This window comes from Pseudomonas piscis, from assembly GCF_009380155.1.
GTDB lineage: Bacteria > Pseudomonadota > Gammaproteobacteria > Pseudomonadales > Pseudomonadaceae > Aquipseudomonas > Aquipseudomonas piscis.
Map to the genome: position 1 here is coordinate 1,966,881 of NZ_WHUV01000001.1, position 56,570 is coordinate 2,023,450.

Annotated in this window: 50 protein-coding genes, 1 pseudogene and 1 riboswitch (1 of these 52 only partly in view); of the genes and pseudogenes, 26 read left to right on the forward strand and 25 right to left on the reverse strand. The window is 66.3% G+C overall.

What is annotated here, in order from left to right:
* The 3 genes from GDH07_RS09295 to GDH07_RS09305 all read right to left on the reverse strand — a co-directional run.
* Positions 1-569 carry the 5' portion of an ABC transporter permease gene (locus tag GDH07_RS09295; RefSeq protein ID WP_022643620.1) on the reverse strand. 151 nt of this gene lie to the left of the window's left edge, so only the first 569 of its 720 coding nucleotides appear in the window; the start codon lies at positions 567-569; its stop codon lies beyond the left edge, outside the window.
* Positions 570-642: 73 nt separating this feature from the next.
* Positions 643-1,395, reverse strand: coding sequence for a transporter substrate-binding domain-containing protein (locus GDH07_RS09300; RefSeq protein WP_022643621.1), 753 nt, complete (start codon positions 1,393-1,395; stop codon positions 643-645).
* A gap of 16 nt (positions 1,396-1,411) precedes the next feature.
* Positions 1,412-2,287, reverse strand: coding sequence for a MurR/RpiR family transcriptional regulator (locus GDH07_RS09305; protein WP_022643622.1), 876 nt, complete (start codon positions 2,285-2,287; stop codon positions 1,412-1,414).
* Positions 2,288-2,419: 132 nt separating this feature from the next.
* Here GDH07_RS09305 and GDH07_RS09310 point away from each other — a divergent pair, with 132 nt between their 5' ends.
* From GDH07_RS09310 to nahK, 4 genes are all read left to right on the forward strand, one after another.
* Positions 2,420-3,457 (forward strand): Ldh family oxidoreductase, encoded by a 1,038-nt coding sequence (locus GDH07_RS09310; protein WP_152897200.1) that lies wholly within the window; start codon positions 2,420-2,422, stop codon positions 3,455-3,457.
* Positions 3,458-3,666: 209 nt separating this feature from the next.
* Complete coding sequence (locus tag GDH07_RS09315) at positions 3,667-4,851, forward strand: porin (RefSeq protein WP_152897201.1); 1,185 nt, start codon at positions 3,667-3,669, stop codon at positions 4,849-4,851.
* A gap of 210 nt (positions 4,852-5,061) precedes the next feature.
* Positions 5,062-6,225, forward strand: coding sequence for a nitric oxide-sensing protein NosP (nosP, locus tag GDH07_RS09320; RefSeq protein ID WP_022643625.1), 1,164 nt, complete (start codon positions 5,062-5,064; stop codon positions 6,223-6,225).
* On the forward strand, positions 6,155-8,815 hold the full coding sequence (nahK, locus tag GDH07_RS09325; protein WP_152897202.1) for a hybrid sensor histidine kinase/response regulator NahK/ErcS': 2,661 nt from the start codon (positions 6,155-6,157) through the stop codon (positions 8,813-8,815). Before nosP ends, nahK begins: the two co-directional genes overlap by 71 nt.
* Positions 8,816-8,831: 16 nt before the next feature.
* On the opposite strand, the gene GDH07_RS09330 is transcribed toward nahK, so the two are convergent.
* A complete protein-coding gene (locus tag GDH07_RS09330) occupies positions 8,832-9,497 on the reverse strand; it encodes a response regulator transcription factor (RefSeq protein ID WP_022643626.1) in 666 nt (221 codons plus the stop codon).
* A 50-nt stretch (positions 9,498-9,547) separates the two neighbouring features.
* Positions 9,548-10,090, reverse strand: coding sequence for a PQQ-dependent catabolism-associated CXXCW motif protein (locus GDH07_RS09335; protein ID WP_152897203.1), 543 nt, complete (start codon positions 10,088-10,090; stop codon positions 9,548-9,550).
* Positions 10,091-10,370: 280 nt separating this feature from the next.
* Between GDH07_RS09335 and GDH07_RS32670 the strand changes: the two genes are divergently transcribed.
* The 5 genes and pseudogenes from GDH07_RS32670 to GDH07_RS32265 all read left to right on the forward strand — a co-directional run bounded on the left by GDH07_RS32670 (position 10,371) and on the right by GDH07_RS32265 (position 12,998).
* Positions 10,371-10,493, forward strand: a complete 123-nt coding sequence (locus tag GDH07_RS32670; RefSeq protein WP_263986923.1) for a hypothetical protein — start codon at positions 10,371-10,373, stop codon at positions 10,491-10,493.
* Between the two features lie 2 nt (positions 10,494-10,495).
* A complete protein-coding gene (locus GDH07_RS09340; protein WP_343038202.1) occupies positions 10,496-11,755 on the forward strand; it encodes a sensor histidine kinase in 1,260 nt (419 codons plus the stop codon).
* Positions 11,755-12,393, forward strand: coding sequence for a response regulator (locus GDH07_RS09345; protein WP_152897204.1), 639 nt, complete (start codon positions 11,755-11,757; stop codon positions 12,391-12,393). The genes GDH07_RS09340 and GDH07_RS09345 overlap by 1 nt, the downstream gene beginning before the upstream one ends.
* A 43-nt stretch (positions 12,394-12,436) precedes the next feature.
* The gene (locus tag GDH07_RS09350; protein WP_152897205.1) at positions 12,437-12,673 is read left to right on the forward strand and encodes a type II toxin-antitoxin system ParD family antitoxin; all 237 of its coding nucleotides are present in this window, start codon (positions 12,437-12,439) and stop codon (positions 12,671-12,673) included.
* Positions 12,670-12,998 (forward strand): annotated as a pseudogene (locus tag GDH07_RS32265) (type II toxin-antitoxin system RelE/ParE family toxin). The gene GDH07_RS09350 and the pseudogene GDH07_RS32265 overlap by 4 nt, the downstream one beginning before the upstream one ends.
* A 763-nt stretch (positions 12,999-13,761) precedes the next feature.
* On the opposite strand, the gene GDH07_RS09360 reads toward GDH07_RS32265, so the two are convergent.
* On the reverse strand, positions 13,762-14,421 hold the full coding sequence (locus GDH07_RS09360) for a pentapeptide repeat-containing protein (protein ID WP_152897206.1): 660 nt from the start codon (positions 14,419-14,421) through the stop codon (positions 13,762-13,764).
* Positions 14,422-14,489: 68 nt separating this feature from the next.
* Positions 14,490-16,337 carry a quinoprotein ethanol dehydrogenase gene (exaA, locus tag GDH07_RS09365; protein ID WP_022643634.1) on the reverse strand — a complete coding sequence of 616 codons (1,848 nt, stop codon included), beginning with the start codon at positions 16,335-16,337 and terminating at the stop codon, positions 14,490-14,492.
* A gap of 298 nt (positions 16,338-16,635) precedes the next feature.
* Here exaA and pedF point away from each other — a divergent pair, with 298 nt between their 5' ends.
* From pedF to GDH07_RS09425, 12 genes are all read left to right on the forward strand, one after another.
* A complete protein-coding gene (pedF, locus tag GDH07_RS09370) occupies positions 16,636-17,094 on the forward strand; it encodes a cytochrome c-550 PedF (protein WP_022643635.1) in 459 nt (152 codons plus the stop codon).
* Positions 17,095-17,099: 5 nt separating this feature from the next.
* Positions 17,100-17,864, forward strand: a complete 765-nt coding sequence (locus GDH07_RS09375; protein WP_152897207.1) for a quinoprotein dehydrogenase-associated SoxYZ-like carrier — start codon at positions 17,100-17,102, stop codon at positions 17,862-17,864.
* A 15-nt stretch (positions 17,865-17,879) separates the two neighbouring features.
* Positions 17,880-18,809 carry a quinoprotein relay system zinc metallohydrolase 1 gene (locus GDH07_RS09380; RefSeq protein ID WP_152897208.1) on the forward strand — a complete coding sequence of 310 codons (930 nt, stop codon included), beginning with the start codon at positions 17,880-17,882 and terminating at the stop codon, positions 18,807-18,809.
* Between the two features lie 316 nt (positions 18,810-19,125).
* Positions 19,126-20,646 carry an acetaldehyde dehydrogenase ExaC gene (gene exaC, locus GDH07_RS09385; RefSeq protein WP_152897209.1) on the forward strand — a complete coding sequence of 507 codons (1,521 nt, stop codon included), beginning with the start codon at positions 19,126-19,128 and terminating at the stop codon, positions 20,644-20,646.
* A gap of 201 nt (positions 20,647-20,847) precedes the next feature.
* Positions 20,848-20,919 carry a pyrroloquinoline quinone precursor peptide PqqA gene (gene pqqA / locus GDH07_RS09390; protein ID WP_011060521.1) on the forward strand — a complete coding sequence of 24 codons (72 nt, stop codon included), beginning with the start codon at positions 20,848-20,850 and terminating at the stop codon, positions 20,917-20,919.
* A gap of 59 nt (positions 20,920-20,978) precedes the next feature.
* Complete coding sequence (gene pqqB / locus GDH07_RS09395) at positions 20,979-21,893, forward strand: pyrroloquinoline quinone biosynthesis protein PqqB (protein WP_152897210.1); 915 nt, start codon at positions 20,979-20,981, stop codon at positions 21,891-21,893.
* Between the two features lie 223 nt (positions 21,894-22,116).
* Positions 22,117-23,280 carry an alcohol dehydrogenase-like regulatory protein ErcA gene (gene ercA, locus GDH07_RS09400; RefSeq protein ID WP_085596434.1) on the forward strand — a complete coding sequence of 388 codons (1,164 nt, stop codon included), beginning with the start codon at positions 22,117-22,119 and terminating at the stop codon, positions 23,278-23,280.
* Positions 23,264-25,003 carry a PAS domain-containing hybrid sensor histidine kinase/response regulator gene (locus GDH07_RS09405; RefSeq protein WP_152897211.1) on the forward strand — a complete coding sequence of 580 codons (1,740 nt, stop codon included), beginning with the start codon at positions 23,264-23,266 and terminating at the stop codon, positions 25,001-25,003. The genes ercA and GDH07_RS09405 overlap by 17 nt, the downstream gene beginning before the upstream one ends.
* A gap of 98 nt (positions 25,004-25,101) precedes the next feature.
* Positions 25,102-25,920 (forward strand): VanW family protein, encoded by an 819-nt coding sequence (locus GDH07_RS09410; protein ID WP_053138004.1) that lies wholly within the window; start codon positions 25,102-25,104, stop codon positions 25,918-25,920.
* A gap of 188 nt (positions 25,921-26,108) precedes the next feature.
* On the forward strand, positions 26,109-26,777 hold the full coding sequence (locus tag GDH07_RS09415; protein WP_152897212.1) for an ABC transporter ATP-binding protein: 669 nt from the start codon (positions 26,109-26,111) through the stop codon (positions 26,775-26,777).
* 1 nt (position 26,778) lies between these two features.
* The gene (locus GDH07_RS09420) at positions 26,779-29,256 is read left to right on the forward strand and encodes an ABC transporter permease (protein ID WP_152897213.1); all 2,478 of its coding nucleotides are present in this window, start codon (positions 26,779-26,781) and stop codon (positions 29,254-29,256) included.
* Entirely contained in the window at positions 29,246-30,343 is a 1,098-nt protein-coding gene (locus tag GDH07_RS09425; protein ID WP_152897214.1) for a lipocalin-like domain-containing protein, read from the forward strand. Before GDH07_RS09420 ends, GDH07_RS09425 begins: the two co-directional genes overlap by 11 nt.
* Before the next feature lie 282 nt (positions 30,344-30,625).
* Here the strand turns inward: GDH07_RS09425 and GDH07_RS09430 are convergent, their stop codons facing one another.
* Positions 30,626-31,012, reverse strand: a complete 387-nt coding sequence (locus GDH07_RS09430) for a hypothetical protein (protein ID WP_152897215.1) — start codon at positions 31,010-31,012, stop codon at positions 30,626-30,628.
* A gap of 166 nt (positions 31,013-31,178) precedes the next feature.
* On the opposite strand from GDH07_RS09430, the gene GDH07_RS09435 reads away from it, so the two are divergent.
* A complete protein-coding gene (locus GDH07_RS09435) occupies positions 31,179-31,544 on the forward strand; it encodes a hypothetical protein (RefSeq protein WP_124348339.1) in 366 nt (121 codons plus the stop codon).
* Here GDH07_RS09435 and GDH07_RS09440 read toward each other — a convergent pair.
* Together GDH07_RS09440 and hglS are read right to left on the reverse strand one after the other, a co-directional pair.
* Positions 31,541-32,962 carry an FAD-binding oxidoreductase gene (locus GDH07_RS09440; RefSeq protein WP_152897216.1) on the reverse strand — a complete coding sequence of 474 codons (1,422 nt, stop codon included), beginning with the start codon at positions 32,960-32,962 and terminating at the stop codon, positions 31,541-31,543. The genes GDH07_RS09435 and GDH07_RS09440 overlap by 4 nt on opposite strands.
* An 89-nt stretch (positions 32,963-33,051) precedes the next feature.
* A complete protein-coding gene (gene hglS / locus GDH07_RS09445; RefSeq protein WP_152897217.1) occupies positions 33,052-34,446 on the reverse strand; it encodes a 2-oxoadipate dioxygenase/decarboxylase HglS in 1,395 nt (464 codons plus the stop codon).
* Between the two features lie 350 nt (positions 34,447-34,796).
* Between hglS and GDH07_RS09450 the strand changes: the two genes are divergently transcribed.
* The gene (locus GDH07_RS09450; protein ID WP_246195915.1) at positions 34,797-35,870 is read left to right on the forward strand and encodes a diguanylate cyclase; all 1,074 of its coding nucleotides are present in this window, start codon (positions 34,797-34,799) and stop codon (positions 35,868-35,870) included.
* Positions 35,871-35,976: 106 nt separating this feature from the next.
* On the opposite strand, the gene GDH07_RS09455 is transcribed toward GDH07_RS09450, so the two are convergent.
* From GDH07_RS09455 to GDH07_RS09475, 5 genes are all read right to left on the reverse strand, one after another.
* The gene (locus GDH07_RS09455; RefSeq protein WP_022643652.1) at positions 35,977-36,330 is read right to left on the reverse strand and encodes a hypothetical protein; all 354 of its coding nucleotides are present in this window, start codon (positions 36,328-36,330) and stop codon (positions 35,977-35,979) included.
* Complete coding sequence (locus GDH07_RS09460; protein ID WP_022643653.1) at positions 36,327-37,535, reverse strand: M24 family metallopeptidase; 1,209 nt, start codon at positions 37,533-37,535, stop codon at positions 36,327-36,329. The genes GDH07_RS09455 and GDH07_RS09460 overlap by 4 nt, the downstream gene beginning before the upstream one ends.
* On the reverse strand, positions 37,532-38,794 hold the full coding sequence (locus tag GDH07_RS09465) for an MFS transporter (RefSeq protein WP_152897220.1): 1,263 nt from the start codon (positions 38,792-38,794) through the stop codon (positions 37,532-37,534). Before GDH07_RS09465 ends, GDH07_RS09460 begins: the two co-directional genes overlap by 4 nt.
* A 67-nt stretch (positions 38,795-38,861) precedes the next feature.
* On the reverse strand, positions 38,862-40,229 hold the full coding sequence (locus GDH07_RS09470) for a DUF1329 domain-containing protein (RefSeq protein WP_152897221.1): 1,368 nt from the start codon (positions 40,227-40,229) through the stop codon (positions 38,862-38,864).
* Between the two features lie 11 nt (positions 40,230-40,240).
* Positions 40,241-42,223: a DUF1302 domain-containing protein gene (locus tag GDH07_RS09475; RefSeq protein WP_152897222.1), complete on the reverse strand. Its 1,983-nt coding sequence runs from the start codon at positions 42,221-42,223 to the stop codon at positions 40,241-40,243.
* 265 nt (positions 42,224-42,488) lie between these two features.
* Here GDH07_RS09475 and GDH07_RS32675 point away from each other — a divergent pair, with 265 nt between their 5' ends.
* Positions 42,489-43,094, forward strand: a complete 606-nt coding sequence (locus tag GDH07_RS32675) for a TetR/AcrR family transcriptional regulator (protein ID WP_343038203.1) — start codon at positions 42,489-42,491, stop codon at positions 43,092-43,094.
* Positions 43,095-43,190: 96 nt separating this feature from the next.
* Here GDH07_RS32675 and GDH07_RS09485 read toward each other — a convergent pair whose 3' ends face one another.
* From GDH07_RS09485 to GDH07_RS09530, 10 genes are all read right to left on the reverse strand, one after another.
* Positions 43,191-44,120: an ABC transporter substrate-binding protein gene (locus tag GDH07_RS09485; protein ID WP_152897224.1), complete on the reverse strand. Its 930-nt coding sequence runs from the start codon at positions 44,118-44,120 to the stop codon at positions 43,191-43,193.
* A complete protein-coding gene (locus tag GDH07_RS09490; RefSeq protein ID WP_152897225.1) occupies positions 44,113-44,865 on the reverse strand; it encodes a (2Fe-2S) ferredoxin domain-containing protein in 753 nt (250 codons plus the stop codon). The genes GDH07_RS09485 and GDH07_RS09490 overlap by 8 nt, the downstream gene beginning before the upstream one ends.
* Before the next feature lie 11 nt (positions 44,866-44,876).
* Positions 44,877-46,796: a TonB-dependent receptor plug domain-containing protein gene (locus GDH07_RS09495; protein ID WP_246195935.1), complete on the reverse strand. Its 1,920-nt coding sequence runs from the start codon at positions 46,794-46,796 to the stop codon at positions 44,877-44,879.
* Between the two features lie 153 nt (positions 46,797-46,949).
* A riboswitch (cobalamin riboswitch) is annotated at positions 46,950-47,152 on the reverse strand.
* 226 nt (positions 47,153-47,378) lie between these two features.
* Entirely contained in the window at positions 47,379-48,446 is a 1,068-nt protein-coding gene (locus tag GDH07_RS09500) for an arginine N-succinyltransferase (RefSeq protein ID WP_022643662.1), read from the reverse strand.
* Positions 48,447-48,489: 43 nt separating this feature from the next.
* Positions 48,490-49,506, reverse strand: a complete 1,017-nt coding sequence (locus GDH07_RS09505) for an arginine N-succinyltransferase (protein ID WP_085596419.1) — start codon at positions 49,504-49,506, stop codon at positions 48,490-48,492.
* A 169-nt stretch (positions 49,507-49,675) separates the two neighbouring features.
* On the reverse strand, positions 49,676-51,025 hold the full coding sequence (locus tag GDH07_RS09510) for an APC family permease (protein WP_085596418.1): 1,350 nt from the start codon (positions 51,023-51,025) through the stop codon (positions 49,676-49,678).
* 181 nt (positions 51,026-51,206) lie between these two features.
* Complete coding sequence (locus GDH07_RS09515; protein ID WP_152897227.1) at positions 51,207-51,959, reverse strand: N-formylglutamate amidohydrolase; 753 nt, start codon at positions 51,957-51,959, stop codon at positions 51,207-51,209.
* On the reverse strand, positions 51,943-53,298 hold the full coding sequence (locus GDH07_RS09520) for a glutamine synthetase family protein (RefSeq protein ID WP_152897228.1): 1,356 nt from the start codon (positions 53,296-53,298) through the stop codon (positions 51,943-51,945). Before GDH07_RS09520 ends, GDH07_RS09515 begins: the two co-directional genes overlap by 17 nt.
* Positions 53,295-53,939, reverse strand: a complete 645-nt coding sequence (locus GDH07_RS09525; RefSeq protein WP_022643667.1) for a cysteine hydrolase family protein — start codon at positions 53,937-53,939, stop codon at positions 53,295-53,297. Before GDH07_RS09525 ends, GDH07_RS09520 begins: the two co-directional genes overlap by 4 nt.
* A gap of 2 nt (positions 53,940-53,941) precedes the next feature.
* Entirely contained in the window at positions 53,942-54,796 is an 855-nt protein-coding gene (locus GDH07_RS09530; protein ID WP_022643668.1) for a MurR/RpiR family transcriptional regulator, read from the reverse strand.
* A gap of 308 nt (positions 54,797-55,104) precedes the next feature.
* On the opposite strand from GDH07_RS09530, the gene GDH07_RS09535 reads away from it, so the two are divergent.
* Positions 55,105-55,668 (forward strand): histidine phosphatase family protein, encoded by a 564-nt coding sequence (locus GDH07_RS09535; protein WP_343038204.1) that lies wholly within the window; start codon positions 55,105-55,107, stop codon positions 55,666-55,668.
* 76 nt (positions 55,669-55,744) lie between these two features.
* Positions 55,745-56,506 (forward strand): precorrin-6A synthase (deacetylating), encoded by a 762-nt coding sequence (gene cobF, locus GDH07_RS09540; protein ID WP_152897230.1) that lies wholly within the window; start codon positions 55,745-55,747, stop codon positions 56,504-56,506.
* The last annotated feature ends 64 nt before the right edge of the window (positions 56,507-56,570 follow it).

Sequence of the window (56,570 nt, forward strand, 5' to 3'; positions counted from 1 at the left end):
TGGCGCATCAGGTCCACCAGGGAGATGGTCGATACCAGCGAGGTGTCCTTGAGCAGCGACAGCCAGTTGTTGGACAGGCCCGGCAGGGCGATGCGGGTCAGTTGCGGCAGCAGCACCTGGTTGAAGGTGGTGCGCCGCGACAGGCCCAGGGCGCTGGCGGCTTCGTACTGGCCCTTGGGCAGGGTCTTGAACGCCGCCAGCCAGATCTCGCTGGAGAAGGCGGCGAACACCAGGCTGAAGGCGATCATCGCGGCGACGAAGGTGTTGATCGCCACCTCCCCGGGGTAGCCCAGGGCACCGAGGATCTTCTGCGCGGCGATCTGGCAGCCGTAGTAGATGATCAGCAGGGTCAACAGCTCCGGCAGGCCGCGAAACACCGTGGAGAAGCTGGTGGCCCAGGCCCGCGCCCAGCGGTTTTTCGAGCGGGCGGCCAAGGCCACGGCGAGCCCCAGGGGCAGGCCGATGGGTACGCAGGCCAGTGCCAGGGCGATGGTCACCAGGGCCCCGGCCAACAAGGCCGAGCCCCAGCCGCCGCTGGCCAGGGAAAGAAGAGACAGCTGTTCGAACATGCTCGGACCCTCTTGCGCAAAGCTTCGTGCAGCCGGTCGCCGCGCCAGGGCGGCGCGGCACCGTGGCGGCGGATCAGTAGATGTCGAAGGCGAAGTAGCGGCTGGAGATCTTCTTGTAGGTGCCGTCGGCGACGATCTCGTCCAGGGCCTGGTTCAGGCGCTCGCGCAGGGCGTTGTCTTCCTTGCGCACGGCGATCGAGGCGTCGGCGGTGGTGCCGTTGACGTCACCGATGATCTTGCAGCAATCCTTGCCGGCGGTGTCGGCCCAGGCCAGCAGCGGGAACTTGTCGGCGATCACCCCGTCGATGCGCCCGGCGGCCAGGTCGCTGTTGGCTTCGTCCAGGGTCGGGTAGAACTTCACGTCGGCACCGGCCGGGCCGTAGTGGTCCTCGGCGTAGATGGCCTGGGTCGAGGACGATTGCGCGCCCACGGTACGACCCTTGAAGTCGGTCTGGGCGTCGGTGATGTCCGAGTCCCTGGGCACCGCCACCGATAGCGGGGTGCGGTAGTAGTGGTTGGTGAAGGCGATCTTTTTCTTGCGCTCGTCGGTGGCGATCATCGAGGCCACCACGGCGTCGTACTTCTTGGCCATCAGCGCCGGGATGATGCCTTCCCAGTCCTGGGCGACGATCTGGCACTGCACCTTGAGCCGCTCGCACAGGGCATTGGCGATGTCCACGTCGAAGCCGTGCAGCTGGTTGCTGGAATCCACGTAGTTGAAGGGCGGGTAGGCGCCTTCGGTGGCGATCTTCAAGACCTCGGCCTGGGCCGCGGTAGCGGCGACGGCCATGACGCAGGCACTGGCGAAGCGAACGACGTTTTTCATGGAGCACCTCGATTATTTATTGTTTTGCTCGGGTGGAGGATGTGTAGCCAACGAACTCGTTATGCAGGGCGGCAGTGGCTTCCAGGCGCTTTTCCACCTCGGGCCCCAGGTGCTTGCACACCTGGTTGACCAGCAGGTGCACCAGCGACAGCATCGCCGCGGTGGACTCCCAGAACAGGTTGAACTCGGTGGGCACGCGAAACACCTCATCGGCGTTCTGTTCGGCCCAATCGCAGAAGGTATCGGTCACCAGTGTCACGGGTATCCCGGCCGCGCGAGCCTTGTGGCACAGGGCCAGGGCGTGGCGCGAGTAGCGCCGGGCTTCGAACACCACCAGCGCGCAGTCGGCGGGCGGGGCCAGCAGCACCTCGGCGAAGTGTCCGGCGGAACCGTCCACCAGTTGCACGCCGTCGCGCAGGTATTGCAGCAGGTGGACCATGGAGGCGGCGATGCCGCGCTCGGTCTGGAAGCCGGCGACGAACACCCGCGACCGGCTGGCCAGGCGTTGCACCACCTGCTGCCAGGCCGGGGTCAGGCTGTATTCATAGACCTTCATCAGCGCGCCGACTTCCAGCTCGAAGCTGCGCGGCAGGCCCTGGCCGGTGGGGTTGGGTTGCTGGCGAAACTCCTGCAAGCGATCGCCCACCAGCCACGGCCCTTCGCCGAGGTCGTTCTTCAGGTCGTTCTTCAGATCCTTGAAATGGCTGTAGCCGATGGCGCGGCAGAAGCGCCCGACGCTGGACTCGCTGAACCCCAGCTTGCCGGCCACATCGGCGGCGGTCTGGAACGGCAGTTCATGGAGGTTGGCCAGCATGTAGCTGGCGATTGCCCGGCCTGAGGCGGTAGTACCGGACAGGGCACTTTCAAGGCGTTGCTTGATCGGTTGGCTCATGGCTATTTTCGTTGTTGTGGGCCGTTGGCAATGAAAAATGGATGTTTTCTGTCATTAAGTCAATGTTTGACAGTTAACTGGCGTGACGCGATAGTCAGGTGCCTTCCAATAACAATTCCAATGGAGCCACCCATGTCCGACGCCCCCCTGGCGCAGGCCGCTAGCGAGTACCTCGACCTGCCGGCCTTGACCCATCTTCTGCAACGTATCTTCCTGCGCCACGGCACCAGCGCCGAGGTGGCCCGGGTCCTGGCGGACAACTGCGCCCGGGCCCAGCGCGACGGCTCCCACAGCCACGGGGTGTTCCGCATTCCCGGCTACCTGTCGTCCCTGGCCAGCGGCTGGGTCGATGGCCAGGCCGTGCCGCAAGTCGAGGATGTGGCCCCCGGCGTGGTGGCGGTGGATGCCGGGGGCGGCTTTGCCCAGCCGGCCCTGGCGGCGGCCCGCGAGGCGCTGGTGAGCAAGGCCCGCAGCGCCGGGATCGCGGTGCTGGCGATCCGTAATTCCCATCACTTCGCCGCGCTCTGGCCGGATGTCGAGCCCTTCGCCGAAGAAGGCCTGGTGGCCCTGAGCCTGGTCAACAGCATGACCTGCGTGGTGCCCCACGGCGCCCAGCGGCCGTTGTTCGGCACCAACCCGATTGCCTTCGCCGCGCCCCGCGAAGGCGCCGAGCCCATCGTCTTCGACCTGGCCACCAGCGCCATTGCCCATGGCGACGTGCAGATCGCCAAGCGCCAGGGCCAGCAGCTGCCCGAGGGCATGGGGGTGGATCGGGACGGCCAGCCCACCTGCGATCCGGCGGCGATCCTCGACGGCGGCGCCTTGCTGCCCTTCGGCGGGCACAAGGGCTCGGCGCTATCGATGATGGTGGAGCTGCTGGCGGCGGCGCTGACCGGAGGCAACTTCTCCTTCGAGTTCGACTGGTCCCGACATCCCGGGGCACAGACGCCCTGGACCGGCCAGTTGCTGATCGTCATCGACCCCAGCCACTGCGGCGGTGGCCGCTTCGCCCAGCGCAGCCAGGAGCTGGTACAGCAGATGCAGGCCGTGGGCCTGGAGCGCCTGCCCGGTGACCGGCGCTACCGCACCCGGGCTAGATCCCTGCAAGAGGGCATTCCCCTGGCCACCGCCGAACTGGCGCGGCTGCGGGGCCTGGCGGGCGACGAATAAGGGCTTCATCCCTTCGCATCCGGGTCCATGAGCCCTTGGTGTTACTCCAGGTAGGGGGCCGGTAGCGGGGCAGGTCGTGGATCGAAACGGCCGCTCCTCTGCTGCCCCACCAAAGCACCGGCCACTTGCCCCCAAGGCAGCCTATGGGCGCTTGCGGCGCCTTTTGATAATCGCCTCCGACATCTCGTCCCCCGAATGCGGAGCGCGCCATGCACAACAATAAGAATCGCCAGCACCCTCTGTTCCCGGCCCTGATCGCCGGCCTGTCGACCCTGGGCCTGGGCAATGCCGCCCAGGCCCAGATCATGCTCTACGACAAGGACCAGACCACCTTTTCCACCGACGGCTACGTCAACGCCTTCTACGTCAACAGCAAGGTCGACCGTGCCGGCGAGCAGTACGACCGGCGCCAGGCGCGGGTGAAGATGGGCTTTTTGCCCAACTACCTGGGCTTCAACATGGGCAAGCAGGTGGATGAGCTCAAGCTCGGCGCCCGGGCCTCGTTCTGGGTGACCATCAACGACAGCCAGGACAACGGCACCGACACCGCCATCGACGTGCGCCAGTTCTACGGCACCGTGGCCAACCCGGAGTGGGGCGAAGTGCTGATCGGTAAGGACTTCGGCCTGTTCGCCCGCTCCAACATCCTGCTCGACGAGATGCTCGCAGGTTATGGCCAGGTCAGCGACAGCCTGGGGCTGGTGGATGGCGGCGGGGTGTCGTTCGGCAATATCGGCAGCGGTTATCCCTATCCCTTTCCCACCTCGCAGATCACCTACCGCAGCCCGCTGATAGACGGCCTGCGGGTGGCGGTGGGCATCCTCGACCCGGTGGACACCAACGACAGCAGCACCCTGGGCAAGGCCTACCAGAAGAACCCGCGCACCGAGAGCGAGATCACCTACCAGTTCGACCTGGGCGGGGCCAAGTTCTACAGCTGGCTCAACGGCAGCTACCAGACCTCCGACAACACCGACCCCGAGGTGCGCTCGGTAACCTCCAAGGGCCTGGGCTACGGCCTGCAAGCCAAGATGGGCGGGCTGTCCCTGACCGGCTCGGGGTTCCAGGCCAGGGGCATCAACCCGTTCTTCACCAACAATGCCGGCAAGGCCACGCTGCGCAATGTCGACAGCCGCGGCTACCTACTGCAGGGCTCGTACAAGCTGGGCAAGAACCGCCTGGCGCTGTCCTACGGTAAGACTAAGGATGACGGCAATGGCGTGGTGGGCAGCGGCGCCGACTACCAGACGCGCGGAGTTGCGCTGTTCCATGACATCAACGACAACCTCAAGCTGGTGGCCGAGTACAACCAGTTCCAGATCGACGGCCATCGCGGCAGCGCCCAGAACGAAGACACCAACACCTTCGCCGTGGGTGCAGTGCTGACCTGGTAACGGCAGCGGCAAGCCGCAAGTGGGTAGCCGCAAGCGGTGTGCGTCTGTTCTTGCGGCCGATTGTGAGAATCCTGTGGTGAGCAAGTGCGCTCGCGCTGGAAGGCGCAGCCTACGCCCATGGAACGGGCCACCCGCTACCCAAGTAGCATTCGTGCCCCGGGGCCGGCTTCGTACACTCATCCCCCAGACAATCCCGCGCCGGAGGCGACGATGCAGCAAGCCCAGAGCGAGGGCGTGGTCAGCGCCATGTCCCAGGCCGCCGATCCGCAGCAGGTGGCCCAGGACCTGGCCCGCCAGCTGCTGCATCCGCATCTGGGCTTCGTGCTGTTCTTCTGCTCCGCCGAGTACCCGCTGCAAGCCCTCGGCCAGGCCCTGCAACAGGGCTTTGGCGGCATCCCCCTGGTGGGCTGCACCAGCGCCGGGGAAATCACGCCCCAGGGCTACGGGCGCAACTGCGTGACCGCCATCGGTTTCGACCACCGGCACTTTTCCATCGCCGCCGAGCTGATCGACCAGATGGAGCATTTCAGCCTGATCGACGCCCAGCGCATGGTCGAGCGCCTGGTGGGCGGCTGTCGCAGCAACACCCTGGCGCCGATCAAGGGCAACACCTTCGCCCTGACCCTGCTGGACGGCCTGTCGAGTCGTGAGGAAATGGTCCTGGCCGCCCTCAGCGCGGCCCTGGGCGATATCCCGCATTTCGGTGGCTCGGCCGGCGACGACAACTACCTGACCCACACTCACGTGTACTTCGGCGGCGAGTTCCACAGCGGTGCGGCGGTGGTGGTGCTGGTCAACACCTGGCTGGATTTCGAGGTGTTCACCACCCACCACATCCAGCCCCGGACGGAAAAACTGGTGGTCACCGGGGTCGACAGCACCTTGCGCCGAGTCTACGAGCTGAACGCCGAGCCGGCCGCCGAGGAATACGCGCGGCTGATCGGCGTGCCGCTGGCGCACCTCGACCACCGGGTATTCGCCGCCCATCCGCTGGCGGTGCGGATCAACCAGCACTACTACGTGCGTGCGGTGCAGCAGGTGCACCCGGACCTGAGCCTGAGCTTCTACTGCGCGGTGGAGAACGGCATCGTGCTTACCGCCATGACTCCTGGCCCCTTGCTGCCCAACCTGCAAGCCTTGTTCGACGGTTTGCAGCAACGCCTGGGCAGCTTGCTGCTGACCATCGGCTGCGACTGCTTCCTGCGCCGCCTGGAGCTGGAGGACCAGGGCGGCCTGGAGCGTATCGGTGCCTTCCTGCGCGAGCAGCGGGTGATGGGGTTCAACACCTACGGAGAACAGTTCAATGGCATGCACATCAACCAGACCTTCACCGGGGTCGCCATTGCCCGCAGCCGAACTGCGGCCCGTCGCTGAACTACAAGCCCGGATCGACTGCCTGCAACGGGAGAACCGCAAGCTGCGGCGGATCAACGACGCGCTGATCGAGCGGGTCGAGTCCGGCATCACCCGGGGTAACGATCCTTATGCGGCGTTCCAGCACTCGGTGGTGTTGGCCGAACAGGTGCGCGAGCGCACCGACGCACTGAACCAGGCCATGGCCGAGCTCAAGGCCGGCAACCATTTGCTCAGCGAGGCGCGGTTGCGGGCCGAGACCGCCCACCAGCACCTGATCGATGCCATCGAGAGCATTTCCGACGCCTTCGTGCTGTTCGACCAGAAGCAGCGCATCGTCCTGTTCAACAGTCGCTTTCGCGCCTTCTGGGCCCACAGCCGGGTGCGGATCATGGCCGGCATGCGCCTGGCCGAGGTCCGGCGGCTGCTGACCAGCACCGGGCTGTTCAGCGAAGAGCCGCGCAGCGGCGGTGACGAACACCTGTTGTATCGCCTGCACAACGGCCGCTGGCTGCAGGTCAGCGAACGGCCGACCCGCGAGGGTGGGCGGGTGATCCTGTTCACCGACATCACCGAGGTCAAGCACAGCGAGACCCAGCGCCGCGAGCAGGCAGTGGCGCAAAAGTCCCACCTGTTGCAACGGGCGGTGGACAACCTCTCCCAGGGCGTGGCCATGGTCAACGCCGAGGGCGTGCTGGAGTTGTGGAACCGGCGCTTCCTGGAACTCAGCGGGTTGGCGCCGGTGGCCGCGCACCGGCTGTTCGCCGAGGTCATCGGTGACAGCGAACTGAGCCTGCTCAGTCCTGACAGCCGCGATGCCAATGGTCGGCCGATCCACGAATGCGAGCAGCGCTTGAGCGATGGCCGGGTCCTGGAGATCCGCACCCATCCGCTGCCCACCGGTGGTTTCGTCAACACCTTCACCGACATCACCGAGCGCTATCGGCATGCCGAGGCCCTGAGCGAGAGCGAACGCTGGATCCGCCTGATCACCGACCAGGTGCCGGCGCTGATCGCCTACCTCAATGCCGACCTGGTGTACGAGTTCACCAACAAGGTCTACGAGGAGTGGTACTGCTGGCCCCGGGGCGTGATGCTCGGCCAGAGCCTGCGCGAGGTGCACAGCGAGCAGCACTACCAGCGCCTGGAGTCCTACATCGCCCGGGCGCTGGCGGGGGAGAGCGTGACCTTCGAGTTTCCCGAGACCAACATCAACCATCAAGAGCGCTACATGCTGCGCTCCTACGTGCCCAACCGCCTGGCCAACGGTGAGGTGGTGGGGATCTTCGTGCTGATCCGCGACATCACCGAGCGCCGGCGCACCGCCGAGGCCCTGCACCAGGCCTACCAGAACCTGGAGTTGCGAGTGCGCGAGCGCACCGCCGAATTGACCACCCTCAACCAGCAACTGCTGCGCGAGATCGAGGAGCGCAGCCGGGTCGAATCGCGCCTGCGCGAGGCCAAGGGCGAGGCCGAGCGGGCCAACCTGTCGAAGACCAAGTTTCTGGCCGCGGTCAGCCACGACCTGCTGCAACCGCTGAACGCCGCGCGGCTGTTCACCAGTGCCCTGCTGGAGCGTCGCGACCCCGAGGCGAGCCAGGCCCTGGTGCGCAATGTCAGCAACTCCCTGGAGGACGTGGAGAACCTGCTGGGCACCCTGGTGGACATCTCCAAGCTGGATGCCGGGGTGATCAAGGCCGATATCGCACCCTTCGTCCTCGGCGAGCTGCTGGACAACCTGGCCGCCGAGTACGCCCAGGTGGCCCGCAGCGAAGGCCTGGAGCTGCACTTCGTGGCCTGTTCGGTGCTGGTGCGCAGCGATATCCAGCTGCTGGCGCGGGTCCTGCGCAACCTGCTGAGCAATGCCATCCGCTACACCCGCCAGGGCCGGGTGGTGCTGGGCTGCCGGCGCCAGGGCCGCTGGCTGTCGATCCAGGTCTGGGACAGTGGCCTGGGCATCGCCGCCGAGCGGCTGGAGGAGATCTTCCAGGAGTTCAAGCGCGGCGATGAACAGCGCCCCGACCAGGACCGGGGCCTGGGCCTGGGGCTGGCCATCGTCGAGAAAATCGCCGGGATCCTCGGCCACCGCATCGACGTGCGTTCCTGGCCTGGGCGCGGTTCGGTGTTCAGCGTGCAAGTGCCGATCAGCGCCAGCGCGCCGCCACCGGCTCCGTACCTGGAAGGGCGGGCGGCGCCGCTGGAGCGTTTGCAGGGCGCACGGATCTGGGTGCTGGATAACGATGCGGCGATCTGCGCCGGCATGCGCACCCTGCTCGAAGGCTGGGGCTGTCAGGTGGTCACGGCGCTGTCCGAGGAAGACCTGGCGCGCCAGGTGGACGACTACCGGGCCGAGGCCGACCTGCTGATCGCCGACTACCACCTGGACCAGCAGCGCAACGGCATCGACGCCGTGGCGCGGATCAACGCCCGGCGCGCCCTGGCGATCCCGGCGATGATGATCACCGCCAACTACAGCAACGACCTCAAGCAGCAACTGCGCGAACTGGGCCACACCCTGATGCACAAGCCGGTGCGCCCGATGAAGCTCAAGACCGCCATCAGCCACCTCATAAAGCAGCGGCAAGCTTCAAGCTGTAAGCCCCGAGCTTGAGGCTTGCCGCTTGCCGCTAGCGGCGCAGGTAGGCGCCGAAATCGATGTCGCCGGCGCTGAGGATTGCTTGTACCCGGTTGTGCACGTTGAGCTTGCGCAGGATCGCCGAGACGTGGGCCTTCACCGTGGTCTCGGCGATGTCCAGGGTGTAGGCGATCTGCTTGTTGGATTCGCCCTTGGTCATGCGCTCCAGCACCAGCAGTTGCTTGCGGGTCAGGGCCTGCAACAGCTCCGGCGGGAAGCTCGGGGCTTCGCTGCTGCGCCGTCCTGGCGAGCTCTTCTGGGTGCGGATGATGTCCGGCGGCAGGTACACGTTGCCATTGAGGATCTGCTCGATGGCTTCGGTCATCTGCGAGCGCGGCGAGGACTTGGTGATGAAACCCACGGCGCCGTAGGTGATGGCCTGCAGCACGATCTGCTTGTCCTGCTCGGCGGAGACGATCACCACCGGGATGGTCGGTGCTTCGTTGCGCAGGGTGATCAGGCCATTGAGGCCGTGCATGCCCGGCATGTTCAGGTCCAGCAGGATCAGGTCCAGGTCGTCGTGGTCCTGGGTCAGGGCCAGGGCGCTGTCCAGGTCGGCGGTCTCCATCACCTCGCTGCCGGGGAAACCGTCGCTGATGACGTTGTGGATGGCTTCGCGAAACAGTGGGTGATCATCGGCTATCAGGATTCTGTACACGGCCTTTCACCTCGTTATTGTGGTTATGGGGGCACTTGAGCCAGGCAGGGTCAGGGTAGGGGTTCGGGGTGGGCGGCCACCAGGGGCAACCCGGCGGCTTCCCAGGCATCCAGGCCATCGCGGTACCAGTAGATATTTTTATAGCCCAGGGCTGCGGCGCGTTTTACCGCGTTCCAGCTCAGCCAGCAATCGGCGCGGCAATAGAACACCAGCGCTCGCTGGCGGTCGCCCTGGCTCAGGCGCTGCAAATGCTGGTTGAAGTAGCCCTGCCACTGGGGCGTCAGCTCGCCGTCGCCGGTATTGGCCAGCCAGTGGCTGCCGGGCAGGTTGGCGTGGGGTTCGCTGTCGATGAAGCGGCCTTGCAGCCATTGCCGGCGATAGACATCGATCAGCAGCGGCGCCGGGCGCACTTGCAGCAGGCCCTGCAAGGCCTGGGTGTCGACGATCTGCGCCGCCTCGATGTGCAGCGGGGTCGGGCTGCGATAGAGACCGGTGCGATAACCCTCGGCGGAAAACAGCGGGTCGGCGGCCTGGGCGCTGCCCAGCGCCAGGCTCAGGCACAGCGTGGCCAGGGTTTGCAGGGCACGAGACATAAGGCTTTTATCCTTGTTGTTATGGGCCCATTACATGCCAGGGCCGGGCGCTTGGGAATGCGACCATCGACAGTAAAAGCAGTACCAAAGTCGTAGAAAACCATGCCGCCAAGAGGGTGTTCGCAAAGGGGGGATGGGGGCTTTGCGGCGGCTGTCTGACGCGAGTGTTCGCCGGCTATGCAGAAAGTAGCGGGGCAGCGGTACCAAGGTAGTAGGCCGGCACTCTTGCGCTGGCCTTAGCATGGGCTGCAGCGGCCATGGCCACCCAGAGGACCTTCCCATGCGCATCCTGAAAGTGCTGCTCTTGCCGTTGCTGCTGATCCTCAGCCTGATCGGCGTCGATCGCCTGCACGGCTCACGGCCGGCACCGGCGGCGAGCCAGCCGGCGGCGCTGGGGCGCTAGGCGTGTCGGCCCTGTGGCGGATCAACCTGTGGGTCACGGCCTGTTTTGCGCTGCTGACCCTGGCCGGCGCCGGGCTGTTGCTGCGCCAGGCGGCGGACGATGTGGAACGCGAAGTGCAATCCGCCGAGGCCCTGGTGCAGTACCTGGGGGATAGCGCCGAACGGCAGCCAGCCAGTCTGCAACCAGAGCTGACCCGCAGCCTGCGGCATGTGCGGGTGCACTGGCTGGCTCCGGATGAAGACCTGACGCCGCTCAGTACCATTGCTGCCGATGGTTGGCTGGAGCGCCTGTTGCTGGGTGACAGCCCACCCAGTACTCGGCTGCTTCAACTCAATGATGGCCGGCGCGTGCTGATCGCGGTGAATGCCGCCGCCGAACTGGGGGAAGTGCGCCAGGCCTTGCAGCAATGGTTTGGCCTGTGCGCGCTGGCGCTGCTGCTCAGCTTGCTGAGCATCGGCTGGGCGGTGCGCCGTGGCCGGGCCTGGCTCGATGAAGTGCTGCATGCTCTGGGCCAGGTGTCCGACGGCCAGATGGTTGTGCGCCTGCGCAGCAGCGCGCTGCCGGAAACCCGGCAACTGGCTGAACATTTCAACCGCATGGCCAGCGCCCTGGAGCAGGCCCATTGCGACAACCAGCAACTGACCCAGTCCCTGCTGGCGGTGCAGGAGCAAGAGCGCAATCACCTGGCGCAGACCTTGCACGACGACCTCGGCCAGTACCTGGCCGGCATTCGCGCCCAGGCCTGCCTGCTGCGCCTGGTGGTGGACCAGCCGGCGCGGGTGGCCAGCACCGCCCAATCCCTGGAGCTCAACTGCGAGCACCTGCAACAGGGCTTTCGTGCCATGGTCCAGGACCTGTACCCGGTGGTGCTGGGCCATCTGCCCCTGGCCGAAGCCCTGGGGTTGCTGGTGCAACAGTGGCAAGCGCGCCAGGGGATTGAATGCCGACTGCGGGTTGGCGAGCGCCTGCCGGCATTGCCGAGGGCGAGCAACACCCACCTCTATCGCCTGTTGCAGGAAGCCCTGACCAACGTCGCCCGGCACGCCGGCGCCAGTCAGGTGCGGGTGCGCCTGCAACGAAGCGGCCCAGGGCTGCGCCTGCTGATCCGCGATAACGGTCGCGGCGCACCCCAGGCCCGGCGTACGGGCGTCGGCCTGCACTCCATGGCCGAAAGGGCGCGCAGCCTGGGCGGTGAACTGCGCATCATCAACTGCCCCGGCGCCGGTTGGGCGCTGGTCCTGGACATACCCCTGGAGGCCTGATGAATATCTTGTTGGTGGATGACCACGCGGTGGTCCGTCAGGGTTACGCCAGCCTGTTGCAGGCGGTGTTGCCGACCATGCAGGTGCGTGAAGCCGCCAATGGTGAAGAAGCCCTGGCCCGGGTGCTGGAAGACGTGCCGCAACTGGTGATCATGGATTTTGCCTTGCCGGGTATCAGCGGTTTGGAGACGACTCGGCGCTTGCGCCAGCGTTTGCCGCAGTTGCGGGTGCTGTTCTTCAGCATGCACGACGAACTGCCCCTGGTGCGCCAGGCCCTGGAGGCAGGAGCCTCGGGTTACCTGACCAAGAACTCGGCGCCCCAGGTGTTGATCGAGGCGGTGCACCGGGTGCTGGCCGGGCATGCGTACATCGAGCAAGGGTTGGCCACACAGTTGGCGTGTACGCCGTTGCGCGATGAGATCGATCCGCGCTTGCAGAGCATGACCCAGCGCGAGATGGAGATTTTCGTGATGCTGGCCAAGGGCACTCCGGCGCGGGTGATTGCGCAACAGTTATGTATTAGTGGCAAGACGGTGTCGAACTATCTGACCTTGCTCAAGAGTAAGTTGCAGGTCAGTTCCCATGGGGAGCTGGTGCATCTTGGGATCGACATGGGCGTGGTGCGGGTGGCGGGATGAGGGGTGTATAATTTGGCAAATTTTGTCAAAAGCGGACAAAGCCATGAGCACCATGAACATCTCCCTGCCGGACGCTCTCAAGTCCTTTGTCGATGATCAAGTCAGCCAGCGCGGCTACAGCACCAGCAGTGAATATGTGCGTGAGCTGATTCGCAAGGATCAGGATCGGCAATACCTGCGTGGCCTGTTGTTGGCCGGTGCTCAATCGGCTCCGGGCACTGCTGTGGAGGGTGACTATTTCGAATCCCTGCGTGCCAGGGTGCACAAGACGCGAGGATGAAAGCCAAGCCGGTCATTCCACGTGCCTTTGCCAGTCAGGACGTGGAAGGCGCTATCAACTACTACCTTGACCAACAGGTCGAGCAGGCTGCGCTCGGTTCTATCGATGCTTTAGAAAAGGCCTATGTTCATATCGGCCGCCTTCCGGCCTCGGGTATGTCTCGCTACGCCCACGAGCTGGATCTGCCGGGGTACCTTGCTGGCCGTTGAAGCGCTACCCCTATCTGGTGTTCTACGTTGAACGCGATGACTACATCGACGTATGGCGCGTTTTGCAGGGTATGCGGGATTTTTCTGAGTGGTTGGCTGAAGGTGTTTTCCGGTAGTGGTGGGGGATGTTGGGGGCGGGGTACATATCCGTTGCTGCGGTCATGGCCAACTTAGGGTTTCGCCCTTACGGCGAGTCCCTTTTGTCAAACGCCACAAAAGGAACCAAAAAGTCTTGCCCCTCCATACGGCCCCTCGCCTAGGCTCGGGGTGCCCTCGCTCCGGCATTGCTCCGGGGGCCCGCCGCCACAGGCCATCCATGGCCTGATGGCGGCTAGCTCGGCATCCATGCCGAGCTGCCCCCTACGCAACGCCTGCGCTCGGCCTGCTGGGAAGGGGCTTGAAGATCCAGATCCAGATCAAAAGCAAAAGCAAAAGCAAAAGCCAAGCGCGTTTACGCGCTCTTCGCAGGAGCCGGCTTGCCGGCGAAGAGGCCGTTAAGTCATGCATCGCCTGGGCCGACGCCTTCGCTGGCAAGCCAGCTCCTACGGGGTGGCACACACGGCCGCATCTTCAGGCCGGCCGCAAGGCCGCCGTCAGATTTTGATCTTGATCTGCCTGCCCCCTTAGACACGATGGCCGAACGCAGGCATTGAGCCGTGGGTAAACCGGCAGGACGCCGGATTAGCCGCCATCCGGCCAGGGACGGCCGGTGGCGGCGGCCCACGGATCAATGCCGGAGAGAGGGCATGCCGAGCCTAGGCGAGGCACCGAGTGGAGGGGCAGGAGCCTTTGGTTACTTTGGGCTTTTCAAAGTGACTCGCCGTAAGGGCGAAACCACCAGCCGCCACACCCGCAGCAATGGATATGCCCCCCGTCCCCTTACTTATCCCACGTCCCCGGACACCCCTGGCAGCCCTCCATATTGGCATCCTGGAAATTCCCGTAATGCTGGCGCGCTCCGCGCAGGTCGGCGCGCTCCAGGTTGCTTTCGCCGAACTTGGCTTCCTGCAGGTTGGCATCGCGCAGGTCGGCGCCTTGCAGGTCGGCCTTGCTCAGCCAGGTCATTTCCAGGTCCGCCGCTTGCAGGTTGGCCTGGTGCAGCTTGGCCCCGGACAGCCGGGCAAATTGCAGGTAGGCGGCGCTGAGGTTGGCATTGGCGAGCTGTGCGCCCTGGGCGAACAGGCCCCAGCCCTGGATGGCCACCAGGGTGGCGTTACTCAGGTCCGCCAACCGCAGGTTGCTCTGCTGCAGGCTGGCGCGGGTCAGGTTGGCGCCTTGCAGGCGGGCTTTTTCCAGGTTGGCCAGGTCCAGTTGGGCGTGGCGCAGGTCTGCATCGCGCAGATCGGCGCCGGCCAGGTTCATCTTGCGCAGGTCCTGGTTGGCCAGGTTGGCGCCCCGCAGGTTGGCCCCGGGGCACTGGCTGGATTCGGCGATCAGGCAGCCATTGATGGTCAGCGGGGCGTCGTTGCCCTCGTCGTCGACGTTCATTGCGAAGGCGGGGGAGAGGGTCAGCAGCAGGGCAAGGGGCAGGTAGTTCATGGGGCGGTTCTCCAGGCGGGTGCGAAGGCGGGTGTGGCGAGGGAGCAAGCGCCCTCGCCACAGATCGATCAGCGCTGGGCGGTCTTGCTGTCCCAGCTGGGGATCTTGAACACCCAGAACGAGCCGCCCTGGGCCACCGGCTTGGTCAGCTCGGCCATGTCACCGCCCCACAGTGGCACGGCGCCGCCGTAGCCCACGGTCACGCCGATGTACTGCTCGCCATCCTGCTCCCAGGTGATGGGCGGGGAGACGATGCCGCTGCCGGTCTGGAATTTCCACAGCTCCTTGCCGGTCTTGGCGTCGAAGGCCTTGAAGAAGCCGTCGCCGGTGCCGGTGAACACCAGGTTGCCCTTGGTGGCCAATACCCCGGCCCACAACGGCAGGTGCTCCTTGTGTTCCCAGACCAGCTTGCCGGTGGTGGGGTCCATGGCGCGCAGGGTGCCGACGTGGTCGTCGTACATGCGCTTGATGCGGAAACCCATCCCCAGGTAAGCCGAGCCTTTCTTGTAGTTCACCTCTTCGGTCCAGTACTCCTCCTTCCACTGGTTGCCGGGGATGTAGAACAGCCCGGTGTCCTGGCTGTAGGCCATGGGGTTCCAGTTCTTGCCCCCCAGGAACGGCGGCGAGACCTCCACCGGCTTGCCCTTGGTTTCACCGGGCAGCGGCTTGGCCGGACGCTGGCCTTCGTTCTCCACCGGACGCCCGGTCTTGAGGTCGATATGGCTGGCCCAGGTGATGTTGTCGACGAAGGGGAAGGCGTTCTGCAATTTGCCGTTGTTGCGGTCCACCACGTAGAAGAAACCGTTGCGGTCGGCGTGGCCGGTGGCCTTGACCACCTTGCCGTCCTTGCCCTTGTAGTCGAACAGCACCAGCTCGTTGTTGCCGGAGAAGTCCCAGGCATCGTTGGGGGTGTGCTGGTAGAACCACTTGACCTCGCCGGTGCTCGGATCGACGCCGACCTGGCCCGAGGTATAGAGGCTGTCGAAGTCGTGGGGGTTGCCGTCCTTGGCGGTGCGCGCCCAGGTGTTCCAGGGGCCGGGGTTGCCGGCGCCGACGATGATGGTGTTGGTCTCGGGGTCAAAGCTGGCGCTCTGCCAAGGGGCGCCGCCGCCATGGCTCCAGGCCTCGACCTTGCCGGTCTCGGTGGTCTTGTCATCAGGCCAGGACGGCGCCTTGACGTCGCCGGTGGGGGTGCTGTCCTTGCCGTTCAGGCGGCCCATGTGGCCTTCGACAAAGGGCCGCATCCACACCTCTTCACCGGTGTCCGGATCGCGGGCGAACAGCTGGCCGACCACACCGAACTCATCGCCGGAGCTGCCGTGGATCAGCAGCACCTTGCCGCTGGTCTTGTCCTTGATCAGCACCGGGGCGCCGGTCATGGTGTAGCCGGCGCTGTGGTCGCCGAACTTCTTGTTCCACACCACCTTGCCGGTGTTCTTGTCCAGGGCGATGACCCGGGCGTCGAGGGTGCCGAAATAGATCTTGTCGCCGTAGATCGCAGCGCCACGGTTGACCACGTCGCAGCACGGGCGAATGTTGTCCGGCAGACGGTGGTTGTAGGTCCACAGGCGCTTGCCGGTCTTGGCGTCCAGGGCGAACACCCGCGAGTAGGAACCGGTGACGTAGACCACGCCGTCGCTGACGATGGCCTGGGATTCCTGGCCGCGTTGCTTCTCGTCGCCGAAGGAGTAGGACCAGGCCGGGGTCAGCTTGAACACGTTCTGGTCGTTGACCTGGGCCAGCGGGCTCCAGCGCTGGGCGTTGGTGCCCATGCCGTACTGCAGCACGTCCTTGGTGGTCAGGTGGTCGTTGGCGATGTCTTCCCAGGTAACGTTGCGGGTACTCGGTGCGGCTGTGGTGGCGGCACTGGCGCCGGCGCTCAGGGACAGGCTGCCAGCGAGCAGACAGGCCTGCATGGCCAGGGTCAGCGGGGTAAGGGTGGGTAGCGTTCTTATTCTCATGGTGGCAGTTCCCAGTGGAGGTTTTGGCCTGACTAGGGTGTGCCGGGGCGTGGCCTGGAGATACGGAAAAAGTCCCGCGCTTGCCGGGAAAAATTCCCAGCCGGCACCTGATTTAGAACCGCACCACAAGCCCTACTACCAAGGGAGTAAGGCCCGGCCACCAAAGCAGCATACGGCTGCCCCGGAGGCTGTTTCTAAGATGGCGCCACGGCCTCTGTCCAGAGGCCTAGCGTGCAATCTTGAGGGCATGACAATGATAAGAAAACACAACGCCTGGCTGGCCGCCGGGCTGCTGGCCGGCCTGTTGAACAGCGGTGCATGGGCCCACGGCAACGTAGTGCCCCAGGCGGTGGAGACCAAGGGCCTGACCCCGGTCAAGGACGCTGGCGTGACCCTGGACGGCGACGGCTGGGCCGCGGTCAACCCTTACCGGGCCAGCCCCGAGCGGGACAAGGCGGTGGAAATCGGCGCCTCGGCCTACAACCAGAACTGCGCCGCCTGCCATGGCCTGGAAGCCAAGTCCGGTGGCATTGCCCCGGACCTGCGCATGCTGGATGTCGGCGAGGCCGGGGATGAGTGGTTCGTCGAGCGGGTGCGCCATGGCGCGGTGCGCGATGGCCGGGTGTACATGCCGAAGATGGCCGACTACCTGAGCCAGGAGGCCCTGTGGGCGGTGCGCAGCTACCTCGACAGCGTGCACGTCGAGGAATGACGGCCATGCGCCTCTGGGTGCTGTACCTGGGCGGCCTGCTGCTGAGTTCGCCACTGGTCTTCGCGGCCCCCATCGAGCCCGGCCCGGACCCGGTGCCGTCGGTGATGTGGGCCTACTACCATCGGCAGATCCTGGCGGACGCGCCTTTCGTCTTCGATGAACGGGTCAAGCTGCTGGCGCCGCCGTTCGCCGAGGATGCGCGGCAGGTGCCGTTGGAAATCGACGCCCGGGCCTTGGCCGGCGAAGTGGTGAAGATCCTCGCCTGGGCCGAGCTCAACCCACTGCCGCGGATCGTCGATTTCACCCCCGGCGCCGGGGTGCAGCCCTGGTTGTCGATCCGTATCCGCATCGAGCAGGCCACGCCCCTGCGCGCCGCGGTGCTGACCCGCGATGGCCTGTGGCACGTTGGCTCGGCCCTGATCGATGCCGCTGGCGGCGGCTGCACCGCCCCCAGCGTGGTGCGCAGCCAGCCCGGCTGGGAAGAGCACGTCGGCCAGGTGCTGGGCGCGCGCTATCCCCGGAGCGGCGCCAGCCGCTTGCGCCTGCAGGTGTCGCACCCGATGGACAACGGCCTGCTCAACGGCATTCCCGAATTCTTCCTCAACCAGGCGCAGCTGCTGGACACCGACCATCGCGTGCTGGCACACCTGGAGCTATACCCGGCGGTCAGCGAAAACCCCAGCCTGGGGTTCGACCTCCAGGCCACCGGGCAGACCCGCCTGCTACTGCAGGACAACAACGGCAATCAGTTCGAAGCGGCCATTCCCTGAGCCCAGGAGCAAAGCATGCGCTGGATACTGCTGGTGTGTCTGAGCCTGAGCCTGCCGGCCCGGGCCGAGCTGGACTACCGCCTCGAGCCCCGGCAGATCGCCGAGGACACCTGGCTACTGGAAGGCGGCACCGAGAATTTCTCCCGGGACAACGGCGGCAACATCGTCAATACCGGGTTCATCGTTACCGAGGCCGGGGTGCTGGTGATCGACACCGGGCCGTCGAAACGCTATGGCCAGGCCCTGCGCGAGGCGATTGCCGGCACCACCGGCAAACCGGTGATCCAGGTGCTGCTGACCCACCATCACCCGGACCATGTGCTGGGCAACCAGGCCTTCGCCGATGTGCCCATCGGTGCCCTGGCCGGCACCACCGAACTGCTGCGCCAGCAGGGTGACGCCATGGCCGAGAACCTCTACCGGCTGGTGGGCGACTGGATGCGCGGCACCGAGGTGGTGCTGCCCAACCGGACCCTGGAACCCGGGGTGCTGGAGATCGGCGGACACCGCCTGCGGTTGCTGGCCCTGGCCGGCCATACCGGCGCCGACCTGGCGATTTTCGACGAGCGCACCGGGGTGTTGTTCGCCGGCGACCTGGTGTTCTACCAGCGCGCCCTGACCACCCCCAACAGCCCGGGGCTGCAGGTCTGGCTCAAGGACCTGGACCGCCTGCAAGCCTTGCCCTGGCGGCTGGTGGTGCCCGGCCACGGCCCGGTGGCCAGCAGCGCCGTTCCCTTTGCCCAGATGCGTGACTACCTGGGCTGGCTGCACCAGCTGCTGAGCGACGGCGCTGCCCGTGGCGACGACATGGCCGAACTGATCCGCGCGCCGATCCCCGCGCGTTTTGCCGCCATCAGCCTGACCCGCTATGAGCTGATCCGCAGTGTCAGCCACCTGTACCCGAGCTACGAGCGCAAGCAGATGCAGCGGATCGACCTGCCTTGAACCCAGCCCGGTGAATCTCCATCCCCATGACCTCTTTAGCCGCTGCCGCAGGCTGCGAATGGCTGCGCAGCGGGCGCGACGGTCCTGAGGACGCTGCAGGTCCGGTGGTCGCTTGCCAGGCAAGGCCCTGCAGGCCTTTGCGCAGCCTCGCAGGCTCGGCAGCGGCTACAGGGTGTGGGGCAGGCGAGGGGGTATTCAGCCTACGACCAAATGACGAGAGTCCCCCTGCCAACGATGCATTCGTCGCTGCCCTGGGGTTCTCTACCATCGAGCCATCGCCTGTCGTGGGACAGGCATCGACCCGCAGAGGCCCAGCATGATCTACGCACAACCCGGAACCCCAGGCGCCATCGTGTCCTTCAAGCCGCGCTACGGCAATTTCATCGGTGGCCAGTTCGTGCCGCCGGTGGCCGGCCAGTACTTCACCAACACTTCGCCGGTCAATGGCCAGGTGATCGCCGAGTTCCCCCGTTCCACGGCCGAAGACATCGACAAGGCTTTGGACGCCGCCCATGCCGCGGCTGAGGCCTGGGGCAAGACCAGCGTCCAGGAACGCTCGCTGATCCTGCTGAAGATCGCCGATCGCATCGAGCAGAACCTGGAGCTGCTGGCGGTCAGCGAGACCTGGGACAACGGCAAGGCGGTGCGCGAGACCCTAAACGCCGACGTGCCTCTGGCCGCCGATCACTTCCGTTATTTCGCCGGTTGCATTCGTGCCCAGGAAGGCGGTGCTGCAGAGATCAACGAACTGACCACCGCCTACCACTTCCATGAACCGTTGGGCGTGGTGGGGCAGATCATCCCGTGGAACTTCCCGCTGCTGATGGCCGCCTGGAAGCTGGCCCCGGCCCTGGCCGCCGGCAACTGCGTGGTGCTCAAGCCCGCCGAGCAGACGCCGCTGTCGATCATGATCTTCGCCGAGTTGGTGGCCGACCTGCTGCCGGCCGGCGTGCTGAACATCGTCCAGGGCTTTGGTCGCGAGGCCGGCGAGGCCCTGGCCACCAGCCAGCGCATCGCCAAGATCGCCTTCACCGGCTCGACCCCGGTGGGCTCGCACATCATGAAATGCGCCGCCGAGAACATCATCCCGTCCACCGTGGAACTGGGCGGCAAGTCGCCGAACATCTTCTTCGAAGACATCATGCAGGCCGAGCCCAAGTTCATCGAGAAGGCCGCCGAGGGCCTGGTGCTGGCGTTCTTCAACCAGGGCGAGGTCTGCACCTGCCCATCCCGGGCCCTGGTGCAGGAGTCGATCTACGAGCCGTTCATGGCCGAGGTGTTGAAGAAGATCAAGCAGATCAAGCGCGGCAACCCGCTGGACACCGAAACCATGGTCGGCGCCCAGGCGTCCCGGCAGCAGTACGAGAAGATCCTCTCCTACCTGCAGATCGCCCAGGAGGAGGGCGCCGAGCTGTTGACCGGCGGCGCCGTCGAACCCCTGGCGGGCGACCTTGCCAGCGGCTACTACATCCAGCCGACCCTGCTCAGGGGGCATAACCAGATGCGCGTGTTCCAGGAGGAGATCTTCGGCCCGGTGGTAGGGGTGACCACCTTCAAGGACGAGGCCGAGGCCCTGGCGATCGCCAACGACAGTGAGTTCGGCCTCGGGGCCGGGGTCTGGACCCGCGACATCAACCGTGCCTACCGCATGGGCCGGGCGATCAAGGCTGGTCGCGTGTGGACCAACTGCTATCACCTGTACCCGGCCCATGCGGCATTCGGTGGCTACAAAAAGTCCGGCGTGGGCCGCGAAACCCACAAGATGATGCTCGACCACTACCAGCAGACCAAGAACCTGCTGGTGAGCTACGACATCAATCCGCTGGGCTTCTTCTAGGCAGCGGCAAGCGGCAAGCGGCAAGCTTCAAGCGACCCATGCGTGCCTTTGTCGCTCCTATCTTGCCGCTTGTAACTTGTAGCTGCCCCTACCCCTACCAAGGCATCCGCCAACCGGTGCCAAAGTAGCATTCGGACCTGCCGAACACCGTGCATTAATGCGGTTACCGGAATCTCCCGGCACGACAAGAGGATCGACCCCATGTGGCATAAACCCGCCTACACCGACCTGCGCATCGGCTTCGAAGTGACCATGTACTTCGCCAATCGCTGAGCCGTTCCGCTCCGGTCGCTACGGGTGGCGACCGGAGTCTTCTGTCTTCGGAGCACTCCATGCATATCCGCATCCTCGGTTCCGCAGCGGGCGGCGGTTTTCCGCAGTGGAACTGCAACTGCCGCAACTGCGCCGGTGTGCGCAATGCCAGCCTGCGGGCCCGGCCGCGCACGCAATCGTCCATCGCCCTGAGCGACAACGGCGTGGACTGGATCCTGTGCAACGCCTCGCCGGACATTCGCGTGCAACTGGCGTCTTTTCCTCCCTTGCAACCGGCACGGCAACTGCGGGACTCGGCGCTGGCCGGGGTGATCCTGCTAGACAGCCAGATCGACCATTGCACTGGCCTGCTCAGCCTGCGCGAGGGCTGCCCGCATCAGGTCTGGTGTACCGAGATGGTGCACCAGGACCTGTGCAGCGGTTTCCCGCTGTTCAACATGCTCAGCCACTGGAACGGCGGCCTGGCCTGGCAGCCGATCCACCTCGATGGCCGCACCTTCAGCGTACCGGCCTGTCCGGACCTGCTGCTGCGGGCCATTGTCCTGCGCAGCAGTGCGCCGCCGTATTCGCCCCATCGCGGCAACCCCCATCCGGGGGACAACATCGGCCTGTTCGTCGAGGACCGGCGCAGCGGCGCCAGCCTGTTCTACGCCCCGGGCCTGGGCCAGGTGGACCAGGCCCTGCTGGAGTGGATGGGCCGCGCCGACTGCCTGCTGGTGGACGGCACCCTGTGGCGCGATGACGAGATGCGCCAGTGCGGGGTCGGCGACAAGCTCGGCAGCGAGATGGGCCACCTGGCGCAAAGCGGCCCCGGTGGCATGCTCGAGGTACTGGAGGCGTTCCCAAGGGCGCGCAAGGTGCTGATCCACATCAACAACACCAACCCGACCCTCGACGAAGACTCCGCCGAGCATGCCCAATTGCTGCGCCGTGGCATCGAAGTGGCCCACGACGGCATGGACCTGCACCTGTAGCCGCTGCCGAGCCCGCGAGGCTGCGACCGGGTGCGCAGCGCCCGTAAACCGGGCGGCGCGGTGCACCCGGCCGATCGCACCACCTGATCGGGCGACCCGTACCGGGCCGTGCGCAGTCTGCGGCGGCCACACGAGGCGAGGGGCACCATGCTCGGATTGCATTCGCCCGGCGATGCTTTAGGCTGGCGTTCTTTCCAGAACAATAAGAAAACAGGCTTTTGCCATGGGCCAGAATCTCAGTCTGCTGCGCAAGTTCGTCTCCCCGGAAATCATCTTTGGCGCCGGTTGCCGGCATAACGTCGGCAACTATGCGAAGACCTTCGGTGCGCGCAAGGTCCTGGTGGTCAGCGACCCCGGGGTGATCGCCGCCGGCTGGGTCGCCGATGTCCTGGCCAGCCTCCAGGCCCAGGGCGTGGAGCACTGCCTGTACAGCGCGGTGTCGCCCAACCCGCGGGTGGAGGAGGTGATGCAGGGCGCCGAGGTCTACCGGGAGAATGCCTGCGACGTGATCGTCGCCGTCGGCGGCGGCAGCCCCATGGATTGCGGCAAGGGCATCGGTATCGTGGTGGCCCACGGGCGCAGCATCCTGGAGTTCGAGGGGGTGGACATGCTCCGCATGCCCAGCCCGCCATTGATCATGATTCCCACCACCGCCGGGACCTCGGCGGATGTCTCGCAGTTCGTCATCATCTCCAACCAGCAGGAACGGATGAAGTTCTCCATCGTCAGCAAGGCGGTGGTCCCCGATGTGTCGCTGATCGATCCGCAAACCACCCAGGGCATGGACCCGTTCCTTTCTGCCTGCACCGGCATCGACGCCCTGGTGCATGCCATCGAGGCATTCGTCTCCACCGGCCATGGCCCGCTCACCGACCCCCATGCCCTGGAGGCCATGCGCCTGATCAACGGCAACCTGGTGCAGATGATCGCCAACCCGCAGGACATCGCCCTGCGCGAGAAGATCATGCTCGGCAGCATGCAGGCCGGGCTGGCGTTTTCCAATGCGATCCTCGGCGCGGTGCACGCCATGTCCCACAGCCTGGGCGGCTTCCTCGACCTGCCCCATGGGCTGTGCAACGCGGTGCTGGTGGAGCACGTGGTGGCGTTCAACTACAGCTCGGCGCCGGAGCGCTTCAAGGTGATCGCCGAGACCTTCGGCATCGACTGTCGCGGCCTCAACCAACAGCAGATCTGCCGGCGCCTGGTGGACCACCTGATCGCGCTCAAGCAGGCCATCGGCTTCCACGAAACGTTGGGCCTGCATGGGGTCAGCAGCAGCGATATCCCGTTCCTGTCGCGCCATGCGATGGACGACCCGTGCATCCTCACCAATCCACGGGAGTCGAGCCAGCGCGATGTCGAGGTGGTCTATGGCGAGGCCCTCTGACGAGCAGCAACGGGCCCTGGCCGGGCTGCTGGGCCTGGGCAATCACTCGGCGCGCAAGAGTCACTACCCGGAGCTGGCCGCACGCCTGGAAGACCTGGAAACCGAGCGCAACCGCTACAAGTGGCTGTTCGAGCACGCCGTGCACGGGATCTTCCAGGCCAGCCTGCAGGCCGGCATGCGCGCCGCCAACCCGGCCCTGGCCCGCATGCTGGGTTACCAGGACCCCCAGGAAGTGCTGTTCTCGCTGGCCGACCTGGCCGGCAACTTGTTCGTCGGCGGCGCCCAGGAGCTGGAGGCCATCGGCGAGCAGTTGCAACGCGAGCGCAGTTTGCTGGGCTACGAGACCCAACTGCGGCGCAAGGACGGTAGCAGCATCGACGTGCTGATGAACCTGCTGCTCAAGCCCGATGAAGCCGGGCTGGTGGAGGGTTTCGTCGCCGATATCACCGAGCGCAAGCTGGCCCAGCAACGCCTGGAGCAACTCAATGACCAGCTGGAACAACGGGTGACCGCACGCACCGATGAACTGCTGGAGGCCAACCGCGAGTTGCAACAGCAGATCCTGCGGCGCGAGCGCAGCGAACGGGAAGCGCGGGAGGCGCGGGATGCCGCCGAGGCTGCCAACCGCAGCAAGGACAAGTACCTGGCCGCCGCCAGCCACGACCTGCTGCAACCCTTGAATGCCGCGCGCTTGCTGATCTCTACCCTGCGCGAGCGCCAGTTGCCCAGTGCCGAGCAACTGTTGGTGGAGCGCACCCACCAGGCCCTGGAGGGCGCCGAGGACCTGCTCACCGACCTGCTGGATATCTCCCGCCTGGACCAGGCGGCGGTCAAGCCCGATCCGGCGACTTATCGCCTGGATGAAATCCTCGCGCCACTGGTGTCCGAGTTCCAGTCGGTCGCTGAGGCCGCTGGCCTGGAGTTGCGGGTGCGCCTGGGGGACTACGCGCTGTTCACCGACCTGCGGTTGCTGACGCGAATCCTGCGCAACCTGTTGAGCAATGCCTGCCGCTACACCGAGCGCGGCAGCATCCTGCTGGCGGCGCGGCGCCGGGGCGAGCACCTGCGGTTGGAGATCTGGGACACCGGGCGCGGGATCGCCGCCGACCGCATGGAGTCGATCTTCCTCGAGTTCAACCAGCTGGACGTGGGCCGCGCCGCCGATCGCAAGGGGGTCGGCCTGGGGCTGGCGATCGTCGAGCGTATCGCCCGCATCCTCGGCTACCGGGTGCAGGTGCATTCGCGCCCGGGCCGTGGTTCGCGGTTCAGCATCGAGGTGCCCCTGGCCGCTCGAATGCCGCTGCCCATCGGCCAGCAAGCGCCGCAGCCGAGCACCGGCAACCCGCTGCCCGGGCGCCGGCTGCTGGTGCTGGACAATGAGCTGAGCATCCTGGACAGCATGGCCGCGTTGCTGGGGCAGTGGGGGTGCCAGGTCGTCACCGCCACTGACCAGGCGGCGGCCCTGGAGGCGCTGCAGGGCCAGGCGCCGGAGCTGATCCTGGCGGACTTCCACCTGGATCATGGCATCACCGGGTGCGAGGTGGTGCGCCAGTTGCGCGAGCACTTCGGCCAGCCGTTACCGGCGGTGATCATCACCGCCGACCGCAGCGACCAATGCCGGCGGGCCTTGCAGCAACTGGGCGCGCCGCTGCTCAACAAGCCGGTGAAGCCAGGCAAGCTGCGTGCTGCCTTGAGCCAATTGCTGGGGCAGGGCAGCACCTAGGGGCCGAACTCCCGGCTAGTGGGGCGGCGGACTTGCGGCTAAGATGCCGCTCTTTTTTTCAAGGACGAAGCCGGCCCTGGGCTGGCCCTTACCCATCGATGAAGCCGTTGTCTTCGTACCACCCGTTGTTGTACTGGCTGCGCGTGCGCCAGAAGCGTCTGGCGCGCAGCCTGGCCTGGCGTTTTTCCGGTCGGCGTTATGCGCGGCCCGTAGCCGGTAGCCCACGCTTGCCTTATCGCTACATCAAGCACACCTCCAAGCTGATCCGCACCCTGGGCGATTGCGACCTGGCCCTGCAGCACAACAAGGTGATCAATCTCAGGCTGGCGGTGGCTTGCATCGATGGGGTGCGCATCGGTCCGGGGGAGTATTTTTCCTTCTGCCAGCTGGTGGGCCGGCCCAGTCGCGCGCGGGGGTTCGTCGAGGGCATGGAGCTGTCGTTCGGCGAGGCGCGCAGCGGTATCGGCGGGGGCATCTGCCAGTTGAGCAACCTGATCCACTGGATGGCGATCCACTCGCCATTGCAAGTGGTGGAGCGGGCCAACCACAGCTTCGACCCGTTTCCCGACGAGGGCCGGGTGCTGCCTTTCGGCTCCGGCGCGGCGATCTTCTACAACTACATCGACCTGGTGCTGCACAACCCCGGGCCGCACGCCTTCCAGCTCAAGCTGCATGTCGGCGCGCACCAGCTCGAGGGCGAACTGTTGTGCGAGCAACCGCGCGACTACCGCTATCACGTCTACCAGCAGGGCCATCGTTTCGTCCGCGAGGGTGGTCGGGTGCTGCGCGAGAACCAGATCTGGCGCGACATCCGCACCAAGGGCCAGGATTCCGAGCTGGTGCAGCAGGAGTGCCTGTATCGCAACCGGGTGGTGGTCAAGTACCCGGTGGCCGACGACTTGCTGGAGCAAGCCTGACGCTGCCGGCGTGGCCTTGCGCCCGCTACGCCCGCTAAGCTCTGTAGCCGCTGTCGAGCCGGCGAGGCTGCGACCGGCTGCGCAGCGGCCGTAACCCGGCCCGCGCCGATCTTCCAGGCATGTGTTACACACGGCGCGGTGGCTGTTTTATCCTTGGCCCCTTCACTGGCCCAAGGACGAACCCCGCGATGCTCGAAGTGCAAGGCGTGTTCAAGAGCTATGCCACACCCCAGGGGCCCCTGGCGGTGTTGCAGGGCGTCGACCTGCAGTTGGAGCAGGGCGCCAGCCTGGCGTTGATGGGCGAATCCGGCAGTGGCAAGAGCACCTTGCTGCACCTGATCGCCGGCCTGGACCGGCTCGACGCCGGGCGCATCCGTGTCGGCCAGCGCCAGTTGCAGGAGCTGAGTGAAGCGCAGTTGGCCAACTGGCGGCGTACCGCGGTCGGCCTGGTGTTCCAGCAGTTCAACCTGATCAGCAGCCTGCGGGTCGAGGACAACCTGGGCTTCCAGGCGCGCCTGGCTGGGCGCTTCGACCCGGCCTGGCAGGCCCACCTGGCGGCGCGCCTGGGCCTGGGGGAGCTCTTGCGGCGCTATCCCGAGCAACTCTCCGGTGGCCAGCAGCAACGGGTGGCCCTGGGCCGCGCGCTGGCCGCCAGGCCACCCTTGCTGCTGGCCGATGAACCCACCGGCAGCCTCGACGAAGCCACCAGCGATGAAGTCCTGCAGCTGTTGCTGGAGCTGCTGGCGGACAGCCCCACCAGCCTGCTGATGGTCACCCACAGCCAGCGGGTCGCCAGCCGCTTGCAACGTACCGTGGTCCTGCACCACGGGCGCCTGGCCGCCACGGACGAGGCCTGAGATGCGGGTCTTCGGCACGGCGCTGTGGGCGCTGCTCAGCCATTGGCGCCAGCACCCGGTGCAGTTCTTCAGCGTGCTGACCGGACTGTGGCTGGCCACCAGCCTGCTGACCGGCGTGCTGGCGCTCAATAGCCAGGCCCGCGACAGCTATGCCCGGGCCAGCCGCCTGATCGGCGGCGAGCCCCAGGCCAGCCTGGCCACCGCCGGCGGCGGCAGCTTTCCCCAGCAGTGGTTCGTCGACCTGCGCCGGGCCGGCTGGCCGGTCTCGCCGGTGCTCCAGGGCCGGGTGCAGCTCGAAGGACAGGACGCCGCCCTGCAGTTGATGGGCATCGAACCGGTGTCGCTGCCCAATGGCGCGGCCATTGCCGGACAGGTCCTGGACCTGCGCCAGGTCGCCGAATTCTTCAGCCCGCCGGGGCGCACCTGGGTCGCGCCGCAGACCCTGGCCAGCCTTGGCTACCATGAGGGGCAGCAGCCCCGGACCGAGGATGGCCAACGCCTGCCACCGCTCCAGGCGCGGGCGGACATGGCCCCGGGCCTGCTATTGATGGACATCGGTTTCGCCCAGCCATTGCTGGGCCAGCCAGGCCAGCTCAGCCGCCTGCTGCTGGCCAAGGACTTCGCCGACCAGGCGCCGCCCCTGCCCACGGCGCTGGCCGGGCAACTGGTGCTGCGCCAGGGCGATGCCCAGGGCGACCTGGCGCGGTTGACCGAGAGTTTCCACCTGAACCTGGATGCCCTGGGGTTCTTGTCCTTCGTGGTGGGTTTGTTCATCGTCCACGCCGCCATCGGCCTGGCCCTGGAGCAACGCCGCGGCCTGTTGCGTACCCTGCGGGCCTGCGGGGTCAGCGCCCGACAACTGATTGCCTGCCTGGGCCTCGAACTCGCAGGCCTGGCGCTGCTGGGCGGGGTGGCGGGGGTGATCAGCGGCTACCTGCTGGCTGGCGCCTTGCTGCCCGATGTCGCTGCCAGCCTGCGCGGCCTGTATGGCGCCCAGGTGCCCGGGCAACTGAGCTTGAGCCCCTGGTGGTGGTTCAGCGGCATTGGCCTGGCTTTGCTCGGCGCCTTGCTCGCTGGTGCCGCCAGCCTGCTGCGGGCGGCGCGCCTGCCATTGCTGGCCCTGGCCGCCCCCCAGGCCTGGCACCAGGCCCATGCCCGTTGGCTGCGGCGCCAGGGCCGGGTGGCGATCTGCGCGGCATTGGCCGGCTTGGCCGCCTGGTACTGGGGCAACAGCCTGGCCAGTGGGTTCGTGTTGATGGCGGCGCTGTTGCTGGCCGCGGCCCTGGGCCTGCCGGTGCTGCTCAATGCCTTGCTGGGGGCCTTGCTCGGGCGCCGGCACGGGGCGTTGGGGCAATGGTTCCTGGCCGATTGCCGACAGCAGTTGCCGGCCCTGAGCCTGGCGCTGATGGCGTTGCTGCTGGCCCTGGCGGCGAACGTCGGCGCCGGCAGCATGACCGCGGGCTTTCGCCAGACCTTCGGCGACTGGCTGGAGCAGCGCCTGAGCGCCGATCTGTATATCAACCCGCGGGACGCGCAACAGGCCCGGCAACTGCAACGCTGGCTGGCCGAACAGCCCGGGGTGCAGGCGAGCCTGCCGGTGTGGCAGGTACCGTTGCAGGTCCAGGGCTGGCCGGCGGATTTGTATGGGGTGATCGACCATCCGGCTTATCGCCAGCATTGGCCGTTGCTGGAAGCCGAGGGCGAGCGGCCCTGGGACCGGCTGGCCAGCGAGGATGGCCTGATGCTCAGCGAGCAATTGGCCAGGCGCCTGGACCTGCGCCCGGGGGACCACCTGCCGTTGCCGGTGCCCGGCGGGCAATGGGCGCCGCGGGTGCTGGGGATCTACGCCGACTATGGCAACCCCAAGGGGCATCTGTTGGTGAACGCCGGGCACCTGTTGCAACACTGGCCAGGGCTGGCGCCGAACCGCTTCAACCTGCGCCTGGAGCCGGGCACGCGCGCAGCGCTGATCCAGACGCTGCAACAACGCTGGCAACTGGACGACAGCCGGATCGTCGACCAGGCCCGGCTCAAGGGCTGGTCGCTGCAGGTCTTCGAGCGCACCTTCGCCGCCACCGCCGCCCTCAACAGCCTGACCCTGGGGGTGTCCGCCGTGGCCTTGTTCATCAGCCTGCTGACCCAGAGCCAGAGTCGCCTGGGCCAGTTGGCGCCGCTCTGGGCCCTGGGCGTGGGCCGGCGCCAGTTGGCGCTGCTCAACCTGGGCCAGACCTGGCTGCTGGCCTTGCTGACCCTGGTCCTGGCGTTGCCCCTGGGGATCCTCCTGGCCTGGTGCCTGGATACCGTGATCAACGTCCAGGCCTTCGGCTGGCGCCTGCCGTTGCGGATATTCCCCGGGCAACTGATGCAGCTGTTGGGGCTGGCCATGCTGGCCACCTTGCTGGCCTCGGCCTGGCCGTTGCTGCGCCTGTACCGGGCGCAACCGGCAGACTTGCTACGCAGCTTCGCCCATGAAGATTGAACGCCCGTGGCGCTGTCGGCTCCTGGCCTGGATCCTGGCGCTGCCCCTGGGACTGGCCGGCTGCGACCAGGGCGCCGAGGCGCCCCAGGGGTTCGCCGGGCTGGGTAACGAGGCGGCGCAATTCACCCCGGTGCGGCCGGGGCGGACCTTCAGCTTCCCGGCCGATCATGGCGCCCACGATGGTTTTCGCATCGAGTGGTGGTACCTCACGGCCGACCTCAGCGATGCCCAGGGCCGGCGTTTCGGCGTGCAGTGGACGCTGTTTCGCAGCGCCTTGCGCGCCGAGCCGGAGCAGGCTGGCTGGGGCGCGCCGCTGGTCTGGCTGGGGCATGCAGCGGCCACTTCGGCCAACAGCCACCAGGCGGCCGAGCGATTCGCCCGGGGCGGCGTCGGCCAGGCCGGGGTCAGCGTGCAACCGTTTGCGGCCTGGATCGACGACTGGAGCCTGACCAGCCTCGCGCAGGCTGGCGACCCCCTGGCGCAGATGCAGGTACAGGCCCATGGGCCGGGGTTCGCCTACCGCCTGCAGTTGTCCGGCAAGGGCCCGCTGGTGCTCCAGGGGCAGGGCGGCTACAGCCGCAAGTCCGATCAGGGCCAGGCTTCCTACTACTACAGCCAGCCGTTCTTCCAGGCCTCGGGCGAATTGCAGATCGATGGCCAGCGCTACCAGGTCAGCGGCCCGGCCTGGCTCGACCGGGAGTGGAGCAGCCAGCCCCTGGCGGCCGGGCAGAGTGGTTGGGACTGGTTCTCCCTGCACCTGGACAGCGGCGAGCGGCTGATGCTGTTCCGGGTCCGCGAGGAGGCCGGCACGCCCTATGTCACCGGTACCTGGGTCGACGCCGACGGCCATGGCCAGAGCCTGGACCGGCAGGCGATCCGCCTCACCGCGCAAGAGTATTCCGAGGTCGCTGGCAAGCGTGTGCCCACCACCTGGCGCCTGGAGATTCCCGGCAAGGGCCTGGACATCCAGGCGCGAGCGCTCAACCCCCAGTCGTGGATGAACCTGAGCGTGCCCTATTGGGAAGGGCCGATCGATTTCAGTGGCAGCCATGGGGGGCGAGGTTATCTGGAGATGACCGGATACTGAGATGGCCATTGGCGAATTTCAGTGACAGGGGTGTGAAACGTCCTGATCGTGTATGGGACATTTCCTCTATGCAGTTTTATTCAGAATCAGTCCTCGGACTTTCCTGAGCAGTTGCACTAGAATGCGTACCGTTCGCCCGGTGCAAGGGCTCTTTACCGGTGCAAGGATTGCCAAGGCCAGAGCACTGGGCGAACACTTCCTCCCCATCGCGTCCCGCGAGCTGCTTGCTGCCAACCCACTTCTCGATCCTCGCCAATGGCGCTGGTGTCTTGTGCCTGGCGCTCAGAGCATGAGCGGGTGCAGCGCCACATCGCTGGAATCGATCTCGACCCACCGTGGGCACACTCCGGGATCGCCGCGTACCTCCAGCAGGACGATGGACTGGCCGATAGCCAGGGCGGCCGCACCATCCTCATCCACCCCCAGCAATTGCCCGCAAACCCGCAAGCCCTCGGTGCTCCAGCCCAGGCCGGGTTGCTGGCGCGAGGTCGCGTGCAGGTTGCGCCCGCACTCGAACACATCGTCCAGGCTGATTTCCACTTCGTGCACGCTGGCCAGCACCGGGGGCGGCCCTGGCCAGCGCCCGCGGCCTTCGCCCAGGGCGCAGTTGAAGCCGACCCACAGGCCGCCGGGCATATGCGGGTACAAGGCGGTGAGGGTGATACGCATGGGCAGGGTTTCCGTCGCTCGGCAGATGACTGGCGCCAAGGCTGCCGCAGCCGGGTCAGGCTGGCAAGCCGAGCGATGGTTTTGCTTGCGCGGGCCAGGCCTGTTCAACAGAATGCGCCCCTTGCCCGAGCCCACGAGGGCCATGGACGCTATTGGAGATCTGGGATTGATCTGGTTACAACGTTTGTTGATGTCGATCGGTGTGCTGGCGCTGGTGCTGCTTGGCCTGGTGCTGGCCAAGATGGAGTTCGCCCGGACGCCGCCCCTGCCCCTGGCCAACCACCCTGGGGCCCAATGGCAGGGCGCCGCCGATGGCGGTTACTTCGTCGAGATCACCCGCGCCGAGCCGCCGCTGTTCTTCGTCCAGGTGCGTCATGCCAGCGGCGATCTGTGGGATGAAGGCTGGGTGCGCTACGAAGATGGCGACGGCGGCCCGCTGACCGCCGACAAGGTGCTGGCTTTTGATGGCGATGCGGTGATCTACCTGCAACAGCGCAAGGTCCTGGCCTCGCAGAAGTCCATCGCCCGCTAGCGCTCCGAGGGTTTTGGGCCCGGGCGCTGGGGGGCGTAGGCATCCCACAGCTTGTTGCGGAACTTGTTGTGCGGATCGACCCGCGCCTTGAGGGCGAAGAACTCGTTGGCCCGGGGATAGGCCGCGTGGAACTGCTCAGGCGTGGCCAGGATCTGGTAGGGCAGGTAGTAGCTGCCGCCGTGGCGGATGGCGCTGTCCACCAGGGACCGGGTCCACTGGCGCACCTCATCGCGGGCGGCCGGGCGGGTGTCTTGCTGGTAGTACAACACCAGGGCGAACACGTCGGTCCGGGCCCAGGCCAGCAGCGTGCCGGGATCGGCCTTGGCGTGGCGGATGGACAGGTTGATCACATTGACCTTGTGCTTGCGCAGGGTCTCGCCCATGTCCTCGACGAAGCCTTGCAACTGCCCGGGGGGCACGAAGTACTCCTGCAACACGTAGGTGCGCCTGGTCCGGGATGCCGGCTCCAGCTCACGCACGTCGAGGCTGGCCTCGTAGTTGCGCCAGACCACCTGCTGGCGCTTGAACACCAGCGGGTCGATCACCTCTTCGCGGATCGACTTGCCCATGGGCCATTGGCTCACCACCTTCATGGCCCGGCGTTCCTTCCAGTAGTTGCGGTCCAGGGGCGTGAGGCGTTCCTCGACCGTCACCGGCAGCTCGGTCTGGCTGTAGGACACCGCGCGCAGGTGCTGGTACTGGTTGGGGTAGAGCACGGCGTTGTGCAGGATCACCTTGGGATCATTGGCGATGTGCTGGAAGAAATAGTCGTTGTAGCGCTCCAGGGGCATTTCTTCGAAGGTCCGCAGCAGGCGCACGTTGTCGCTCAACTGCAAGGTGGCTTCGGCTATCACTCCCAGGCCGCCGTAGCCGCCGATGGCGCCATAGAACAATTCGGCATTGTTTTGCGGGCTGGCCTCGATCACCTGGCCGTCGGCCAGCACCAGCTTGATCGACTTCACCGAGCCCACCAGTGGCCCGTAGCCGATGTAGCGGCCATGGGCGTTGACGCTCAGGGCGCCGCCGACGGTGAAGTTGGCGTAGCTCTGCATGATGCTCACGGACAGATCGTAAGGGTCGATGAAGGTTTGCAGGGCGCGCCAGGTGATACCGGCCTGGACCGTGATTTCCTTGCGCTCGCCGGAGAACTCCAGGACCTGGTCGAAGCGCCGCATGTCGATCTGCAGCGCGTGCTCGGTGGCGGTTTGCCCGCCCATGCTGTAGCGGCCGCCGCCGATGGCGATGGGCCCGGGGTGGTCGGCCACCAGCTGGACGATCTGCTCCAGGCGAGTGGGCTGCGCCACCTGGTCGACCACGATGGGATTGAGCTGGGTGATGTCGTTGACGATTTGTTCGCCGTGGCTGGCCGAGGCCAGGCCCAGTGCGGCGCAGAACAGCAGGCCGGTGCTGAATTTCATGGAACCATCCCTGGAAGACGCCACCGGCAGGTGGCGCAAATGGCGGCAGGATAGCCTTGCCGCCATTTCCCGGCCATGGATTCTTGCGCTTACAGGGCGGGCAGGCCCAAAGCTTCGGCGCACTGCTCCAGGGAGCGCCGCTGGGTCTGGGCGTACAGCTGCAACTCATCGAGGGTCGACCGGCCCAGGGCCGTTTCGAATACCTGGCGGTTGGAGTGCCCGGCGTAATGGCTCTGGCTGTCGTCGCCGAGGTTGGACTGGAAGATCCCGGCGGCGCTGACCGGCAAAAAGTCTTCGTACACCAGGGGCTCGCAGCCCAGGTGCCCGGCGGCCAGCAACGCTTGCACCGTGGTAGGGCGACCGGGCTCGGTGCGGGCGGCGAGCCCGGCTTCGCTGGCGAAATAACGGAAATAGGCCAGGCCCTGCTGGCGCATGGCGTCGTGGCTGTCGGGAAACTCGGCGAAGTGCTGCTGCATCAGCTGGTTGTAGCGCTGGGCATTGGCTTCGCTGGGGAAGTCACCGAGCTCATCGCGGGCCGCGTTCAGCAAGCGGTCGTAGAGCATGCGGCCCTTGGGCGTGAGGGCCGCGCCACGCTGTTCGATCTCGCCGAAGCGGGCGCTGTGGCTGCCCTGGTTGTGCGCCTGGTCGGTGAAGGCGACGCTTTCCTCCAGGGCCTTGAAGCTGGTCTGGCGCAGCAGGATCGGGCAATCGCGGCGCGGCGGGCCCTCGATCACCGCCTTGGGGGTGATGCCATGCGCGGGCATCAATCGCTGTACTTCGTCGATGTCCAGGGTGCGCGGGGTCAGGTGGTTGATATGCGGGCCCTTGAACGCCACCACGTCGGCGATCAGCCGGTGCTGGGCGCTGAGGTTGGCGTACTGGGCGGCGCTGACCGTGGCGTGGTGGTGCCAGCGGAAGGTCTCCAGGGCTTGCTGGATGAAGTCCTCGGCGGCGTCGGCGGCCAGGCCGCCCTGGTCCTCGGCCTGATGGATCAGCTCCAGCACCCGGGGGGTGAAGATCGCGCGCCGCGCCAGCACCTGCTCGGCGAATGCGCGCAGGTCGGGGTTGTCGATCAGCTCCAGGCGCAGCAGCGAGGTGAAGACCCGGAACGGGCTGACCTGCAGGGCCTGTTCATGCACCGCGCGAAACGCCGTGGAATGCACCGGTACCCCGGCGGGGGTGAGGTCGTAGTAGCCCACCGGCTGCATGCCCATCACGGCGAACAGCCGGGCCAGGGTCGCCAGTTCGGCGGCGGTGCCGACGCGGATCGCGCCATGGCGCTCCAGGTCCAGGCGCTGCAACTCGCCGGTGTGTCGCAGATGCCGGGCAATGGCCGGTTGTTGCTCCAGCACCTGGGCGTTGACCTGGGCCACCAGTTGCATCAGGTCGCCATACAGCGGCACTTCCTCACGGTACATATCCGACATGGCCCGGGAAAATCCCTGGCGGATCAGGTCAGGACTGACGAAGCGCTGGTTGCTCATGGACAAGGTTCCCGTGGCTGTGGATCGAGGCGTGGGTGGAGCGGGTCGGTCTCGATTCTGCGCAGCGCCGCCAGGGCTGACAAACGAAAGTTCCTCTGAACTTCATTCTGCAAACGAATGCATGGCACCCGCTCCGGGCGTTGGCAGCGAGTGAGTACAAGGGCGCACCGTGACCAGGGAAATGGTTATCGAGCGCGGCGCGGTTATAGCCAAATATTCCCGAAACCTCGCGCCGAGACTGGTAAAACAGGGCCTGTGTCATGCTGGCGTTTTGTGCCCATGTCGCTCGATGCCCCTGGCTCGATGCTCATCCGCTCGCTGTATCTTTCCCATGGCTGGACGGAGGCGACTTGGTCCCTGCGCAGTGCACCAGAGGAAAGGGATTGTCACTGGCCAGGAGGCTCTACCGCTCGCGCACCTTGGGCCTGGCCCTGGGGTTCTTCTGCGTGTTCGAGGGCATGGCGCCGCTGCATCCCGCGCCTTGGGTGTGGGGCTTCATGTTGTTCAACGCCTTCGCCTGGCCACACCTGGCCTACCAGTGGGCGCGCCTGGCCCGGCAGCCGTTTCGCGCCGAGTACCGCAATTTGCTGGTGGATTCGCTGCTGGGCGGTTTCTGGGTCGCGGCCATGCAGTTCAACCCGCTGCCGCTGGCCACCACCCTGGGCATGATGGCCATGAACAATATCGCCATGGGCGGGGTGCGGTTCTTTCTCGCTGGCTGCGTGGCCCAACTGTTGGGGATCGGCCTGGGCCTGGGGATCTTCGGTTTCGCCTTCAGTGCCCGGACCACGCCCGAGCAGCTGTATGCCTGCCTGCCGATGCTGACCCTGTACCCGTTGGTCCTGGGGTACATCTGCTACCAGCAGGCGGTGACCCTGGCCCGGCACAAGCGCGAGCTATTGGCCTTGAGCCGCACCGACAGCCTGACCGGATTGCTCAACCACGGCGCCTGGAAGGACCAGCTGGAAATCGAGTTCCAGCGCTGCAAGCGCCAGGACCATGGCGGCGCCATCGCCCTGATCGATATCGATCACTTCAAGGCCATCAACGATACCTACGGCCATGTGGCCGGCGACGTGGTGCTGCGCCAGTTGAGCAAGCTGCTGCGCCAGAACCTGCGCAGCAGCGACCAGGCCGGCCGCTATGGTGGCGACGAGTTCTGCGTGATCCTGCCGGACGTTCCCCTGGAGCATGCCGCCGAGCTCATGGAAGCCCTGCGCGGGCGTTTCGGCGCCCTGGGCTACGAGCAGACCCCGGCCTTGCAGGTCAGCCTGAGCATCGGCCTGGCCGCCTTCGACCCCCGGCATGAGGAGGCCATGGGCTGGCTCAACGACGCCGACCAGGCGCTGTATGCGGCCAAGACTTGCGGGCGCGACAACGTCAGTTGCCATCCGCCACAACGGCACCTGCTCAACTCCCTGTAGCCGCTATCGAGCCTGCGCAGCTGCGCCCAGGCCCGCAGGGCCTTGCGGCGATGGGTGCTGCGCTCACGTTTTGCGTCCGCTGCGCGGCTTGCGGCTGCATGAGGCGTCATGGCCATAGGGCACTGAGGCTGGCTAGTACGCCATAACCGTTGATGGCCAGGGCTGCCAGTCGACTGCCTGGACCTGAGTAGTCGCGACGGTCGACTCGCCACAGGTGGCGCCACACACCACCCCAGCCGATCAACAGGGCGAACAGCAGCATGGCCAGTTGCAAACCACGCCGGTCGGGGCCGGCCCACAACCCCAGGCAGGCCCCGTAGAGCAGCAGCATGAGGATGCCGCTCCATGGCTTGACCGGCGTCAGGTAGCGACCGTGGCGCCGTTGGTGCAGCAGGCTGGCCAGGTTCATCGACAGCCCCAACGCCAAGTACAACAGTTGCGCAATGGGCAGGCTGTTCATGACCGCCCCGCGATGCCCAGGGAGCGTTGCACCAGGTGCCCATACAGGCGTTGTCCGAGACCGCGCCGCCGCAACACCAGCGGCTCTTCGACACCAGGGGCCCGGGTGAGCAGTTCATAACCGTCGTGGGTGATCAGCACTGTGTCCGAGTGGCGGTAGCCGCCGCAGCCCTCGATGTACAAGCCCGGCTCGATGGAGACCACCATGCCGGCCTCCAGCACGTCCTCGGAGCCTTCGGCCAGCCAGGGGCCCTCATGGTTGCCCAGGCCAAAACCGTGGCCAATGCGGTGCAGGCGCTGCTGCGGGTCGCCCATGCCCTGGGCGGCGAGGAACTGATTGACCCGGGCGTCGATTTCGGCACAGGGTCGGCCGGGGCGCAGCAGGCTCAGGCCGAGTTGGCGGGCACGCACCATCAGGTCGAACAACTGGCGTTCCTCAGGGCGTGGCGGCGCGGTGAAATAGGTGCGCTCGCTTTCGGCGGCATACCCGTTGACCCGGGTCAGCACCAGGGCGACATGGGGGCCTTCGAGCAGGCGGTCGTCCACCGCCGGCACCGAGTGCGGCTTGGCGCTCAGCGGGGCCGGGAAGCTGACCATGAGCACTCGGGTCGACAGCGCGTCCCAGTCCGGGGTCTCGCGGATGATCGCCTGCATCACCTTGCTGTTGCGGGCAAAACCCTCGGCCACGGTGGCCCCGTAGTAGGACTGCCTGAGCAGCTCCCGTACTCCCTGGTCGGCATAGCGCGCGGCATGGCGGATCATCTGGATCTCGTCCGGGCTTTTCACCTGGCGCAGGCGTTCCACCAGGCTCTGGTGGCGGCCGCCCAGCTCACCGAGAAATTGCGCCAGGGCGCTGGGGCAGGAGTCCTCGAAGATGAAGCCCGGCTCCAGGCCGCTGTATTCCAGGAGCGCCGAACGCCAGCACTGGCCGTCGGGGGCTGGGTAGTCGCGGTAGCAGTGGATCTGCTCCGGGTCTATGACACGGGCCTTCTTCAGGTGGTCGCGTTCGAGCAACGGCACGATGAAACGCAACTCGCCGTTGGTGCTGAGAATCAGGAAGAACGGGCGTTCCAGGGCCTCGAAGCTGGCCCCGCACAGGTAATAGATGCTGTCGCTGGCAGTGGCGACGAAGTGTCGGGCGCCCTGGCGTACCAACAGGTGTTGCAGGCGCTGGCGACGCGCCAGGTATTCACGGTCTTGGATCATGACAAGCTCTCGAGGGCAACGGGGGAGGGGGCCCGGCCGAGCAGGGCGCGGCAGGCCAGGGCGCTGACCAGGGCGGTCAGCAACAGGTACAGGGCGGGCGCGTAGCGGATGCCGTAACCCAGGGCAGCGGTGGAAACCAAGGGGGCGAGGGCGCCGAACAGCGCCACCCCGAGGTTGTAGCCCAGGCCGAGGCCCAGGGCGCGCTGGCCGGTCATGAATAGGCCGCAGACGCGGCTGAAACTGCCGCCGACGAACAGCCCGAGGCCGATGCCATTGAGGCTCTGGAACAACAGGATGCTGCCCAGCCCCGGGTGAGCCAGCAACAGGCCATAGCCCGGCAGGCCTCCCAGGAGGATCACCGTCAGGCCGCCGTACATCGGCAGCGCCGGTCCCCTGCGGTCGCTGAGGTAGCCGCCCAGGACCACGCTGGCAGCGACGATCAGGCATGACAGGCTGGTGGCCAGCGAGGTGTCGAGCACAGGGATGTCGAACGCCGCCTTGGCGAACGCCGGCATGAAGATCATCGACAAATACAGCGACGAGGTGCCCAGGGAGGTCAGGCCGATGACCACCAGCACCGCGCGCCAGTCGATGGGGGCATTGGCCCCGGGGTGCTGGCGGCGGGCCTGGCTGAAGGCCCGGGACTCCTCCATGCCGGCCCGGACCCAAAGCCCCAAGGGCACGATGCACAGGCCGATCAGGAAGGCCAGGCGCCAGCCGTGGCGCTCGGCCTCGACCGGGCCCATCAACAGGTAGATCAGCACCGCCAGCAGGGCGCCAAAGGCCAGGGCCAGGTAGGTGGAGACGATGAAGAAACTGCCATACAGCCCCTTGCGTCCCGCCGGGGCCACTTCCATGAACATCGCCGAGGCGGCGCCGTATTCCCCCGAGGCCGCCAGCCCTTGCAGCAGCCGACCCAGCAGTACGCACAGCGCGCCCACCAGGCCGGCACTGGCGTGGCTCGGGGCGGCGACGATCAGCAAGGTGCCGGCCCCCATCAGCAGGAAGGTCAGGATCAACGCCGCCTTGCGCCCCTTGGCATCGGCATAACGACCGATGAAGTAGGCCCCCAGGGGCCGGGTGACGAAGCCACTGGCGAAGGTGGCGATGGTCGCCAGCAGGGCCAGCAGCGGGTTGCCGGGGGGAAAGAAAGTCAGGGCGATGGCCGTGGAGAAGAATCCGTAGAGGGTGAAGTCCAGCCATTCGAAGAAGTTGCCCAGGGCGGTGGCGAACAGGGTCTTTCGGGTGGTCTTGTGCATCGTGGTAGCCCATGCGCGATGTGGTGGCAGAAGTGCGGGCGCCAGGGGCTACCCGCATGGATGACGATCAGCGCCCGCTCAAGCGCGGCAGGTCGCTGGGCTTGAAGGCGCCGGGATCGCCGGGCGCCGCCAGGAAGCGGATCACTCCGGGCTGTTCATTGCTCAGGCCCTGGGCCTGGTAGCGGCGCGATTGCAGGTCGTGGAACACATCCACTGCACTCATCACTGCCGGCAGGTTGTAGTAGTTCACCAGGTAGGCCATGGACACCCGCCACAGCTCGCCGCGGTTGTCGAACTTGTCGGCCACGGCAATGCTCCAGCTGTCCTCGTCCAGGTACAGTCGGCGCTTGGAGTACAGGTGCCGGGCCCCGGGCTTGAGGGTCGCCTCGATCACCCACACCCGATGCAGTTCGTAGCGGGTGTGGTCGGGGTTCAGGTGGCCCGGGCGCAACAGGTCGCTGTACTTGAGGCGTTTGTCCAGCAAGCGGTAGCTGTTGTAGGGGATGTACAGCTCCTGCTTGCCCAGCAGCTTCCAGTCGTAGCGGTCGGGGGAACCGTTGAACATTTCGGTGTCGTCGGCGGTACGCAGACCATCGGAGCTGCCGATAGGGGTGTCGTAGGCGATGGTCGGGGCGCGACGTACGCGGCGCTGGCCGGGGTTGTAGCCCCAGGCCTGGCGTGGGTTGTCCAACTGGTTCAACGGCTCGTGGACCAGCACCGCTTCCCCGGCCAGGCGCGCCGGGGCCCGGGCGATGCCCAGGTAGTAGTAGAGGGTGTCGCCCAGGCTGCTGGCGTCCTTGCCGGGCTGGTTGTAGAGCGAGTAGTAGCGCACGTCCAGCAGGCTGGGGACGAAGCTGCCGTCGCGTTGTACGGCGATGTCCGCGGTGCTGCGTTCAAGGTAGGTGCCGTTGAACTTGAGAATGTGGTTCCACACCGCCTCCAGTCCCGATTGCGGGATTGGAAAGGGCACCCCACCGTAGGCATGGCTGACGCTGGCGCCGCCTTCGCCGAGCTTGGCATTGAAGGCGTTGCGACGGATGTTGTCGTACACCCATTGGGGCGCCGCGCCGCTGCGCCGGGTGGGGTAGACCGGCATGCGGAAGGTGTCGGGGTAGGCCTTGAAGAGTGCCAACTGGCCCTGGCTCAGGTGCTCGCGGTACTGCTCGGCATTCTTGCTGTCGATGGTGAACAACGGCTGGTCGGTGGCGAACGGGTCGAGGTAGGCATCACCCTCCCGGTAGCCTTGTGGAGCTTGGGTGAGGCCGCCGGTCCAGGCCGGGATGCTGCCGTCGGCGTTGCCTTGTTCCTGGGCTCCGAGCGGCGTCAGGCGCTGGCCGTTGCCGGCGCCGAGGCCGGGCCCCGGGCTGGCGGCCAGGCAGAGGGAGGTCAGGGCGGCCAGGCCGAGGCCTGCCACCAGTGAGTGGAATCTGTGCATGGGAGTCTCCGTCAGAAGGCGTATTTGAGGGTGAGGCCGACGTTGTCGCGGTCGCGGCTGACGTTGCTGCGTCCTGCGCCGTAGAAGTTGGTGTATTGCAGTTCCGCTTCGATCGAGGCCAGGTAGCTGGCACGCACGCCCAGGGTGTAGGCCTTGCGGCCCTCGATGAAATTGCCGCCGGAATAGGAGTTGCCGAGGAAGTCGTCCTTGTAGACCAGGTAGGGCGAGACATTGACCCCGGCCAGGAAGTCGTTCCAGGTGCCGCTCAACAGCAGCGTGGCGCCGTAGGCATTGCGGTCGATCTGCTGGTCGCGGCCGTAGCCGGCGCTGTATTCCTTGTTGGCCCGGCCGGTGTAGTAGCGGAGGCTGCCGTCGAAGGCGCGGTATTGCAGGCTGCTGCCGCGCACGTGTTCGGAGGCCACTTCCAGGGTGCCGGTCAGGGCATCGAACGACAGCATCGGGCCGAAGCTGTAGATCGTGCCCAGGGAGGCGTTCCAGGCTTCGACCCGTTCGTAGTTGTGCAGTGGCCGGCCGATGCCCACCTGTTCGCCGGCCACCGTGGCGCTCTGCCCGGCGAGAATCCGCGCCGCCTGGCTGAAGCTGTCGTACACCGTGTCGTTGAGCGCTGCCTTGGCGATCGGCAGGTTGGGCCGGTAGGCCAGTTCACCGAATAGCGAGGCCTGGCCCAGGGAGGTGTTGAAGCTCAGGCCATACATCTGGATGTCCTCGGGATACTCGCGGCTGGCGGTGGTGAGGTTGCCCAGCTCGACGCTGGAGGCACCATCGACCAGGCCCAGCAGCGGCCCGAGGGCCGGGTTGCCGGCGGCGGCCCGGCGCAGGGCGGCGTAGCTGCCGAAAGCGCCACCGCTCAGGGCGCCGACCAGGGCATCGGGGTCGGCCCGGCCGTGAGCGATGGAGGAGGTCACCATCGGGTCCTTGGCGTGGTAGTTGACGAAGTACGCCCCGAACTGGGTGGCATTCAACGACTCGGCGAAATAGCGCAGGGCCACGCCGAACTGGCCGCTGTCGCGGGCCTCCAGGTCCTTGCCGATATGGGCCACCTGGAAGTTGCCCTGGCCATCCAGGTATTGCGTCCCCTGGTAGCCGCCCAGACTGCGAGCGACGATGGACCGGTACTGGCCCTGGAAGGCCGTGCTGGCCAGGGCCGGGCTGTTGGTATAGGCGGTATTGCTGCCGGGTACGAACAGGTCCGATTCGGAGAAGAAGGTGCCCACCGGATCGTATTGCGACTCCTGCCATTTCCATTGGTAGAACACTTCGCTGCTGAGGTTCTCGCTGAGGTCGAACTTCAGGCTCAGGCTCTCCAGGGGCACCAGCACTTCCTTGATTTCCGAGCCGGGCAGGCGCAGGCGGGACACATTCAGCGGGTTGGTGGTGTTGATCCCGCCGCGATAGAACAACCCTTCGCCCCAGTTGAACACCTGGCGCCCGGCCCGGGCCGAGAGATTGTGCCCGGCCACTTGCCAGTCGCCATGGACGTAGGCGTCCAGCAGCTCGATGTCGCTGCCGGCGTGGTCCCGGGTCTGGCGGGTGAAACGCGAGTCATGGGGGTAGTTCTGGCTCGGCTGCTCGGGGCGGTCGTGGGCGCGGTAGTCGTTGCCCCGGTCCATGATCCGGGTGTCGTAGAACGCACTGCCGCGCAGCAGGGCGCCATAGTTCTGGTACTTCAGCGCCAGTTCCGAGGTCAACTTGAATACTTGCGAGACCGTACCGGTGCTGAAGTTGCGATTGCCGTCATTCTGGTTGAATGCATCATTGTTCTTGTCGGCGCCCTGGACCCGCCAGATCTGTCCATAGGACAGGGTCGAGTCCAGTTGCGCCGACAATTCGCTGCCCGCCGGGGAGAGCTCCAGGGACCAGGCCGGGGCGCTGCCCAGGGCCAGGCCGAGCAGGGCGGCCAGGGATTGCACGGAGATGCCGGGCACCGGCCCGGTGCCGGACCTGCGCTTCTGGTCATTGCGGTAATCGTTCATCGTGCCCCTCTTTTTTTATAATTGATCAGGCAGTAGATCGCTGTCGGCCGAATCTGCGGATTCGTCCGTTAGTTATTTTTATAGATAACCAAAAAGTGCGTACCATTTGGTACGTAAATGCTATTCTCTGGCCGTTTTTAAAGTCAACGAAATTTTTCCAGGCGTTTTGCAGTGCACAGCGTTGTGCAACAAAGCGCTTGCCTGGGGCGGCGGGCAATGGAAGGATCGCCGGGCTCTGGGTCCGGTGTGCAGAAGAGGAAAGCGGGTGAGCGATACACACAAGGCAACACGCAGCGCCACGGTGAAGAAGGCGCCGATCGACGTGCTCAACAAGGTACTGGACGATGCCCTGAAACATGGCTTCGCCTTTCGTTCGTTGCGGGCGATCGCCGAGACGGCGGGGATCAGCCATCGCATGCTGATCTATCACTTCGGCAGCCAGGAAGGGCTGTGGGCGGCGATCATCGACAAGGTCCGGGTTTCCGAAACCCTGTTGTTCGAAGCCGAGGCCGAACGAGTGGATTCACCCGAGGCGCTACGGGCGCTGCTCACTTCCTTCTGGCAGCGCTACACCTCGGAGCAGTTCCTGCCGTTCTACCAATTGCATTTCGAGACCTACAGCTATGCCTTGCGCCATCGCGAGGAATGCGCCGGTTTTCTCGACGGTGTGGTGAGCACCTGGGTCGAGATGCTCGCGCCGCTGTTCGTACGCGCCGGCTTTGCTGCCGAAGCAGCGCAGCATCGTGCACGCATGGTGTTGGCGGCGACCCGGGGTTACCACCTGGACCTGATCACCAGCGGTGACCGGGCGGCGGTGGAGGCTTCGGCCCAGGCCATGGTCGAGGTGGTGTGCAGCCCGCTCCGTCCCTGACGGCGATGGGTGCCGCGCTCACGTTTTGCGTCCGCTACGCGGCTGTGCGCAGCTTGCGGCAGCGGCCACCGAGGCAGGGCCGCTGTCGTTGTGCGCTCATTCCTGTGGCGGGTGCAGGTGCCGGGCCAGTTCCAGGGCGGTGCGGGCGCTGGCGATACCGGGGACCAGCTGGGTGAAGGGGATGTCGATCAGGCGTTGCTCGCGCACTGCCCGCAGCCGCGACAGCACCGGATCGCTGTGCAGCAGGCGGCGCTTGCGCGCGGCCGGCGACCACAGGGCATCGGCCAGCAGCATCACGTCCGGGTCGTTGGCCAGCAGGGTCTCGCTGTCCACCACCAGGCGCGGGCGGTCGATGGCGGCGAAGCTGTTGCGGGCTCCGGCGGCTTGCAGCAATACCCCGACAAAACCGCGCCGACCCTGGCTGGCCAGGCCGTTGACCTCGCTGTCCAGGTAGAACACCGAGGGCTGGGGTTGGTCCTGGTACAAGGCCCGGGCCGAGGCGAGGTCGGTATCCATCTGGGCAATCAACTGCCGTGCCCGTTCCTGCTTGCCCAACAACTGGCCCAGGGTCAGCAGGTCGCGGCGGATGTGCCCGAAGTAGTCCTCGTCATGCCCGGCGCAGGCCGACTCCAGCAGGTAGCTGCCGACGCCGATGGCGCCCAGGCGCTCGCGGGAGCTGAAGTTGTTGGGGAAGGCCGAGGCGAAACCGCCCACCACCAGGTCGGGCTTGAGGCTGTACAGCACCTCGGCCGACGGGTATTGGCGGGCGATCACCGGCACCCCGTGGTAGTGCCCCTGGGCCATGGCCTGGCCATCGTCGTCCAGGTAGGCGACGCCGATCAGCGCCGGCCCGGCGCCCAGGGCCAGCAGCAGGTCGGCGCTGTGCTGGTTGAGGGCGACGATGCGCTGCGGGGTTCCGGGGCTGGGCCAGCTCTTGCCGCAGTTTTCGTAGCTGCCGGCCAGGGTCGGCCCACTGGCCAGCCACAGCAGGATGGCCAGGCACCTGGCCCGGGTTGTCCTAGGCATCGCCGGGCACTCCATAGGGAGCGGCGATCTGCAACTGGGCGACGGGCTCGCCTGCCAACAGGTGCCCCTCCACCAGTTGCAGCACCTGGCTGTCGTTCTCGACCCGGTACCAGCAGCCATCCGGGTGCACGGTGAGCACCGGTCCCAGGTTGCAGGGGAACTGGCAGGCGGTGCGGGTCAGCAGCACGCCTCCGGGCTTCTCCATGAGGTCAAGGCGCAGCAGCTCGCGACGCAGGGTCTTCCACAAGGGCAGGGCGCCGCGCCGGACGCAGCGCGGGCCGGTGCAGAGCAATACCTGGCGGGCGTGGGGCGGCACCTGCGACCAGTCCGGATCGCTGGCCACCGGGTTGACCTGGTCGCATGGCAGGTGGCGTTCGCGCTGGGCGATGCTGGCCCAGGCCAGGGCCGCATCCAGCCCCCGGCGACCCAGGGCCTGGGCGGTGACCCACAGCCGTGGCGCCTGGGAGTGGGCACGGGCGCGGCGTCCCAGTTCATCGCGCAGCCAGTCCAGGTAGGCGCTGTCGGAGCTGGGTTCCAGGTCCACCACCAGCAGCGCCGCGCCAGCCTTGGCCAGCGTTTCGTCCAGGGCAGCCCAGAGGCTGTCGAAACCGTCCAGGGTATCGATCACCCGGGTCTCGACGCTGTCGTCGCGCAGGCCCTCGAGCTCGCGGCAGAAGGCCTGGCCGAGGGCGCCACCCAGCAGACCGGGACCGACGAACAACACCCGTTGATAGTGTTCATGCATGTCGGTCGGCCTCAGAAGCGGTAGGTGTAGCGCACTTCGGTGGTGAAGGGGCGCCCCAGGTTGTCCAGCGCCGGTCTGTCGCTGGTCATGCTGGTGGTGTAGTCACGGTCGAACAGGTTCTCCACCAGCAGGCTCAGGCGATGCTGCTGGGCTGTGTCGAGGTAGCGATAGGCGTCGGCATCCACCACCGAGTAATGGCCGTAGTCGAGCTTGCGTGGACTGTCGATCTGGCCGATATAACGGATCGCGCCGCCCACGCCCCACATACGATCCTGCGATTCGAAGCCCAGGCGCGAGCGGGCGAAGAACCCGGGGATGTTGCTCAGGGTCACGTTGCGTGATTCGACCAGGTTGCGGGTCATGTCGGCGGACAGGTTCCATTGCGGGCTGAACTGCCAGCGTCCATCCACCTCGATGCCCCGGACCCTGACCTGGCTGTCACCGTTGACGAATTGTTTGTTGTCCAGGGCAATCAGGTCGTCGATCTTGCGCCGGTAGGCGGTGACGCTGGCATTGAATTCACCGGCCAGCAGGCTGCCCTTGTAGTCCAGGCCCAACTCAGCGTTGACGCTCTTTTCCGGCTTGAGGTTGCGGTTGCCTTTTTCATAGGGTTCGTTAGCGAACAACTGCTCGGCGTTGGGCAGCTTGAAGGCATTGCCGTACTGGCCGCGCAGTTGCCAGTTGGGCGTGAGGTCGTACAGCGAGGTGAGCATGCCCACCGTGGCGCTCTCGCCGCCGCTGATTTTCTCGTGGCGCACGCCGATGCTCGGGTGCCAGTCCGGCAGGGCTTCGAACACCGGGCGTAACTGGGTATACAGGGCGTTGGCCTGGGCCTTGTTGTCGTCGATCTTGAGCACGTCGTCCTGGCCCTTGAACCACTGGTTGTCGGTGCCGAACACCAGCACATGGCCGCCGTCCAGCTCGGCCTTGCCCTCGGCTTGCACGCCCCAGTCGGTGAAGCCCCAGTAGTCGTTGTGGTTGATGACCTTGATGCCTCCATCATCGTTGCTGTTGATACGGGTGTAGCGCGTGTCCCAATCGTTGACATGGCCCTTGACGAAGTAGCTGAAGCGCTCGCCCAGGCGTTGCTCGAAGGTGGCGGTGGCGATCTGCTGGACCCGGTCGTTGGTGGTCTTCTTGTTGTTCGCGGCGCGGGCGAAATCCAGGTTGGCGTCGGTGTACTGGTAGAACAACTCCAGGCGCGAGTCGTCGCCGAACCCCTGGATCGCCTTGGCGCCGAAGGTGGTCACCTCATAGGAGCGCTTCTTGTCACGGGTGCTGGTGTTGTAGGCGCTGTTGCGAAACGGCTGGTAGCCGTCGGAGACGTTGTGGCTGACATAGGCCAGCAAGCCGAGGTCGCCCAGGCCGTTGCTGACGATGCGTTCCACCCGGGCATCGCCGCTCCTGCCCATGAAGCTGTCCAGGCCCAGGTTGACTTCGCCGGAGGCGTCGCGGGTCTGTGGGCTGCGGGTGACGATGTTGATCACCCCGGACACCGCCTGGGTGCCGAACAGCAGGCTCTGGCCGCCCTTGAGCACTTCGATGCGCTCGATGGCGTTGGCTGGCAGGGTATCCAGGTACAGGCCGCCGTACAGGCGGTTGTTCAGGCGCACGCCATCGAGCAGGATCAGCGTGTCATCGTTGCGTCCCCCCAGCAGCGAATAGGTGCCGTAGTCGAAAGGGCCGTTCTTGGGCGCCACGTAGAGGCCCGGCACGTACATCTGCAGGACCCGGGTGATGTCGCTGCTGGGGCCGGCGCGTTCGATCTGCTGGCGATCGATGATCTCCACCTTGCTGCCGTACTTGGCCATCTCGGCCACGGTGGTGGACTCCACCGACGGGGCGGAGACGAACTGCTGGTCCAGCTTCAGGGAGGTGTCGTCCGCCAGCAGCCAGGGGCTGAACAGGCAGCCGAGCAGGGCGCCGCCCATGGAACGGCGCGGAGCACGCCAGTCGCGCGCAAGGGAATTGTCTGTTGTTGTCATTGTTGGTCTTCTCGAAAGTGTCTTCGGGAAGCACGCAGGGAGAAGGTGGCAGGCACGCGCACGCGCCCACACCGGCCCATGCCCGCCCACCGCAGGATTGCCAAATAGATGCTTCAGGCCGGTCTCCGGGCTTGCGAGGCTGGCTGCATTCGCCTTCCCATACCTTGGGTACAGTGGCGTGTTGAATGCAGCACTCGCTTACCGTTGCGGGGGCAGCACCGGACTTGCCCCTGGGGGGCGCACCGGTTTCCCGTTTCACCTCACGCACGGCGGCGTAAGGCACCTGAAACAGGGCGGCATCTGAACATCCGTCCTGCCGTTCGTCAATCCTGTGGCCGCCACGATTGCGTCCGCTGCGCAGTCATGCCGTTATCGCCGAGCCCAGCGCAGCTCTGGTAGCCGCTGCTGAGACTGCGAAGCTGCGCCAAGTCCCGCGGGGCCTTCATTGTGGAGTGCGCAAGGTTTGCGCCCGCTGCGTGGTCGTGCGCAGCCTGCGGCAGCGGCTATACCAAGCGGGTTTGCCCGGCGTTACCAGGCGGTGGCGGGGGAGGTGCGTACCTGGGCCTGGCCACCGGCATCGGCGGGGCAGGCCAGCAGTGGCACCGCACGCACCGAGTCACCGGGTTGCAGTTGCAGGCGCTTGGTGGTCTGGCGGTCCACCAGCAGGCAGCCGGCCACCAGGCGCCCGGGCGCGGCGGTGATGCGGCAGCTCTCCAGGCGTCGGTTGTGGATCAGCCACATCGGCGCCTGCTCGTCCGGGTTGCCCACCAGCAACGGCAGGACCTGGCTTTCACGCACGCTGCGGATCTTCGCCACTTCGGCCTCGATCAGCGGGCCACCGTCGAACACATCGATGCAACCCTGGTGGCTGAAACCTTCGTCGCGCAGGATGCCCACCGCTTGTTCGGTGCTGGCGTGGGCCTGGCCGATGGCCGCCTGGGCCTGGAGGCTGAGCAGGCAGGTATAGAGCGGCTGGCGCGGCATCAACTCGGCGATGGAGGACTTGCCGCCATGGCTGGACAGGCGGTTGGCCTGCTGGAAATCCATCTTGAAGAAGTGCCGCCCCAGGCTGTCCCAGAACGGCGAGCAACCTTGGCTGTCGACCTGGCCACGCAACTCCACCACCAGCTTGTCGCCGAACAGCGCCGGGTACTCGGCGACGAACAGCAAGCGCGCCGTGGACAGCAGGCGCCCGGTATAGCCCTGGCGCAGGTCGTGGCGCAGGAACAGCGAGCACAGCTGGGATTGCCCGGCCATGTCGTTGCTCAAGAACAGGGTCGGGATCTGTTTCTCGATACCCAGTCCCGGGGCGCTGCCGCGAGTGATGCCGAGCCGGTAGTTGTAGCAGGGCTCGCGCAGGCCGATGGCACCGCTCAAGCCACAGATGCCGATCACCTGCTGCTCGTCATCTTCCAGCACGAACAGGTAGTCGGCGTCGGCGCGTTCCACCTGGCCGGCGAACGTGCGCTGGGCCCAGCGCACCCGATGGTCCAGGCGCTCGGGGTCGGTGCTGAGGTTGTCCAGTTCTCGCTGGCTGCCACCCAGCAGACGCAGCAGCGCGGGCAGGTCGGAGACGCGAATCGGGCGCACGATCATGCACGGGCTCCTGGCAATGCCACGGTTGCGAATCGATAAGGGGTCATAGCGCAATGCTCCGCACGGCAGCGCCGGGCTCCAGTTGCAAGGCCTGGAACATCTCTTGGCCAAGACCGATACGCTCCTCTGGAGCTTCGTCGAGCAGCGCGACGATGGCGCGGAAACCTTGCAGGCGGTCGTTGCTCAACAGCCATGGGCGGCCCCGGCCGCTCTGCGCGGCGAAGTAGCTGGTGGCGATCCGGCTCTGGATGATCGAGCGCAGTTCGTTGGTGCGCGCCTGCAGGGTCGGCCCGGCATCGAACAGGTCGACGTACTGGGTCGGGGCGAAACCTTCGTCCACCAGGATGTCGCAGGCTTCCCGGGCGTCGGGATGGATGCGGCCGATGCAGTCCTGGGCCGCCTGCGCCAGCATCGGGATGTAGATCGGGTACTGGGGCATCAGCTCGACCAGGAACCCGCGTCCCTGCAGGGCGCACAGGCGCTCGGCCTCGACATAGGGCAGGTCGAAGAAATGCTGGCCCACCGCCTCCCAGAACGGTGACTGGCCGTCGGTGTCGCTGTAGCCGACGATTTCGCTGATGCAGCTGTCGGCGAAGCGCTGGGGGTGGGCGGCGATGAACAGCAAGCGGGCCCGGGAGGTCAGTTGCGCCAGGGGGCTGCCGGCCAGTTCGACGTCCATGTGGAAGCTGCGCAGCAGGGTCTGCTCGCTCAGGTCGTGGCACAGCGACAGGGTCGGCACCCCATGCTGGATGTCCAGCTCCCGCGAGCTGCTGATGAACGGGCGGTTGCGCAGGCTGTAGAACGGTTCGCTGAAGCCGGCGGTGGCCAGGATGTCGGAGCAGCCATGCAGCCGGCCGGTGGCGGGATCTTCGAGGACGAAGAAATAGTTCTCCGGCCCCTGGCCGGCCTCGGCCTTGGCGAAGGACGCCAGGGAGTCGAGGATCTTTTCCCGCAGGCAGGTTTCGTCGTCCACCAGCGAGGTCACGCCCAGCAGGCGCTCGCGGGCCAGGCGCCGCAGTTGGGGCAGATCGGATAACGCCACGGGACGCAAGGCCAGCATGGGTGCACTCCTGTATCAAGGGCCGCCGGCTTTGGGCCGGGCAGCCAGACATCACTGTCGATTACCACGCATTGTCTCCGGCCGTGGCATCCGGCGGCCGGTTCCCGGGCTGCTCTTGATGGCCGTGCCGGGATGGCGCGTCACCCCGCAGGGCAACGCGCCGCGTTCACTATTGCTTGAGCGGATCCGGCAGGGCGGCACCGTTGCCCAGCCGGTTGAGCACGAACAGGTATACCAATCCTGCGACCACCCAAATAGCGCCAAGTTTCTGCGCGTCCACGCCCATGTTGTACATGATGGCGCAGACGATCACGAAACCGATCGACGGGCAGACCAGGTGGCGCAGCACCTGGCCGGACTTCTGCCGGCGCCAGTAGAAGTTGATCACGGTGATGTGCAGCAGCATGAAGCCGCTCAGGGCGCCGAAGTTGACCAGCGAGGTGAGGGTGTCCACCGAGTCGATGAACAGGTAGCAGATCACCAGCGACAACAGCGCTACCAGGTAGATGCTGATGTGCGGGGTGTTGTGCTTGGGGTGGACCTTGGCCAGCACCTTGGGCAGCTTGCCGTCGCGGGCCATGCCGAACAGCAGGCGCGATACCGCCGCTTGCGAGGTGATGGCCACCGCCACGCCCCAGGCCAGCGCCGTGGCCACCCCGGTGAGGGTCGCCAACCAGCTGCCGGCTGCCAGCTCGGCGATCTCGTAGAAGGCGGTGTCGGCGGACTTGAAGCCCATGCCCGCTGCCAGGTCGGTGGCGATCCAGGTCTGCACCACGAAGATCGCGCCCATCACCACCAGGGTGATCAACGCTGCCCGGCCAACGCTACGGCCGGGATCGCCCTTGACCTCTTCGGCCAGGGTCGAGATGGCGTCGAACCCCAGGAACGACAGCACCGCGATCGACACGCCCTGCATCAGCATGCCGAAGTGGAAGTTTTCCGGGCTGTAGAGCGGCGCCAGGGTCAGCTCGCCGTGGCCGGTGCCGCCGTGCAGGGCGTTCCAGGCGTAGAACAGGAAGATCCCCAGGACCACCAGTTGCGCCAGCAGGAACAGGATGTTCATCCGTGCGGTGAAGGTGATGCCCCGCAGGTTGACGAAGGTGGCGCTGACCAGGAACGCCAGGATGAAGCCGACCTTGGGCACTTCCGGGTACAGGTGGTTGAGCGCCATGGCCGCGTAGACATAGAGCAATGGCGGGATCAGCAGATAGTCCAGGAGCATCAGCCAGCCGGCGAGGAACCCCACGTGGGGGTTGAGGCCACGCTGGGCATAGGAGTACACCGAACCGGCGATGGGAAAGGCGCGGGCCATGGCGCCGTAGCTCAGGGCGGTGAAGACCATCGCCACCATGCCGATGATGTAGGCCAGGGGCACCATGCCCGGAGCCTCCTGGTTGACGTAGCCGTAGACCCCGAACGGGGCGATGGGGATCATGAAGATCATCCCGTAGACCACCAGGTCGCGCAGGTTCAGCCCGCGCTTGAGTTCCTGCTTGTAGCCGAATTCTTCAATCTCCATGAAGCACTTCTCCTTGTAGCCAATAGGGGGCAAAGCCCGTAGCGTGCGTCGTCATTGACGCTTGGGCCGCGGGCCGGTGTTTGAACCTGGCAGGATCAAAGACACACCACAGCGGTTTTTCTGATTGTTATTGCAGTCCTGCTAACAGCGTTATTGGATGATCCTCGGTGCTCTTGAGGCACTACAGCAACGGCGCCAGGCAATCGCTCCAGTGCTGTACCGCCTGTGGGGTGCGCAGCAGGTCGTTGCGCACCTCGATCAACACCGACTCCAGGCCCCGGGCATCGCCGTGCACCGGTACCGTCATATCGCTCAATGGATCGATTTCATAAGGCTGGTTGCCGGCCACTTTCAGCGGCAAGGTCCATAAGCCTTCCAGGACCCGGGCGGCATAGGCGGTGGCGTTGCCATAGAGCACGCCGATTTCCAGCTCCCGTGGCTGGCCGTAGTACACCGGGGTGAAACTGTGGATGCCCACCACCCGTACTTCGCGGCCCTGGGCCAGGCGCCGGTCGATGATCCGCTGCAAGCGCTGGTGGAATGGCGTGAACAACTGCTGGCGCCGGTACTCGCGGGTCGCTTCGTCCAGGTGCTGGTTGCCCGGCACCTGGTAGATCTCGCTCTGCAACGGGATGCTGTCGGGGGCATGCCGTGGCCGGTTGAGGTCCACCAGCAAGCGTGAGTAGTTGGCCGCGATCAGGGTCGCGCCCAGGGCCTGGGACAGGTTCTGGGCCAGTTCCAGGGCGCCCGGGTCCCAGGCGATATGCTCGCGGGCCGCCACCGGGTCCAGCCCCAGGTCGTTCAGGGCTGGCGGAATGTAGTGGCTGGCGTGCTCGCACACCAGGATCAGCGGATGCTCGGAGTCTTCCCGGAACAGGCGATAGGCCGGCTCGGTATAGAGTCCCAGCTCGGCGGATTTAGTACAGGTGTCCATAGTGCTCACAGAGTTGGGCGGCGTTCAGGTGCTTGGTCAGGGACACTTCCTTTTGCTTGACGGCGAAATAGGTATCCAGCAGCGCCTGCGGCAGCAGTTGTCGCAACTCGCGGTTCTCGCGCAGGCAATCCAGGGCCTGGGGCAGGTTGCCGGGCAGCGGCACGATGCCGCTGGCCCGACGCTGTTCGGCGCTCAGTTCATCGGGGACCTTGTCGGTCACCGCATTGAGCGCCAGTTTTTGTTCGATGCCCAGGCGGCCGGCCATCAGCACCACGGCCATGGCCAGGTGCGGCGAGGCGGTGGCATCCAGGGCGCGGAACTCCAGGTTGTATTGCGGCGCTTCAGGCTTGCCGCCGATGGTCACGGTGGGGCAGATACGCAGCGAGGCTTCGCGGTTGCGCAGGCCCAGGCAGGCATAGGAGGCGCTCCAGTGATGGGGCTGCAGGCGCGCATAGGAAATCGGAGTTGGCGCGGTGAAGGCGCACAGCGCCGGCAGGTGCTTGAGCACTCCGGCGGCCCAGTGCTGGCCCAGGCGCGAAAGGTCGTCGCCGCTCACCGCTTGCGGATCGTAGAGCAGCGGGGTGCCTTCCAGGTCCTGCAAACTCAGGTGCAGGTGCACGCCGTTGCACACCGCATTCTCGGCGGTCTTGGGCGCGAAGCTGACCCGGTGCCCCAACTGCCGGGCGATCTCGCGGGTGATCTCGCGCACGTTAACCGCCCGGTCGGCGGCGGCCAGGCCCTGGGTCGGGCGGCAGGTGACCTCGTACTGGTGCTTGCCGTATTCGGGCAGGAACATTTCCGGCTCGACCCCGGCGGCGCGCAATGCCGCCAGCAACCAGCCGCCGAAGCTCGCGCCCTGGCGCTGGGCCTGCAGCGAGAACGCCAGGTGTTCGGCCTGCTCGCCACCGGTGTCGAGGTTGAACTCATGCTCGAACGCCGCGGTGACCTGGATGCCCAGGGCCTGGTAGGCCTCCAGCTCGTTACGCAACAGGGTGCGCGGGCAGGCTGCCCAGGGCTGGCCATCGGTCTCGCGGATATCGGCGTGGATGAACTCCAGCGGCGGGGCGAAGGGATCGGGGCCGGCGCCGACACTGACCCGGCTGTCCAGGTCGGGGACCAGTCGCAGATCGCCATAGGCGCCCCAGGGATTGTCCTCGGCGATCAGGTCCTGGGGTGTCAGCGCGCTGTTGGCCGGCACCCAGCCGCAGCCGCCGAGCCGGTAGCGTTCCAGTTCATCGCTGGGAAACGAGCGTCCGCGAGTGACGCCGATCAGGTCGGTGGTGACGATGCTGGTCATCGCCACCGGGCTCAGGGCCTCGATGTCCTGGCCCCGGCTCATCCGCGGATCTCCCGCAGGCGGCCGAGCACGGTGGCGGTGTCGGTGATCCAGCAGTAGCCCTTGATCGCATTGAGGCAGGCCTGGTGCCGGGCATCGCTGTAGGTGGCGCAGGCGTCTTCCACCAGGGTCACCAGGTAGCCGCGGTCGGCGGCATCGCGCACAGCCATGTCCACGCACTGGTCGGTGACGATCCCGGCGACGATCAGGTGACGAGTCTCCAGATTGCGCAGCACGTAGTCGATGTTGGTGGAGTTGAAGACCCCGGACGAAGTCTTGGGCAACACGATCTCGTTTTCCACCGGCTCAAGCTCGGCGATGATCGCCGCTTCCGGGCTGCCCTTGGGCAAGTGCATGTCCGACAGCTTGTGGTCCAGGGAGCGGTCACGGCCGTCGGCGGTGAGGCTCTCGATGATGGTGTGCAGCACGTTCTGCCGAGCCTCGCGCACCGCGGCCAGGAGCTTCTGCTGGTTGGGAATCACTTGCTCCCGGGCGCGCTTGAGGAACGCCTCGCCTTCGGGGCCTTGCAGGTGCGGGTCGAACTGCGGCTCGAGCCAGGCCCGTTGCATGTCCACCAGCAGCAGGGCGGTGTGGTCGACGACGAAGGGCAGGTCCCGTGGCGAACGATGGGGCAGGCTGAACATCCTTATTTCTCCTCCAGCACATGAGTGGCGAATTCGGCCCGCAGGGCATCGATGCCCTCCAGGCGTTGATCCAGATGGGTACTGCGCGGGGTCATGCAGGCGATCAGCGCCTCGACCTGGGCCAGGGCCGGCACCAGGCTGTCGAAGGGCGACAGCGACTCCACCGGGGCGCTGATGATCAGGTCCGCCAGTTCGCGCAGCGGCGACGCGTAGATATCGGTGAACAGCACCACCCGGGCGTTGCGCGCCTTGACCGCGCTGGCCACGCGCAGGGCCTGGGTCTGGTAGCGGCGATAGTCGAACAGCAGCACCACGTCCTGGCGCTGTACGTCGAACAAACGGTCCGGCAATTGCGCGTTGTCTTCGAGAAAGAAGCAGCCCGGGCGCATCAGGCGCAGGTGGTTGAGCAGGTACTGGGCCAGGAAGCTGCTGAAGCGTCCGCCGAAGCAATGCACCGAGTGCCGGCTGTCCAGCAGCCAGTCGGTCAGCACGCGGATGTCCTCGGGCTGGGTCAGCGCCTGGGTGTCTTGCAGGGCCCGCTGGCTGTCGGCCAGATAGCGCCCCCAAGTGTCGCCCCGGGCCACCTGGGCCCTGGGGTGGAGCAGGGTGCTGGGCGAGCGCAGGCGGTCGTCCATGTCACTGAGCAGGGCTTCCTGGAACTCGCCGTAGCCGCTGAAACCGAGCTTCTTGACCAGGCGCACGATGGTCGGGTCGCTGACCCCGGCATGCTCCGCCAGCCGCGACATGGGCCCCAGGCCGTTGCGCGGATAGTGGTCGAGCAGGGCTCGCACCACCTTGCGCTCGGAGGGCGTCAGGTCGAGGGCGGGGTTGGTGATCAGGTCTCTGAGAGAAGGCATCGGGGCGCCTTGTAGGCCGGGTGTAGTTTTTGTTTCATAAAATGGCGAAAACGATATTTATGTAATGGACGCTACATGTCCAGTGAATTTTTGGAAGCTGGGCAAATGCTCTGGAACGGGGTTTTGCCCAGCATCCTGCTGTCATATATGAGAACTCGCCCTGGGTAACAGCAGGGTTCACCCGGCGAGCGCCTCGCTGGCAACCCTGGCCGCTGCCCAGCCGGCGCGGCACGTACTGCGCTTTGGCTAAGCCCGCACGGCGCCATGGGTGTAGGATGCCCGGTCGCCAATCCATCGGAGCGCTGCCCGTGCAGGCCACCCGTCTGACCCTGATCTGCCATGCCCGTACCCTCGCCCAGAAATTGGCACGCTTGCCCCAGGACGAGCCACTGGAAATGGACTGGCAGGCCCAGGTGGCCTCCCGCGCCGCCGAGCTCAAGCGCAGCACCCGGGTGCTGTGCGCTCCAGAGCTGCGGACCCGGCAGACCGCCGCGCTGTTCAGCCCCAGCTACCAGGTGGAACCGGCCCTGGGTGACTGCGCCCTGGGTGACTGGCAGGGGCTGTCCCTCGATTTCCTGCAAGAGCGACAGCCCCAGGCGCTGCAGGCCTGGCTGGCGGACCCGTACCAGGCCCCGCCAGGCGGCGAGTCGGTGGCCGAACTGTGCCAGCGCGTGACCCGCTGGCTGGAGCGACTGGCGCAGCAGCCCGGGCACTGGCTGGCGGTGACCCACCCCTGGGTCATGCGCGCCGCCATGCTCGAGGCGCTCCAGGCGCCACTGCACAGCTTCAACCAGATCGATATCGAGCCCCTGTCCCGCCTGGACCTGAGCCACGCCGGGCGCTGGCGGCTGCGCCTGGATGGCCGCCCCTGAGGTTCGCGCCGGCATTTCTCCCGGGGCCAAAGCGGCCCATACTTGCCCGCTGGCATAGCAGCGGGAGCATCCCCTCATGAAAACCGTCCTGGTCATCGGCATCGGCGCCGGCCACCCCGACTACATCACCATCCAGGCGATCAAGGCGCTGAACCGCTGCGACGTGGTGTTCCTGATGGACAAGGGGCCGAGCAAGGATTCGCTGATCGACTTGCGCCGCCAGTTGTGCGAGCGCTACCTGACCGAGCGCCCCTATCGTTTCGTCGAGGCACAGACCCCGGAGCGCGAGCGTGGCGAGGTGGATTACCAGGCCAGCGTCAAGGCCCTGAACCGCGAGAAGCAGCAAGTCTTCGAGCGCCTGATCGACCAGGAGCTGGAGGAGGGCCAGACCGGGGCGTTCCTGGCCTGGGGCGACCCGGCGCTGTACGACAGCACCTTGCGCATCCTGCAGCGGATCCTGGCCGCCGGCGCGGTGCAGTTCGACTATCAGGTGATTCCCGGGATCACCAGCGTCCAGGCCCTGGCCGCGCAGCACAAGGTGCCGTTGAACCGCATCGGCCGTTCCCTGGAGATCACCACCGGCCGGCGCCTGGCGGCGGGGCAGGGAGGCGATGCCGACACCCGGGTAGTGATGCTCGATGCCGAGGACTCCTATCGGCAACTGCGCAACCAGGACCTGGACATCTACTGGGGCGCCTACCTGGGCACGGCGGATGAAATCCTCATTGCCGGGCGTCTCGACGAGGTCGCCGACGAGATCCGCCGGGTGCGCCTCGAAGCCCGCCAGGCCCATGGCTGGATCATGGACACCTACCTGCTGCGCAAGCCCGAGGACTGAGCCCGCGAAACCGGGTGGCGCGGCGCACCAGGTTCGCCGTGGATGCAGGTTGGCCGGCTGCTGA

Bases quoted from the DNA above. Each gene is read 5' to 3' on its own strand.
- GDH07_RS09500 (WP_022643662.1), bottom strand. From the start codon at position 48,446: ATGATCGTGCGCCCGATTCGCGTCTCCGACCTGCCCGCGCTGCTGCGT.
- GDH07_RS32670 (WP_263986923.1), top strand. From the start codon at position 10,371: ATGCGCATCCTGAAAGTGCTGCTCTTGCCGTTGCTGCTGATCCTCAGC.
- GDH07_RS09310 (WP_152897200.1), top strand. From the start codon at position 2,420: ATGTCCGACGCCCCCCTGGCGCAGGCCGCTAGCGAGTACCTCGACCTG.
- cobF (WP_152897230.1), top strand. From the start codon at position 55,745: ATGAAAACCGTCCTGGTCATCGGCATCGGCGCCGGCCACCCCGACTAC.
- GDH07_RS09420 (WP_152897213.1), top strand. From the start codon at position 26,779: ATGCGGGTCTTCGGCACGGCGCTGTGGGCGCTGCTCAGCCATTGGCGC.
- GDH07_RS09375 (WP_152897207.1), top strand. From the start codon at position 17,100: ATGCGCCTCTGGGTGCTGTACCTGGGCGGCCTGCTGCTGAGTTCGCCA.
- GDH07_RS09305 (WP_022643622.1), bottom strand. From the start codon at position 2,287: ATGAGCCAACCGATCAAGCAACGCCTTGAAAGTGCCCTGTCCGGTACT.
- GDH07_RS09475 (WP_152897222.1), bottom strand. From the start codon at position 42,223: ATGAACGATTACCGCAATGACCAGAAGCGCAGGTCCGGCACCGGGCCG.
- GDH07_RS09495 (WP_246195935.1), bottom strand. From the start codon at position 46,796: ATGGGCGGCGCCCTGCTCGGCTGCCTGTTCAGCCCCTGGCTGCTGGCG.
- GDH07_RS09455 (WP_022643652.1), bottom strand. From the start codon at position 36,330: ATGAACAGCCTGCCCATTGCGCAACTGTTGTACTTGGCGTTGGGGCTG.
- GDH07_RS09315 (WP_152897201.1), top strand. From the start codon at position 3,667: ATGCACAACAATAAGAATCGCCAGCACCCTCTGTTCCCGGCCCTGATC.
- GDH07_RS09490 (WP_152897225.1), bottom strand. From the start codon at position 44,865: ATGCATGAACACTATCAACGGGTGTTGTTCGTCGGTCCCGGTCTGCTG.
- GDH07_RS09430 (WP_152897215.1), bottom strand. From the start codon at position 31,012: ATGCGTATCACCCTCACCGCCTTGTACCCGCATATGCCCGGCGGCCTG.
- GDH07_RS09485 (WP_152897224.1), bottom strand. From the start codon at position 44,120: ATGCCTAGGACAACCCGGGCCAGGTGCCTGGCCATCCTGCTGTGGCTG.
- exaC (WP_152897209.1), top strand. From the start codon at position 19,126: ATGATCTACGCACAACCCGGAACCCCAGGCGCCATCGTGTCCTTCAAG.
- GDH07_RS09410 (WP_053138004.1), top strand. From the start codon at position 25,102: ATGAAGCCGTTGTCTTCGTACCACCCGTTGTTGTACTGGCTGCGCGTG.
- ercA (WP_085596434.1), top strand. From the start codon at position 22,117: ATGGGCCAGAATCTCAGTCTGCTGCGCAAGTTCGTCTCCCCGGAAATC.
- GDH07_RS09415 (WP_152897212.1), top strand. From the start codon at position 26,109: ATGCTCGAAGTGCAAGGCGTGTTCAAGAGCTATGCCACACCCCAGGGG.
- GDH07_RS09380 (WP_152897208.1), top strand. From the start codon at position 17,880: ATGCGCTGGATACTGCTGGTGTGTCTGAGCCTGAGCCTGCCGGCCCGG.
- pedF (WP_022643635.1), top strand. From the start codon at position 16,636: ATGATAAGAAAACACAACGCCTGGCTGGCCGCCGGGCTGCTGGCCGGC.
- GDH07_RS09350 (WP_152897205.1), top strand. From the start codon at position 12,437: ATGAGCACCATGAACATCTCCCTGCCGGACGCTCTCAAGTCCTTTGTC.
- GDH07_RS09525 (WP_022643667.1), bottom strand. From the start codon at position 53,939: ATGTTCAGCCTGCCCCATCGTTCGCCACGGGACCTGCCCTTCGTCGTC.
- GDH07_RS09465 (WP_152897220.1), bottom strand. From the start codon at position 38,794: ATGCACAAGACCACCCGAAAGACCCTGTTCGCCACCGCCCTGGGCAAC.
- GDH07_RS09510 (WP_085596418.1), bottom strand. From the start codon at position 51,025: ATGGAGATTGAAGAATTCGGCTACAAGCAGGAACTCAAGCGCGGGCTG.
- GDH07_RS09520 (WP_152897228.1), bottom strand. From the start codon at position 53,298: ATGAGCCGGGGCCAGGACATCGAGGCCCTGAGCCCGGTGGCGATGACC.
- pqqB (WP_152897210.1), top strand. From the start codon at position 20,979: ATGCATATCCGCATCCTCGGTTCCGCAGCGGGCGGCGGTTTTCCGCAG.
- GDH07_RS09300 (WP_022643621.1), bottom strand. From the start codon at position 1,395: ATGAAAAACGTCGTTCGCTTCGCCAGTGCCTGCGTCATGGCCGTCGCC.
- GDH07_RS09470 (WP_152897221.1), bottom strand. From the start codon at position 40,229: ATGCACAGATTCCACTCACTGGTGGCAGGCCTCGGCCTGGCCGCCCTG.
- GDH07_RS09515 (WP_152897227.1), bottom strand. From the start codon at position 51,959: ATGGACACCTGTACTAAATCCGCCGAGCTGGGACTCTATACCGAGCCG.
- nosP (WP_022643625.1), top strand. From the start codon at position 5,062: ATGCAGCAAGCCCAGAGCGAGGGCGTGGTCAGCGCCATGTCCCAGGCC.
- GDH07_RS09425 (WP_152897214.1), top strand. From the start codon at position 29,246: ATGAAGATTGAACGCCCGTGGCGCTGTCGGCTCCTGGCCTGGATCCTG.
- GDH07_RS09440 (WP_152897216.1), bottom strand. From the start codon at position 32,962: ATGAAATTCAGCACCGGCCTGCTGTTCTGCGCCGCACTGGGCCTGGCC.
- GDH07_RS09335 (WP_152897203.1), bottom strand. From the start codon at position 10,090: ATGTCTCGTGCCCTGCAAACCCTGGCCACGCTGTGCCTGAGCCTGGCG.
- GDH07_RS09505 (WP_085596419.1), bottom strand. From the start codon at position 49,506: ATGCTGGCCTTGCGTCCCGTGGCGTTATCCGATCTGCCCCAACTGCGG.
- GDH07_RS09345 (WP_152897204.1), top strand. From the start codon at position 11,755: ATGAATATCTTGTTGGTGGATGACCACGCGGTGGTCCGTCAGGGTTAC.
- nahK (WP_152897202.1), top strand. From the start codon at position 6,155: ATGGCATGCACATCAACCAGACCTTCACCGGGGTCGCCATTGCCCGCA.
- GDH07_RS09530 (WP_022643668.1), bottom strand. From the start codon at position 54,796: ATGCCTTCTCTCAGAGACCTGATCACCAACCCCGCCCTCGACCTGACG.
- hglS (WP_152897217.1), bottom strand. From the start codon at position 34,446: ATGAGCAACCAGCGCTTCGTCAGTCCTGACCTGATCCGCCAGGGATTT.
- GDH07_RS09360 (WP_152897206.1), bottom strand. From the start codon at position 14,421: ATGAACTACCTGCCCCTTGCCCTGCTGCTGACCCTCTCCCCCGCCTTC.
- GDH07_RS09405 (WP_152897211.1), top strand. From the start codon at position 23,264: ATGGCGAGGCCCTCTGACGAGCAGCAACGGGCCCTGGCCGGGCTGCTG.
- exaA (WP_022643634.1), bottom strand. From the start codon at position 16,337: ATGCAGGCCTGTCTGCTCGCTGGCAGCCTGTCCCTGAGCGCCGGCGCC.
- GDH07_RS09460 (WP_022643653.1), bottom strand. From the start codon at position 37,535: ATGATCCAAGACCGTGAATACCTGGCGCGTCGCCAGCGCCTGCAACAC.